This window comes from Isoptericola variabilis (assembly GCF_050311655.1).
GTDB classification, from domain to species: domain Bacteria; phylum Actinomycetota; class Actinomycetes; order Actinomycetales; family Cellulomonadaceae; genus Isoptericola; species Isoptericola variabilis.
On the sequence record NZ_JBNOZM010000010.1, the window covers coordinates 57,672 to 113,468 of the forward strand.

Here is a 55,797-nt window from a genome sequence, read left to right on the forward strand (position 1 = left end):
AGACGGTCGACTGCCCCCATACCCAGGTCAGATGCAGCTCAGGTCTCCGTCACGAACAGGGCTCCGCAGTGAACGAGAACTCAGGCAAGGTCGAACAGCGTGGCGCGAAGCGGCACGCGCACGACGCGGCGGACAGGGTCGGCCGCGCGCTCCGGTCGCCCACCGCGGAAGTGGTGCCGCACCCGGCCCTCGACTACCCGATCGGGGTCGACGAGCAGCGCCGCAGCCCGATGGACTGGGTCGTCTTCGGGGTCACCTCCGGCGTAGCGGTCGCGTTCCTCGTCTGGGGCTTCGTCGACACCGACAGCCTGGCGAGCGCCTCCAGCACCGCCCTCGGCTGGGTGACCACGAACATGGGCTGGCTCTTCGTGCTGACCGCCAGCCTGTTCGTCGTGTACAGCCTGTGGCTCGCGGTCAGCCGGTACGGCGCCATCCCGCTCGGCGCCGACGGCGAGGAGCCCGAGTTCCGCACGGTGTCCTGGGTGGCGATGATGTTCTCCGCCGGGATGGGCATCGGGCTGATCTTCTGGGGGGTCGCCGAGCCGCTCGCCCACTACGTGGACCCCCCGCCGGGCACCGTCGACGCCGGCGACCCCGAGGCCGTCCAGCACGCGATGTCCACCACGATGTTCCACTGGACGCTGCACCCCTGGGCGATCTACGCCGTGGTCGGCCTGGCGATCGCCTACAGCGCCTACCGCAAGGGCCGCAAGCAGCTGATCTCCTCCGTGTTCGAGCCGCTGCTGGGCCGGCGCGCGCACGGCCCGGCCGGGAAGGTCATCGACATGCTCGCGATCTTCGCGACGCTGTTCGGGTCGGCCGCCTCGCTCGGGCTGGGCGCGCTGCAGATCAAGAGCGGCCTGGAGGTCGTCGGCTGGGCCGGCGACGTCGGCAACGGCGTCCTGGTCGCGATCATCGCGGTGCTCACCGTCTGCTTCGTGCTCTCCGCGGTGTCGGGGGTCGCGCGCGGCATCCAGTGGCTCTCGAACATCAACATGGTGCTGGCGCTGGCGCTGGCGGTGTTCGTCTTCGTCGTCGGGCCGACGGTGTTCATCCTCAACCTCATCCCGAACTCGATCGGCACCTACTTCCAGGACCTGGCGATGATGGCCGCCCGGACCGGTGCCGACAGCGCCACCACCCCCGGCGGCGTCTCCACCAGCGACTGGCTGGCGCAGTGGACCGTCTTCTACTGGGCCTGGTGGATCTCCTGGACGCCGTTCGTCGGCATGTTCATCGCCCGGATCTCCCGCGGCCGGACGATCCGCCAGTTCGTCGGCGGCGTCCTCCTGGTGCCGAGCCTGGTCACCATCGTGTGGTTCTGCGTCTTCGGTGGCGCGAGCCTCTTCCTCCAGAAGGGCGGCACCGACATCGCCGGCGCCGGGGAGACGGAGGCGCAGCTGTTCGGGATGCTGGGCGAGTACCCGTGGGTGTCTCTCACCACCGTGGTCGTGATGATCCTCGTCGCGATCTTCTTCGTCTCCGGCGCGGACGCCGCCTCCATCGTCATGGGCACCCTGTCGCAGCGCGGCAGCGCCGAGCCGAGTCGCCCCAACGTCATCTTCTGGGGTGTCGCGACGGGTGCGGTCGCCGCGGTGATGCTGCTCGTGGGCGGGAACGACGCGCTCACCGGCCTCCAGAACCTCACCATCCTGGTCGCCCTGCCGTTCGTGGTCGTCATGGTGCTGCTGATGGTCTCGCTGACCAAAGACCTCAGCCAGGACCCGATGATCGTCCGGCAGAAGTACGCCCGGGAGGCCGTCAAGCAGGCGGTCATCGCCGGCGTCACCGAGCACGGGGACGAGTTCGCGCTCACGGTCGAACCCTCCGACCGGCCGATCACGCCCAGCGACGTCGAGGTGCCCGACGACGTCGACCTTCCGGCCGACGTGGTGGCCCGTGCGGAGGCTGCCGCCGAGGCCCGCCGCGACGCCGAGTAGCCGCACGGCTCTGCCGCGAGCAGCGTCCGGGCGCGGCTATTCGCGCGCCTCGGCACCTTCGGCGGCCGACCTCAGGATCTCGACGACCCGCACCACGGCCGGGCCCTGCACCCGCGCGGCGCCCACGACGACTCCCCACGCCCCGGGGCCGGCCGAGGCGTCGGACAAGAGCTCGGCGGGGACGCCCGCGTCGCGCAGGGCGGACACCGCCCGCGCCTCGGCGTCACCGTCGGGCAGCCGGACGACGAGGTGCAGGCCCGCGGCGACCCCCTCCACCGGGACGTGCGGCGCGTCGCGCGCGAGCGCGTCGAGCAGCACCCCGCGCCGTCGCCTGTACGTCAGCCGCGCCCGGCGCAGGTGCCGCGCATACGCCCCGTCGGCGATCAGCCGCGCGAACGCGGCCTGCTCCGGAACCGAGCAGCCGAGGTCGGCGCGGCGCTTGGCGTCGACGAGCGCCTCCCGCACCCCGGGAGGCGCGACCACCCAGCCGAGTCGGAGCGCCGGGGACAGCAGCTTGGACACCGAGCCGAGCAGAGCGACCCGCGCCGGGTCCAGACCGCGCAGGGCACCGACGGGCTGCCGGTCGTACCGGAGCTCGGCGTCGTAGTCGTCCTCCAGCAGCAGACGGTCGCCGTCCCGGGCCCAGGCGACCAGCTCGCGACGGCGGTCCGGGGCCAGGACGACGCCCAGCGGGAACTGGTGCGCGGGCGTCACGACGGCCGCCGCGGCGTCGGGCAGGGCGTCGGTGCGCAGGCCACGGTCGTCGACGGGCACCGGGACGACGTCCAGCCCGGCGCCCCGCAGCTGCGCCACGACCCCGGGCGACGCCGGGTCCTCGACCGCCACCCGCCGACCGCCGCGCCCGCCGGCGAGCACCTCGCCGAGCAGCGCCAGCCCCTGGGCCACGCCGCTCACGATCACGACGTCCTCGGCCTCGACCGGGGCCGCGCGCGCGGCCCGCAGGTGCGCGGCGAGCTCCCGGCGCAGCTCGAGCAGGCCCTGCGGGTCCGGGTAGCCCAGCTCCGCGTCGGGCAGCTCGCGCATCGCGTCGCGCACGGCGCGCGCCCAGGCCGCGCGGGGGAAGAGCGTCGGGTCCGGCGCCCCCACGCTGGCCGGGCGGGCCGGCGCGTCGGGCGCACCGCCCCGAGGCCGCGCACCGGCCGGGTGCCGGGCGAGGTCGGCCACCACGACGCTCGACCGCGGGCGGCTCTCGAGCACGCCCTCCCCGACGAGCTCGTCCACCGCCCCGGACAGCGTGCCCCGCGACACCCCCAGCCCGGCCGCCGCGGTGCGCGACGACGGCAGGGCGGCACCCGCCTCCAGCCGTCCCGACGCGACGGCCTCGCGCAGGCCGTCGCGCAGCCAGGCCCCGACGTCGGACGACGGGCGCGCACCCAGCACGAGGAGCAGGTCCTCCGGCTCCAGCCGCCTCATCGCGTCACGCTCCCCATCCTTCCGGCCCCTCGTCTGGCCCAGTGAACCAGCATCGAACTGGCCCTGCCCACCGGTCCAGGGCGCTCGTAGCGTCGTCGGCATGACCTCCTCCCCCCGCGCCGTCGTCGCCCGGCCCGCGACCGCCGCGCCGACGGCCCCTGCCGGCCTCGCGTCCGCGTACGTCCGCTGCGCCGCGGCGATGGCGCTCGTCGGCGCGTCGTTCACCGCCTCCGCCGCCCTCGCCGACTACCCCGTCTTCGGCGGGCAGGCCGTCCGCTACGCCGTCGCGGCCCTCTGCCTGCTCGCGGTGATGCGGTGGCGGCGGGTGGCGTTCGTGCCGCCGACGCCACGCCAGGCGGCCCGGCTCACGGCGCTCGCGGCCACCGGGCTCACCGGGTTCAGCGCGTTCGTCGTCCTCGCCACCCGGCACGCCGAGCCCTCGCTGGTGGGTGCGGTGGTGGGCGCCACGCCCGTCGTCCTCGCCGCGACGCAGGCCGTCCGCGAGCGCCGCCTCGCCTTCCGGACCCTCGCGGCGGCCGTCGTCGTGACGGCCGGGGTGGCGCTCGTCGAGGGCGTCGGGACCGCGGACCCGCTCGGGCTCGCGCTCGCCGTCGGGGCGCTCGCGTGCGAGGCCGCGTTCACGCTGCTCGCCGTCCCGCTGCTGCCGACGCTCGGGGCGCTGCGCGTCTCGGCCTACGCCTGCGTCGCGGCCGTGCCGCAGCTCCTGCTGCTCGGCCTGCTCGCGCCGGGTCCCCTGCTCGCCGTCCCCGACGGCGGCGAGCTCGCGGCGCTGGCCTACCTGTCCGTCGTCGTCACCGCGGTCGCGTTCCTGCTCTGGTACACCGGGGTCGCGCGGGTCGGCGCCGCCCGGGCCGGGCTCTTCGCCGGGCTGATGCCCGTCGCGGCCCTCGTGGCCTCCCTCGCGCTCGGCGTGGAGGTCCCGACGGCGCACGGCGTGGCGGGCGCGCTCGTCGTCGCGTCCGGCCTCGCCCTCGGGCTGTCGTCCCCGCGTCGCCCGGGAGCGACGACGAACTAGGGTGACCAGCGTGACCAGCGCACCGCTCCCCCGCACCGTCTCCCACACGTTCGACCCCGCGCGGTGGCGCGAGGTCTCCGGGTTCGAGGGGCTCACCGACCTCACCTACCACCGCGGCGTGGAGCGCGACGCCGACGGCGCCGTCGTGCGCGACCTGCCCGTGGTGCGCGTCGCGTTCGACCGCCCCGAGGTGCGCAACGCGTTCCGACCGCACACCGTGGACGAGCTGTACCGCGTGCTCGACCACGCCCGCATGACCTCCGACGTCGGCACCGTGCTGCTCACCGGCAACGGCCCGTCGCCCAAGGACGGCGGCTGGGCGTTCTGCTCCGGCGGCGACCAGCGCATCCGCGGCCGCTCCGGCTACCAGTACACGACGTCGGTCGAGGACCCGGCCGGCGGGGGCGAGATCCTGGGTGAGACCGCCGACGCCGTGGATCCCGCCCGCGCCGGGCGCCTGCACATCCTCGAGGTGCAGCGCCTCATCCGCACGATGCCGAAGGTCGTCATCGCCGTCGTGGACGGCTGGGCGGCCGGGGGCGGGCACTCGCTGCACGTCGTGGCGGACCTGTCGATCGCCTGCCGCCAGCACGGGCGGTTCAAGCAGACCGACGCCGACGTCGGCTCGTTCGACGGCGGGTACGGCTCCGCGTACCTCGCGCGGCAGGTGGGGCAGAAGCGCGCGCGGGAGATCTTCTTCCTCGCCCGCGAGTACTCCGCCGACGACGCCGAGCGCTGGGGCGGCGTCAACGAGGTGGCCGAGCACGACGACCTCGAGGGCCTCGCCATCGAGTACGCGCGCACCATCGCGGGCAAGTCCCCGCAGGCCGTCCGGATGCTGAAGTTCGCGTTCAACCTCGCCGACGACGGCCTCATGGGCCAGCAGGTCTTCGCCGGCGAGGCCACGCGTCTCGCCTACCTCACCGACGAGGCCGTCGAGGGCCGCGACGCCTTCCTCGAGAAGCGCGACCCCGACTGGTCCCGGTTCCCGTACGCCTTCTGACCCGGCGCGATCCCTCCCGCGCGCGGCCGGCCACGCCCTAGCATCGGCGCATGCCGCGCACCCGCACCGTCGTCGCCCTGACCTGCCTGGTGGCGGTGGCCGGCGCCGCGCTCACCGCCCCCGTGCTCTGGCTGGAGCTGGACGAGGCCGCCGTCCCTCCCGCCTCGGCGCTGCACGGCCTTCCCGACGACGCGACCGTGACCGGCGAGGACCAGGGCTGCGGCTCCGGGGGCTGTTGGCTCGAGCTGACCGTCGACGCGCCGGACGGCACCTCCGGGACGGAGCTCGCCGACGCGGTCGCCCCCGGCGCCGAGGTGTGCGGCGTCCGCAGCGTCGTCGATCTCCGCCGGGTCTGCACCTGGGTGCTGGACGCCGATGCCTCGACCACCACGTTCGGCGTCAGCTACCGCCGCTTCCTGGACTCCTGACCGGCGATCGCGACCGGCTGTCCCGCACGGCTATTCCCGACCCGCGATTTCTCACCCGGGCAGGTCGCCTGCGACGGCGTCGGGTGCGCCGCCGCGCGGGTAGCCTCCCGTCATGCGGGCGAGATTCCGTCGCGCCGAGCCGATGGCCTCCTTCGAGCTCGTGCCGGACGACGAGCGCGAAGGCGCCCCGGGAGGCGCGCCCGACGAGGCGCCCGAGGACCGCCCCGCCACCCTGCGCGAGCGCGCCCTCAGCCGCTGGCGCGCGCTGTCCCGCCGCGGGCGCGTGGTCGTGGCGGCCGGCACCGCCGTCGTCGTGCTCGCCGCCGCCACGGCCGCCGTCGCCCCGGGCCTGCTGGACGCCCGCGCCGAACGGCTCCGCGCCGAGGCGATCCGGGGCCTGCCCGGCGCCGTCGACGACCTGTCCGAGCCGCTGGCCGAGACCTGGGAGCTGACGGACGGCACCGGACTGGTGACGCTCGCGGGCGGCCTCGCCCTCACCACCGACGGCACCTCCGTGGCGGCGCTCGACGCCGGCAGCGGCGACGAGGTGTGGCGGCGCGAGGTCGGCACGTTCCCGACGTGCGGCCCGCGTGGCGGCTTCCCGGACGACCTGGCCAGGCCCTCCGACGTCGCGGTCTGCCTCACCGGAAACCCGGACGACCGCACTGTCACCGTGCTCGACGCCGGCGGTGGCGTCGTCGGGCAGAGGTCGATCGGCCCCGCACGGGTCGACGCGTACGACGACGGGGCTCCGGACGGCGCCCCCGTCGTGGTACCCGCCGCCGCCGGCGCGATCGCCGTCGTCGAGGGGATCACCGACGCCACGGCCCCGTGGCCGGCGGACGACCTGCCCGACGCGGGCACCCTGCGCGAGCTCCGCGCCGACGGCTGGGTGGACCCCACCGTGCGCGTCGAGGACGCGCTCACCGGCGAGGTCCGGGGCACGGCGACCCTGCACCTGCGGGCCGAGGACCTCGGGGCGTGCGGGATGATGCAGGACGACGGCGAGGCGCCCGAGCTGATGACCGACCCGTCGGTCGTCGCCTCGCCGACATCGGTCACGCTGTCGGTGTGCGGCGCCATCGCCCTCGTCACGCCCGGGGGCGCCGCGGTCGACGCCGACCCGGAGGGCGCCTGGGTACGACCGCTCGCGGACGGGCGGCTCGTCGTCGCGGGCGCGGACGGCAGCACGGTGCTCGACAACGACGGGTCGGTCGTCGCCACGGTCCCGGGACTGGTGATCCCGCCGCAGGTGGACGACGAGCCCGGCACGTCGTACCTCGCGATGGCCGGGGTGGGCGACGACGCGACGGGGCCGCTGCGGCTCACGTCGGTCGGTCCGGACGGCGGCGAGCGGTGGTGGAGCGTCGTGCCGGACGACCTCGGCGGGGTGCTCGCGCGGGTGGACGGCGTCGTCGTCGTGCAGGACGGGTCCGGGCTCGTCGGTCTCGACGCGGCGACCGGCGACGAGGTCTGGGACCGCGACGACCTGCTCCGGAGGTCCGACGACGGCTCGGGAGAGTGGGTCGCCGGGGCGGTCACCGACGGCACCCGCCTGCTCCTCGGGATCAGCGGGTACGGCGGCGGCGACCGGCACCGCCTGGTCACCGTCGACGTGCGCGACGGCACCACGCTGTGGGAGCTGAAGCAGGACGGCTACCTCGAGGGGCTCCTGGCGATCGGGGGCCACGTGGTGACGTTCGCCGGCGCCGTGCGCGGCCTGGGCTGACACCCGGGCACCCAGCCTCCCGGGATCTCGCTCGTCCGCCGCGGCGGACGAGCCGTCCGGGGCGTGCGGCGGGCCGGTAGCCTCCCGACATGCCGCCGAGGTTCCGTCGCCCCGAGCCGATGACCACCTTCGAGCTCGTGCCGGACGACGAACGCGAGGATGCGCCCGACGCCGCCCCGACCGGCCCTCCCGACGACCGCCGCGAGCGTGTCGCCGCCCTGCGCGACCGTGCCCTCGCCCGCTGGCGCGCGCTGTCCCGCCGGGGCCGCACCGCCGTCGCGGCCGGCACCGCCGTCGTCGTGCTCGCCGCCGCCACGGCCACCGTCGCCCCGGGCCTGCTGGACGCCCGCGCCCAGCGCCTGCGCGCCGACGCGATCCGCGGCCTGCCCGGGGTCGTCGACGACTTGTCCGAGCCTCTCGGCGTCGCCTGGTCCCTGGCCAGTGACGCGAATCTCGCCGCGGTGCTGCCGGGCGGGGCGCTCGCCGTCACCGACGCCCGCGGCGTCCGGGCCGTCGACGCGGCGACCGGCGACGCCGAGTGGGAGCACCCCTCTGGCGACGGCGCGATGTGCGGGCCCACCCCCTGGACCGCGGTCGACTGGAGCGCCCCGGTCGACACCGTGGTCTGCGTCGAGGACTCGTCCCGCGTCACGGTGCTCGACGCGGACGGCACGGTGGTGAGCGAACGAGAGCTCGATCTCCTGGAGCCGGTCGACGCGCCCGGCGACGACTATCCCAGCTCCTTCTCCTGGTCCCAGGTGCCTCCGACCGCCAGCGGGACGACCTGGTCCCAGGTGGTCCCGGCCGCCGACGGGACGGTCGCGGTGCTCGACGAGATCGCCTCGGTGACCGAGGTCCCGTGGCACGAGGACGAGGACGCCGCGAGCCTGCTGCGCACCCTGCGCGACGCGGGCTGGCACGACCCGACGCTGCACCTCGTCGACGCCGTGACCGGCGAGGAACGCGCCGAGGTGACGATCCCCCTCACCGCGGAGGCACTCGAGTCCTGCGGCGTCATGGAGGACGGCCAGGGCGGCCGGAGCGTCGCCCCGCAGCCCTGGATCGACGCCACGCCGTCGGCGACGACGCTCGGGCTGTGCAGCGCCACCCGGGCGGTCACGCCGACGGGCGAGGCGTTCGACGTGGGCGACGGCCGCGCCGCGGTGCCGCTGCCCGGCGGGGCGTTCCTGCTGCAGGGCGAGACCAGCGAGGTCCTCGACGCGCACGGCGGACGGCTCGAGACGATCGACGGCCTCGTGCTCGCCCCGCCCGTCGACACCGAGCCCGACGGCGCGCGGCTCGTCCTCCTCGGCTCCGACGGCAGCGCCCCGTCGCTCGCCGCCCTCGGCGAGGACGGGGAGCCCGCCTGGTCGGTGACCGTCGACCCCCTCACGACGCCGCTCGCCCGGGTCGGGGGCACCGTGGTGCTCGCGGACGACTCGTCGCTCACGGCGCTCGACGCCCGCACCGGCGAGCAGCGGTGGCGGGTGCCGGACCTGCTCGAGCACGACCTCGAGGGCGGCGAGGTGATCGCGGGCGCCGTGACGGACGGCACGCGGCTGCTGCTCGTGGTCTCGCCGGCGTCGTGGGGCGACGGCGAGGACTCCCCGCACCGCCTCGTCGCGCTCGACCTGCGGGACGGCAGCACGGTGTGGGAGCGCAGCGGCACCGGGGTGATCTGGGGGCTGTTCTCGGCCGGCGGCAACCCCGTGGCGGTCGGGGAGTCCGTCACCGGGCTCGGCGGGGCCTGAGCGCGGCGCCGCCTGCCGGGGGCCGGGGCGTCAGGAGGTCTTCCAGCTCCCGCCGTCCTGCGGGACGAGCTCGATCCAGGTGCTGCCGGGGTCGAGCTCGACCGGCTCGCCGTCCCGGGTCAGCTCGATCGGGGACGCCTGGTCCTTCTTCGACCACTGCACCGACACGGTCTTCCCCGCGGACGCGAGCACCCCCTTGCCCTTGCCGACCAGCTCGGCCTTGGGCACCGGTGCCCCGGCCGGGTCCTTGTACTTCGTGTCCACCACGTCGACGGACAGCGCGAGCACGTTCGTGGCGGCGTGCCGCTCCCCCGACGACGAGACCGACTCGCGGGACCCCTCGCTCCGCAGCCACTGCTCCCGCTTGCCGGACCAGTCCCACACGCTGCGCTGCGCCGGGCTGAGGGTGACGTCGAGCGTGCCCGCCTTCTTCCCGTCCGCTCCCGCCGTGCCCTCGCCCGCCCCACCCGAGTAGCGGAACTGCGCGGGCGGCGGCACCGCGCGGTCGTCGTCGGCCTGGTCGAGGAACGCCTTCGGGTCGCCGACGACGTTGTGCGGCGCGGCGCGCTGCGGGTCGCGGCTGAAGCCCGCGTCGCCGCGGTCCATGATCACCGACTGGGTGCCGGACTTCTCCACGGCGTCGATGAACGGCTTCTGCCCGCCCGAGTACGCGAGGATGCCGCCGAGCGGGGCGACGACGTCCGGGTCCATGGGCCGCACCGACCGCACGGGTTCCACGGTCTTCGGGACCCGCGAGTGGTAGACCGCCACGAACCGCGTGATGCCGCCCTCGACGACCTCCTCCCACACCTGGTCGGCGTCCTCGAGGCCGGTCTGGGGCCGCGCCTCGGGCGCGTTCTCGATCTTCACCGCGAGCGCCGGCCGGGCGGCCACGTCGTCGGACCGGACGCCGGTGAGCGGCCAGGCGGACGGCATGGTGGGCGACGGGGGCGCGCCCTTCTCGGCGGCCGTGTCGGGCGAGGCCGTCGGCGCGGGCGAGCCGCCGGACGAGCACGCCCCGAGCGCGAGGAGGGCGGCCGTCGCGAGGACGGTGACGGCGCGGGCGCGGGACGGGCGGGACGTGGCGGTCATGCGGTGGCCTCCGGGGGCGGGTGTGCGCGCGATCACAGCTCACCGTAGGCCGCGAGAGCCCCGAACCGGGGTCGACTCACGGTCAGCTCACCTTCCACGACCCGCTGCCGCGCGGCACGAGCTCGATCCACAGGTTCCCCGGGTCGAGCAGCGCCGGCTTGCCGCCCGGCGTCGTGAGGACGAGCCGCGAGCGCGTGCCCTTCTTCTTCCAGGTCACGTTGAGCGCCTTGCCACGGGTGAGGAGCACGCCCTTGCCGCTGCCCACCATCTGCGTCTCGGGCACGGGGGCGCCGCTCGGGTCGCGGTACTTCGTGTTCTTCAGCTTCACGGACAGGACCAGCACGTTCCGGGCCTCGAGCTGCTTCCCCGACGACATCGACGGCGTCGACCCGTCGTAGCGCGCGTACCGCTTCGTGTCGCCCTTCCACCGCCACACGGTGCGCTGCGCCGGCGAGAGGCGGACGTCGGCGACACGCCCCTTGCGGTCGTTCTTCGCGGCTGACCCCTGCCCTCGCTTCGCGGCGTACGAGAACTGCGCGGCCGGGGGCTCGGCGCGGCTCCCGTTCGCCTGCTTGGCGAACTTCTTGACCGAGCCGTACACGTTGTGCGGCGCGAGCCGGTTGCCGCTGCGCCAGAAGCCGGGGTCGCCGCTGTCCATGGTCACGGACTGCACCCCCGCCTTCCCGACGGCCCTGATGAAGGGCGGCTGCCCGCCGGAGTACGCGAGGATGCCGTGCATCGGGGCGACGATGGCGGGGTCCATGGGGCGCACGGACCGCACGGGCCCGACGGTGCTGGGCAGCGCCGAGTGGTAGACGGCGACGTAGCGGCTGATCCCGCCCTCCACCACCTGCTCCCAGACGATGTCGGCGGACTGCAGCCCCCGCTGCGGCCGGGCGGCGACGGAGTTCTCGACCTTGACGGCGACGGCGGCACGCGCCGGCACCTTCGTCGTCCCGGTGCGCTGCCCGGTGAGCGGCCAGACGGCGGGCTTCGGCTCGGGTTTCGGCTTCACGGGCTCGGGGGGTGCCGCCTTCGGCACGGCGACGTCCGGGGCGGCCGTCACGGTGGGCGGCGCCGTGGGCTCGCCGACGCCGCAGGCCGCCGTGGTCAGCAGGGCGAGCGCGACGAGCGCGCCGACGGCTCCGCTCCGGGCGCCGCGGGGCGCGCGTCCGTGCTTCGTGGGCATCCTCGGCGTCCTCCTCGACGTACGTGCGGCCCGCACCCGGGCCGGGACCGTGCCACCCTACGGCAGGCCCGCGTCGGCCCGGGCGGGGGCCCGCACCGACCGGGACCTACGCTGGTGCGGTGCCCCGTCCCTCGCTCCCCCCGTCCGTCGGCGTGCTCCGCGACGCCGTGCGCGCCGCGCTCGACGGCGGTCCCGCCGTCGTCCCGCTGGCCCGCACGACGGAGTCCCCCGTGCCGCCGGGCACGGCGCTGGTGGTACGCACGTCCGGCTCGACGGGGACGCCGCGCGAGGTCGCGCTGACTGCCGCCGCCCTGGGCGCGTCGGCGTCGGCCACGCACGAGCGCCTGGGCGGGCCCGGCCGGTGGGTGCTGACGCTGCCGCCCACGCATGTCGCGGGCCTGCAGGTGGTGGTGCGCTCGGTGCTGGCCGGGACGCCGCTCACCGCCGCCGCCCCGGACGCGCGGTTCACGCCCGACGGCCTGGCCGACCTGCTCGAGCCGACCCTCGACGCCGCCGGCGACGACCCGGTGTACGTGTCGCTGGTGCCCACCCAGGTGCACCGGCTGCTCGCCGCCGCCCAGGACGGCGCCCCCCGCGGGCTGACGGCGCTGGCCCGCTCCGCGGCGGTGCTGCTGGGCGGGGCGGCCTCCCCGCCCGCGCTGCTCGCCCGCGCCCGGGAGGCCGGGGTGCGCGTGGTGACCACCTACGGCATGTCCGAGACCGCCGGCGGCTGCGTGTACGACGGCGCGCCCCTGCGCGACGTCCGGGTCCGCCTCGTCCCCCCCGAGTTGTCAGGGCCTCCGCAGGGCATACCGGACGCTGGTCCCGACAGGTCCGGGGAGGTGGGGGTCGTCGAGCTGGGCGGACCCACGCTCGCGGCGGGATACCTGGGCGACGACGACGCCACGGCCGCGGCGTTCCGCACCGGCGCCGACGGGTCGCGCTGGTTCCGCACGTCCGACCTCGGCCGGCTCGCCCCTGACGGCACGCTCCAGGTGCTGGGCCGGGCGGACGACGTTGTCGTCACGGGCGGGGTGAACGTCGCCCCCGCCCCCGTCGAGGCGCTGGTCGGCGAGCTGCTCGGCGGCGAGGCGTGCGTCGTCGGTGTGCCCGACGCCGAGTGGGGGCAGGCGCTCGTCGCCGTCGTCGCGCTCCCGGCCGCCTCGAGCGGGGGGCCGTCGCTCGCGCCCGTCGACGACGCCGCGCTGGCGGCGGTCCGGTCCGCGGCGGCGACTAGGCTGGGTGCGCCGTCCGCGCCCCGCCGCGTGTACGCCGCGGCCGCGCTCCCGCTGCGCGGCCCCGGCAAGGTGGACCGCAGCGGCGTCGTCGCCCTCGTCCGCGAGCACGAGGCGCACGCCTGACCTGCTCGCGCACGCGACGCCCCGGCGCCGCACGACGGACGGAGAACCATGGCCACGACGAGCGAGTGGATCGCCGGAGCACGCCCCCGCACCCTGCCGGCGGCGGCCGCCCCGGTGCTGATCGGGTCGGGCGCCGCGGCGGACGTCGGCGCGTTCGCGTGGCTGCCCGCGGTCCTCGCGCTCGGCGTCGCGCTCGCCCTGCAGGTGGGCGTCAACTACGCCAACGACTACTCCGACGGCGTCCGCGGCACCGACGTGGACCGCGTCGGCCCGCTGCGGCTCACCGCGTCCGGCATCGTGCCGCCCCGCCACGTCAAGGGGGCCGCGTTCGCGTCGTTCGGCGTCGCCGGGGTGCTCGGCCTCGCGCTGTGCGCCGTCAGCGGGCACTGGTGGCTGCTCGCGGTGGGCGTGCTGTGCGTGCTGGCCGCCTGGTACTACACCGGCGGCAAGCACCCGTACGGCTACGCGGGGCTCGGCGAGGTCGGCGTCTTCGTGTTCTTCGGCCTGGTCGCGACGCTCGGCACCACCTACACCCAGGCGGACACCCTCACGTGGCCGTCCGTGCTCGGCGCGGTCGGCGTCGGCCTGATCGCGTGCGGGCTGCTCATGGTGAACAACGTGCGCGACATCCCGACCGACGTCGTCGCCGGCAAGCGGACCCTCGCCGTCCGCCTCGGCGACCACCGCGCCCGGCGCTGGTACGCCGCCTGCATCCTGCTGCCCGTGGTGCTGGGCATGGTGTGCGCGGCCTGGTCGCCGTGGGCGCTGCTCGTCACGGTGCTGCTGCTGCCCGCCGCGCTGCTCGTCGCCCCGGTGATCGCCGGCGCGCGCGGGCCGCTGCTGGTGAAGGTGCTCGCCGGCACCGGGATGTTCGAGCTCGCCTACGGCGTGCTGCTGGCCCTGGGCCTCGCGCTCTGACGCTCGCCCCCCGCCGGCTCAGCCCGCGGCGGGATTCTCCCGGTCCACGACGGAGTCCTCGTAGTCGGTGTCGACGTCGTGCTTGTCGGCGCCGTCCTTGCGCCGCTGCTCCTTCTGGGCGAGCCAGCGCGCCGCGGCGTCGCGCGGCTTGCTCAGCGCGAGGTACGAGACGGCGAACGCCACGACCGCGGCGACCAGGACGAGGAGCCAGCTGCGCAGGCCGAGCAGGTAGCCGGCGCCGAGGGCGGCGACGAACAGCAGGATCCGCCAGACGGTGTACATGACGAGGGGCACGGAACCAGGGTAGGCGCGATTCCTGAGCACTCGGCCGCCGAACTAGGCTGGAGGCATGTTCGCGCGTGTGATCCTGCCCCTTCTCGTGGTGGGGCTCGCCCTCTACGCCCTGCTCGACCTGTTCGGCTCCGAGGAGGACGAGCGCGGCGGACTGCCCCGCTGGTTGTGGGCGGTGATCATCGTGCTGCTGCCGATCTTCGGCGCCGTCGCGTGGATCGTCGTCAAGCAGTCCGCGCGCCGGGCCTCCGGAGGCCGGGGCTCGTCGTCCCGCCCCCGCCGCCCCGGCCCGTCCGGGCCGCGCCGCCCGTCCGGCCCCGTGGCGCCCGACGACGACCCGGAGTTCCTGTGGCGCCTCGAGCAGGAGAAGCGCCGTCGCGAGCGCGAGGGCGGGGGCAACGGCGACACCCCCTGACCACCCGGGGCGTTGTGGGTACGAAAGAGGGGACTATCCGGTCGCGGATAGTCCCCTCTTTCGTACCCACAACGCCCCGGTGCCGTCAGGCGCCGCCGGTGGTGTCGGTGTTGAGCCCCGAGTACGAGTGCTTGCCGTTGAAGATCAGGTTCACGCCGGTGAAGTTGAACAGCACGCACAGGTAGCCGACGATCACGAACCAGGCGGCACGGCGGTCGTCCCAGCCGCGGGTGGTGCGGGCGTGCAGGTACGCCGCGTACACGACCCAGATGACGAAGCTCCAGACCTCCTTGGGGTCCCAGCCCCAGTAGCGGCCCCAGGCGTGCTCGGCCCAGATCGCGCCGCCGATGATGGTGAAGGTCCACAGCACGAAGCCGACGGCGTTGAGGCGGAAGGACAGGGCCTCGAGGGACGTCGGGGTGGGAAGGCGGTCGAGCCAGCGGAAGCCGGGGCGCAGCAGGTACGGCGAGCCGGAGTCGCGGCTGTCGCGCACGAGCTGCAGCACCGAGGCCACGAACGCGACCGTGAAGATGCCGGTGGCGCTGATCGCGACGCCCACGTGGATGACCAGCCAGTAGTTCTGCAGCGCCGGCTGCACGCCGGTGGCGGCCACGTAGAAGACGTTCAGACCGAGCACGAGGAACAGCACGGCCAGGCCGGTGACGAAGGCGCCGAGGAACTTGAAGTCCTTGCGCACGTTCATGCCGAGGAAGACGGCGAGGGCCATGAACGACCCCACCAGCGTGAACTCGTACATGTTGGCCCAGGGCGTGCGGCCCGCGGCGAGCCCGCGCAGCACGATCGCCACGAGGAGCATCGCGGTGCCCAGCCAGGTGGTGGACATCGCGATGCCGGCGGCACGACGGCGCACGGGCGTGACGGCGCCCCCGCCCGACAGCGGCGCGTCCGCGGTCGACGGGCTCGCGGACGCGGCCCCCACCGCGACGGGCGTGCGTGCCTCCGCGTGCGCGTCGGCCCGTGCCTCCGTGCGGCGGCCCAGGTCGATCGCGAACGCGACGAGCGCGATCGTGAGCGCCGTGGCGGCGCCCCACACGAGCAGCACGCTCAGCTCGGCGATCTGCATGGTCAGTCCTCCGTGGCGGTTCGCTGGTGGTCGGCGGCGACCGTGTCGTCGTCGGTCTTGTCGTCAGTCTCGTCGGCAGCCCCCGGCACCGCTGCCAGTGCCTTGTCGACCTCGCGCTGCAGGCCGGCGTCGTCCCCGCGGGCGAGACCGGCGAGCTCGACGTGCGTGAACGACCGGCCGTCGTCGTCCGTGGCCTCCCATGATCGCACCCACACGCGGCGGCGCGGCGTGAACAGCGAGACCGCGAGGCCGGCGAGGGCCAGCAGGGAGAACGTCAGCACCCAGCCGAGCGACGGGTCGTAGCGCAGGTCGAGGGCCACGTAGCGGGGCACCTCCTCGCCCAGGGTGACGGTGCCGAGGCCGTCGGGCAGCTCGACCGTCTCCCCCGGCTTCACGAGCAGCTTGATCGTCTCGCCGTCCTCGTCCACCGACGGCGTGAGGGACGCGGTGTCGAGGCGGTACACGTTCTGCGGCACGCCGTCGTCCAGGCCCAGGTCGCCGCGGTACACCTCGAGCACCATGAGCGGGTTCTGCGGCTGCGGGAAGACGGAGCGCGCCGACCCGTCCTCCTCGACGACCGCCGTCGGCAGGAAGTAGCCGACCAGGCCGATCTGCTCCTGACCGTCGGAGACGTCGGGCACCTTCACGACGCCGCGGGACGTGTACATGGTGTCCTCGGGCAGGAACGGGACGCGGCCGGAGAACGCCATCTCGCCGGCGCCGTCCTTGACGGTGATCTCCGGGGCGAAGCCGTTGCCCTGCAGGTAGATCTTGGCGCCGTCGACCGTCAGCGGGGAGTTGACCTTGATCTGGTCGGAGTGCTGCCCGCCGTCCGGCTCCGTGACCGTCACGTGGGCGGTGAAGTCGCGCGCCTGCGCGAACGCCACGGTGTCGGAGGCGAACTCGGAGTCGAACGAGTCGAGCGTCATCGAGAACGGCGACAGCGACGCCGGCCGGAACCAGGCGCCCTTGTCGAAGGTGTCGTAGTCCACGACGGCGTTCGCGAAGCCGCGGCCCTCCGTGACGATCGCCTGGCCGCGGTAGTGCAGCAGCTGGCCGAGGGCGACGGAGACGAGCAGGCCGAGCAGGGCGAGGTGGAACACGAGGTTGCCGGTCTCGCGCAGGTAGCCGCGCTCCGCGGCCACGGTGCGGGTGGCGGGCCGGCCGAGGCGCGGCTCCTCCGACCCGACGTCGACGCGGAAGGTGGGCAGTCGGCGCACGGGGCCGCGCAGGTGGTCGGCCACGGCCTCGACGACCTCGTCGGGCGACGCCGTCGTGCGGGCCCGGGCCGTGGCGGGGAAGCGGCCGAACCGCACCGGCGTCCTGGGCGGCCGGTTCCGCAGCGCGCGGGCGTGCGCGATCGTGCGCGGCACGATGCAGCCCACGAGGGACACGAACAGCAGGATGTAGATGGCCGAGAACCAGACCGAGCTGTAGACCTCGAAGAACCCGAACCGGTCGAGCCACTCCCCCAGCGTGGGGTGGTCGCCGAGGTACTCGAGCACCGCGGCGGCGTCCTGCCCGCGCTGCGGCAGCACCGAGCCGGGCACGGCCGCGACGGCGAGCAGCATGAGCAGCATGAGCGCCACGCGCATGCTCGTGAGCTGGCGCCACGTCCAGCGCAGCATGCCGCGCCAGCCCAGCGTCGGGAGGTTCGGGCCGGCGGGCTTGCCCGACCCGCCCTGCGGGGCTGCGGGGGCGTCACCGGCGCGGCCCTCGACGAAGGCGTCGTTGATGCCCTCGGGGCGGTAGGTCGCCTTCTCGCTCATCACACCACCGTCACGAATCCGCTGATCCAGCCCTGGAGCTGGCTGGTCCACGAGGTCCAGAGGCCGGTGACCAGCGCCAGGCCGATCAGCACCAGCAGGGCGCCGCCGGCGCGCTGGATGGCCAGGCGGTGGCGGCGCAGGAAGCCGAGCATGCGCTGCGACGACTGCAGCCCCAGCGCGACCAGGAGGAACGGCACGCCGAGCCCGACGCAGTACGCGATCCCCAGCACGATGCCGCGCGCCGCCGACGCCTGGTCGAGGGACAGCGCCTGCACGGCGGTGAGGGTCGGGCCGATGCACGGCGTCCAGCCGAGGCCGAAGACCACGCCCAGGAGGGGCGCACCCCACAGGCCCGCGCGCGGGCTCAGGTGCATGCGCCGCTCGCGCTGCAGGAACGGGACGGCGCCCAGGAACGCGAGCCCCATGAGGATCACGACGACCCCGAGCACCCGCATGATCGTGGCCTCCCACTGCACCAGGTAGGCGCCGAGCGCGCCGGCCGCGGCCATGAAGGCCACGAACACCGCGGTGAAGCCGAGCACGAACAGCGCGACGCCCGCGACGACGCGTCGACGGCCCGGGTCCTGGGGGATCCCGGGCCGGCCCTTCGCCCCCGTCCCCGCCGACGCCGCGGCCATGCCGCTCACGTACCCGACGTAGCCGGGCACCAGCGGCAGCACGCACGGCGACGCGAAGGACACCAGGCCGGCGATCAGCGCCACGGGCAGCGCCAGGAGCATCGACCCGCTCCACACCGTGGTGGCGAAGGCGTCGCCCATCACGCGTCCTTCGCGGCGTCGTCGCCCGACCCGGTAGCGGACTCCGCGAGCACCTCGTCGACGATCGCGTCGAGCGTGGACGCCTCCGCCTGCCCGATGACGCGCGCCGCGACGCGGCCCTCGGCGTCGAGCACGACGGTGGACGGCACGGCCTGGAGCGGCACGACGCCGGACAACTTCGCCACGACCTGGCCGCTGCGGTCCTCGATCGACGGGTAGGGCACGTCGAAGGTGCGCTGGAACGACGTGGCGGCGCCGGCCTCGTCCTCCGTGTTGATGCCGAGCACCCGCACGCCGTCGGCCTCGCGGTCGTTGGCGAGGGCCACGAGGTCGGGCGCCTCGGCGCGGCACGGGGCGCACCCGGCGTACCAGGTGTTGACGACGACGACGTCGCCCAGCCAGTCGGCCGTGCTGACCTCGTCGCCCTCGAACGACGTGCCCTCGACGGTCACCGGGTCCTCGCGGTCGCCGGCGTCCCACTGCTTCACGGAGCCGTCGCCGGAGACGAAGCCCTGCCCGACGACGTCGCCGGCGCCCGAGTCCTGGGCGCCGCACGCGGCGAGCAGGACCAGCGAGACGGCTGCGCCGACGGCCGCGGAGGCGCGGCGGAGCGCGCGCGGACGAGCGGCGCGCATCATGCCCCCGGCACGGGGTCGGCGCCGGCGAGCAGGTCGGCGGCGGGCTCGGTGTAGTGCAGGCCGACGAACGTCTCGCCGTCGAACCGCAGCGAGGTCATCGACGCCAGCGCGCACTGCCGGCGGCGCGGGTCGTGCGCCAGGGGGCCGCCCTCGTACGACCGGCGGGTGACCCAGACGGGGAGCTGGTGGCTGACCAGCACGACCTCGTGGCCCTCGTAGGCGCGGCGCGCGTCGTCGACGGCGGCCCGCATCCGGGTCACCTGGTCCGCGTACGGCTCGCCCCACGACGGGCGGAGCGGGTTCCACAGGTAGCGCCAGTACTTCGGGTGGGCGAGCTGCCCCGGGTTCTTCCCGATCGTCGTGCCCTCGAAGTGGTTCCCCGCCTCGATCAGCCGGTGGTCGGTGGCGAGCTCGAGCCCGAAGGCCTCGGCCGTCGGCGTCGCGGTCTCCTGCGCGCGCTGCAGCGGGGAGGCGACGACGGCGACGACGTCGCGGCCCGCTCCGGACAGGTGCTGCGCCACGCGGCGCGCCATCGCCTGGCCGCGGTCGGACAGGCGGTAGCCGGGGATGCGCCCGTAGAGGACGCCGTCCGGGTTGTGGACCTCGCCGTGCCGTACGAGATGGACGGTGGTGGTGGCCATGGGTCCCAGTGTCCCAGAACTCCGGGGTACCCAGGTCCCGTCCAGCATGGGGTGACGGCCCTCACTCCGCGTCGCGGGGACGCCCCTTCGTCGCGTCGGCCACCTTGGCCATCGCCCGGCCCAGGACCATGAACTCCTCGTCGGTGAGCGCGTCGACCAGGAGGCGGCGGACGGCGGTGACGTGGCCGGGGGCCGCGTCGACGAGCGCCGCGTACCCGGCGTCGGTCATGACGCAGTTCACCCCGCGCCGGTCGCCTGGCACGGGCGTGCGGACCACCAGCCCGCGCTTCTCCATGCGGTCGACGGTGTGCGTGAGGCGGCTGCGCGACAGGGCGAGGAACTCGGCGAGCGCGGACATCCGCAGCGTCCGGCCCGGGGCCTCGGAGAGCTGCACCAGCAGGTGGTACTCGCCGAGCGTGACGGGCAGCCCCTCGTCGTGGGCGTCCCCGAGCGCCTCGAAGAAGCGGGACGTCCCCTCGAGGAACCGCCGCCACGCCCACTGCTGCTCGTCGTCGAGCCAGCGCACGTCCGCCCGGCTCTCGTCGTCGCGCTCCCGCGCCTTCGTCGCACCCACGGGAATAGGTTACGAGAGCGCTGTGTTCCACCCCCCGTGACGATAGTTGATTCATCAACTATCTTGGTGAACGTCAGCACGACCCAACCCGAGGGAGACACCATGACCGCGCTGCCCGCAGGCCTGACCGCCGGTACCTACGCCATCGACACCGCCCACTCGACCGCCTCGTTCTCCGTGCGCCACGCCGGGATCGCCAAGGTGCGCGGCACGATCGCGATCTCGTCCGGCGAGATCACCGTGGGCGACGACCTCGAGTCGTCCTCCGTCACCGCCGAGCTCGACGCCGCGTCGGTCAACACCGGCGACGAGAACCGCGACGGCCACCTGAAGAGCGCCGACTTCTGGCACGCCGAGGAGAAGCCGGTCTGGACCTTCGCCTCCAAGAGCATCTCCACCGACGGCGACGACTACGTCATCCACGGCGCCCTGACGATCAACGGCGTCACCAACGACGTCGCGCTGCCGACCGAGTTCACCGGCACCGCCACCGACCCGTTCGGCAACCCGCGCGCCGGCTTCGAGTCCGAGATCGAGATCTCGCGCAAGGACTACGGCCTGACCTGGAACGCCGCGCTCGAGACCGGCGGCGTCCTCGTGGGCGACAAGGTCAAGATCGCCCTCGACGTCTCGGCGATCAAGCAGAACTGACCCTCGGCGAGGGTGAAGACTGCCGAGGTAGCTCGAAGGGGCGGTCCGCAGCTGTGCGGGCCGCCCCTTCGAGCTACCTCGACGATTCCGGGACTACCTACCTCGCGGGGGTGCCGTTCGTCGCGGCGCGGGCCGCGGCGTGGAACGCCAGGATCTGCAGCTCGCCGGCCACGTCCACGGAGCGCACGACGACGTCGTCGGGCAGCTGCAGCGCCACGGGCGCGAAGGACAGGATCTCCCGCACGCCGCAGGCCACGATCCGCTCCGCGATGGCCTGCGCCACCGGCCCCGGCGTCGCCAGCACCACCATCGACACGCCGGTGCGCGCGAGCACGTCCTCCAGCGCGTCGACGTGCTCGATCGTCAGCCCGGCCGCGGAGTTGCCGACCACCTGGGGGTCGGCGTCGAGCAGGGCCACGACCTGGAACCCGCGGGCGGCGTACCCCGAGTAGTTCGCCAGGGCGTGCCCCAGGTTGCCGATGCCGACGATCGCCAGCCGGTGCTCGGACTCCAGGCCCAGCGCCGTCGCGATGTACTGCGCCAGCGACTGCACGTCGTAGCCCACGCCGCGCGTGCCGAACGACCCGAGGTAGGACAGGTCCTTGCGCAGCTGCGCCGACCCGACCCCGGACCGCTCCGCCAGCTCCGACGACGACGTCGTCGTGACGCCGTCCTCCGCCAGGTCGCGCAGCGCGCGCAGGTAGTAGGGCAGCCTCGCCACCGTCGCGGCCGGCACCGTCGCCTCACCGAGCTCGATCACTGCTGCATCACCCTGTCGTCCTCTCCCGGGCTCAGCGGGCCAGCCGCCGCGCCAGCCGCGCGCCGTCCACCCGCCAGAAGCCCTGCTGCACGCCGTCCACCTCGACGACGGGCACGTAGTCCCCGTACTTGCCCACCAGGTCACCGCCGGGGCCGTCGACCTCGATGTCGACCTCCCGCCACGGTTCCCCCGCCGCGCCGCACACGTCCGCGACCACCGCCCGAGCCTCCTCGCACAGGTGGCAGCCGGCACGCGTGTACAGCAGCACCCGGGGCTCACCTTCGGATCCCTGCGGCATGCTCACCTGCCAAGACTAGCGGCGCCGATACAGTGGACCGCATGCCGTCGCCCGCCGAGTCGTCCCCGCCGGCGCGCGCCGCAGCCTTCTTCGACGTCGACAACACGATCATCCGCGGCGCCAGCGCCTTCCACCTCGCGCGCGCCCTGTACCAGCGCCGGTTCTTCGGCACCCGCGACCTGTTGCGGTTCGCCCTGATCCAGGCGAAGTACCTCGTGTTCGGGGAGTCCCGCACCCAGATCGAGACCGTGCGCAGCCGCGCCCTGTCGCTCATCGCCGGCCGCTCCGTGGCGGAGATCACCGCCGTCGGCGAGGACGTCTACGACACGGTGCTCGAGCTGCGCATCTTCCCCGGCACCAAACGGCTGCTCGACGAGCACCTCGCCGCGGGCGACGAAGTGTGGCTGGTCACGGCGACGCCGGTGGAGATCGGCGGGCTCATCGCACGCCGCCTCGGCGCCACCGGCTGCCTCGGCACCATCGCCGAGCACTCCGGGGGCTTCTACACCGGCCGCCTCGTGGGCGACCTCATGCACGGCGAGGCGAAGGGCGCGGCCGTGCGCGAGCTCGCCGAGCGCGAGGGGATCGACCTGTCCGCCTCCTACGCGTACGGCGACTCGCTCAACGACCTGCCGATGATGCGCACCGTCGGGCACCCGTGCCCGATCAACCCCGACGCGCGGCTGCGCCGGCACGCCAAGGAGGTCGGCTGGCCCATCCGCGAGTTCCGCGGCCGCGGACGGCGCGTGGCCGGGCGCGGGATGAAGACGGCGTCGTGGGCCGGCGCCGCATGGGTGGCGGGGCTCGTGCTGCGCAGCATCCGGCGGCGGCTCCAGGGCCGCTGACGGCGTCGGCCGGACACAGCGAACGGGCCCGGTACCTCCGTGGAGGTGCCGGGCCCGTTCGCGCACGCTGTCCGCCGTCAGGCGGACGACGTCACTTCTTGTTGCGACGCTGGTGACGCGTCTTCCGCAGCAGCTTGCGGTGCTTCTTCTTCGCCATGCGCTTGCGGCGCTTCTTGATGACGGAGCCCATGAGGTCCTCACAATGCTTGTCGGTCGGTGGAACACGGTTGGTCCCAGGAGCCCTGTCTCCAGGCGCAGCCGACCAACGCGGAAAAGTCCGTCCCCCAGGGTACCCGATGCCCGGCGCCCTCCCGACCGGCGCCCGTCCGGCCGCCGCCGTGACGTCAGTCGCGGTAGGGGTCCAGGCCCCAGGTGGGGAACACGTGCCGGCGGGTGGCGAGGACGGCGCGGTCGACGTCGTCGGCCGGGTCGTAGCCGGCCGACCAGGGGCGCCACTCGACGTCGCCGCTGCCGAGCCGCTCGGCCGGGTCCAGCCCGGACAGCTCCTCGACCTCCCGCCGCCAGGACTCGGGCAGCTCGATGCCGATCGCCAGCGGCGCGTGGGCCGCCTCCGCCACCAGGCTCGCCCACACCAGCGGCACGACGTCGACCACCGCGTACCCGCCGCCGCCGAGGGCGACCCAGCGGCCGTCGGCGAGCTCGTGCGCGAGGTCGTGCACCCACCGGGCCGCGGTCCGCTGGGCGCCCACCCCCACGTTCAGGTCGGTGAGCGGGTCGTTGCCGTGCGCGTCGCAGCCGTGCTGCGACACGATCACCTCCGGGCGGAACTCGCGCACCACCGCGGGCACGACGGCGTCCACGGCGCGGAGCCAGTGCGCCCCGTCGGTGCGCGGCGGCAGCGCCACGTTCACCGCGGTGCCCTGGGCCGCCGTCCCGCCCGTGTCGCCGGCGTTGCCGCTGCCCGGGAAGAGGGTGTGCCCGTCCTGGTGCACGGACACGGTGAGGACGCGCGGGTCGTCCCAGAAGATCGCCTCGACGCCGTCGCCGTGGTGGGCGTCCAGGTCGACGTAGGCGACCCGCTCCGCGCCGAGGTCGAGCAGCCGCTGCACCGCCGCCGCGGCGTCGTTGTAGATGCAGAAGCCCGACGCCGCGCCCCGCTGGGCGTGGTGCATGCCGCCCGCGATGTTCACGCCGTGCGCCACCCGCCCCGACCAGACCGACTCCGCCGCGTCCACCGACGCCGCGACCAGGCGGGCCCCGGCCTCGTGCATCGCCGGGAACACGGGGTCGTCCTCGGTGCCGAGACCGCGCGTCGGGTCCGGGGTGCCGTCCGCGGCCGCACGACGCACCGCCGCGACGTACGCGGCGTCGTGCACCGTCTCGATGAGCGCGTCGGGCGCGGGCTCGACGTCGGCCACCTCCAGGGTGGGCTCGTCGAGCAGCCCGAGCTCCGCCACGAGCCGCATCGTCAGATCGAGGCGGGCGGGCGCCATGGGGTGCCCGGGGCCGAAGTCGTAACGCAGGAGCTCGGGGCTCCACAGCAGCCGGGCGACGCGCATCCCGTCACGGTAGCCGACGGCGTGGCAGGCTGTGCCCAGCGACTGAGGGGCGAGAGGGGGCACGGTGCCGGGGACGTGGGGCGGCCGCGCCATCGCCGTGCGCGGGTGGGTCGACCAGGTCGCCCGCGAGTACCCGGCCCGCCTGGCGATGACGGTGTTCGCGGCCGTCATCACGCTCTTCACGCTGCTGCTCCTGCCGCCGTGGGCGACGTCGTCCGGCCGCGGCGCCTCGATCGTCGACGCGTTGTTCACCGCGACGTCCGCGGTCTGCGTCACGGGGCTCGTCGTGCAGGACACCGCCCTCTACTGGTCCGAGTACGGCCGGGTCGTCATCCTGCTCGGCATCAAGATCGGCGGCCTCGGTGTCATGACGCTGGCGTCGCTGGTGGGCCTCGCGGTCTCGCGGCGGCTCGGGCTGACGCAGAAGCTGCTCACGGCGTCGGAGACCAAGACCGAACGCCTGGGCGAGGTGGGCGCGCTGCTGCGCACCATCATCATCACGGCCACCTCGATCGAGCTGGCCATCGCGGTCCTGCTCTTCCCACGCTTCCTCGCCTTGGGCGACTCCGTCGGCCTCGCCGCCTGGCACGCGGTGTTCTACGGGGTGTCCTCGTTCAACAACGCCGGGTTCGTGCCGACCGAGCACGGCCTCCTGCCGTTCGCCTCCGACTGGTTCGTGCTGATCCCGATCGCGCTCGGCGTGTTCATCGGGTCGCTCGGTTTCCCCGTGATCCTCAACATCATGACGCACCGGCGCCGCCGCCATCACTGGATCCGGTCGCTGTCCCTGCACACCAAGCTCACGGTGACCACCAGCCTCGCCCTGTTCGCCGGCGGTGCCGTCCTCATCGGTGCCCTGGAGTGGTCGAACCCCGCGACGTTCGGTGCGCAGGACGGCGCGACCCGCGTGCTCTCGTCGATCTTCGCCGCCGTCATGCCCCGCTCCGGCGGCTTCAGCAGCGTGCACGTCCACGACATGCACCAGGAGACCTGGCTGGTCACCGACGCCCTGATGTTCGTCGGCGGCGGCTCGGCGTCGACCGCCGGCGGCATCAAGGTCACGACCCTCGCCGTCATGCTCCTGGCGATCCTCGCCGAGGCGCGCGGCGACAAGGACACCGACGCCTTCGGGCGACGGATCCCGCGCGACACGATCCGCCTCGCGATCGCCGTGATGTTCATGGGCGCGACGGCGGTGCTGGTCTCGTGCCTGGCGCTCCTGCGCATGACCCCGTTCAGCCTGTCGGAGATCCTCTACGAGGTGATCTCGGCCTTCGCGACGGTCGGGCTGTCCACCGGCATCACCGCCGATCTCCCCGACCCGGCGAAGTACTGGCTCAGCGGACTCATGTTCGTCGGGCGTGTCGGAGTCGTCTCGCTGATGGGCGCCCTCGCCCTGCGCGACCGGCGGCGCATCGTACGCTTCCCCGAGGAACGTCCGATCATCGGGTGACCTCGGGTCGGCGTGCCCGACCGATCTGCCTGACCGACCCCGACCTGTCTGAAGAGGAGAACCGTGGCGGACAAGAAGGCTCCCGCGCGCGACGCGGGCGTGCTCGTGATCGGCCTCGGCCGCTTCGGCTCCTCGCTCGCGACGACGCTGGACCGGCTGGGCCAGGACGTGCTCGCCGTCGAGCGCGACGAGAAGCTCGTGGCGCAGTGGTCCGGCCGGCTGCCGCTGGTCGAGGCGGACGCGTCCGAGGCGGAGGCGCTGATCCAGCTCGGTGCCAAGGACTTCGGCGTCGCCGTGGTGGGCGTCGGCACCGAGCTCGAGGCGTCGGTGCTCATCACCGCCAACCTCGTGGACCTCGGCACCCCGCAGATCTGGTCCAAGGCGATCTCCGCCGAGCACGGCCGCATCCTCACCCGCATCGGCGCGCACCACGTCGTGTACCCCGAGGCCGACGCCGGCTCGCGCGTGGCGCACCTCGTGAGCGGCAAGATGCTCGACTACATCGAGGTGGAGGACGGCTTCACCATCGTGAAGATGCGGCCGCCGAAGGAGATGCAGGGCTTCACGCTCGCGCAGTCGGACATCCGCAAGCGCTACGGCGTCACCGTCATCGGCGTGAAGTCCCCCGGCGTGGAGTTCCAGTACGCGACCCCCGAGACGCGCGTGAGCGCCAACGACCTGCTCGTCTGCTCCGGCCACGCCGACCTGCTGGAGCGGTTCTCGGCCCGGCCGTAGGACGCCTCACGGCCCCAGCAAGGCCAGCGGCACGACGGCGATGCCGTCCGGCCGTCGGTACGCCGTCCGTCCCGTGGTGACCACGACCGAGTCGACGACACCTGCCCCTGCCCGCTCGGCGAGCCAGCGCAGATGCCGCACGTCGCGGTCACTCGGCGCCGTGCCGAGCTTGACCTCGATGGCCAGGATGCGACCGTCGTCCCGCTCGACGACGAGGTCGACCTCATGCTCGCCACGATGCGTTCGAAGATGGCTGACCGTGGCGCCGGCCGCCTCCGCGTAGACGCGGACACACAACGTCACCAGGCTCTCGAACAGGGCGCCGAACAGGCTCCCCCGACGGGCGACCGGGACACCCGCCGGATCTGGGCGGTCCAGCAAGCTCGCGGCGTTCACGCCGAGCAGCCGAGCCGCGAGCGCCGGATCAGCCAGGTGGTGCTTCGGCGAGCGCCCCAGCGCCGTCAGGACGCTACCCGCTCCGACCCAGGCCGGAACCTCTTCCAGCAGCCAGATGCGTTCGAGCGTCTCCCGGTAGGCCGCCGTCGTCGTCCTGGCGGGCTTGTCCGGCTCGCCTGCCGTCGCCGCGTCGAGGATCTCGGTGTACGACGCCGTGGTCGAGGTGGCGGCAGCGTAGGCGCGCATCCACGCTCGGAGTGTTCCCGGCCTGCGGACCTCTCGCCCGGCGTCCGGGAAGTCGCGCTCGACGACGAGTCGCAGATAGGTGTCCAGCGAGTCGCGATTTCCGCGTGCGGAGAGATGGCGGAACCCGGGAAAGCCTGACGCGACGATCTCGTCCGCGTAGTCTTCGAGAGCGACGGCAGATTCTCCGTCCACCGCCCCGCCTCCAGCGAGGAGCCCGGCGAGCGACACCGTCGGTTCCGCCACGCCACGCTCAGCGAGGGTCATCGGACGCATTCGTAGCTGCACGATCCGCCCCGCGCCCGAGTGCATCGGCTGTTCGGCGGGAGTCGCCGACCCGGTCAGGAGGAACGACCCCGGTTCGGCACCGTCGTCCACTCCGCGACGAACGACGTCCCACACCCTGGGGAGCACCTGCCACTCATCGATCAGGACAGGCCGTGGCAGGCGCGTCACGCGGCGCAGATCCGCCCCGACGAGATCGGTCTCGTCAGGGTCGGACAGGTTGACGACGGACGTCGCTCGACGCTGCGCCGTGGCGGTCTTTCCCACTGCCTTGGGGCCGACGATCGCCACCGCCGGCAGCTCGGCAAGCATTCGGTCGAGTTCGCCGTCGACCACCCTCGTCGCGTACTCCATCAGGCAACACTACAAACTCGAGGCGTTCTACGCTACAAATTCGCGCAGCACTACGCTGCAAACACGCGCCCGCCTGCGCTTCACATTCGCGCAGGGGGCGGATGGCGCACCGGGTCCCCCCGTCGGCGCGACGGACGAGAGTTCGTCTCCGGTTCACGGGCCGGCCACGGACACGTCGTCCGCACGAGCGAGAGTTCCCGTCCATGCGATCAACCCGACGCGCCGCCCTGCCGGCGCTCCTGCTGCCCGCCATCGCCCTCGTCCCCGCTTCGTCGGCGTGGGGCCACACCAGCCCGTCCGGTCAGCAGGGCCACGCCTTCGGCCACCAGGGCCGCGACGTCTCCGACCTCGCCACCGTGACCACCGACGTCGAGACCCCTGTCCTCTACGACGACGAGGCGGGCGGCGACGCCTCCGGCGACGACCCGGCGATCTGGGTGCACCCGGGCGACTCGCGCGACTCGCTGGTCCTCGCGACCGCCAAGGAGGGCGGCCTGCGGGTGTACGACACGGCCGGCCGCGAGCTCCAGTCGCTCGCCGCGGACCCGGCGCCGCGGGCGGACGGCGTCGCCGGCCGGTACAACAACGTGGACCTCGCCTACGGCCTGCGCGTGGGCGGCGAAACCGTGGACGTGGCCGTCGTCTCGGACCGGTACAACGACCAGCTCCGGTTCTTCGCGGTCGACCCGGACGGCGCCGACGCCGACGCGCCGCTGACCGAGATCACCGCGGCCGAGCAGGAGTTCCTGTTCCAGCCCGACCGGGCGGGTGTCGACAGCGACCAGACCGCGTACGGCCTGGCCGTGTGGCAGGACGGCGACGACGCGTACGCCGTCGTGACGCAGGAGGGCACCACGCGCATCGCCACCGCCCGCCTCGTGCCGGGCGCCGACGGCACCGTCGGGTACGCGGACGTCGACCACCTCAACCTGCCGGCGTCGTTCGAGCTGCCCGACGGCAGCACGTGGACGCCGTGCGAGGAGCCGGGCGTGGGCCCGCAGCTCGAGGGGCTGTCGGTCGACCAGCGCACGGGCACGCTGTACGCCGCGCAGGAGGACGTGGGCCTGTGGCGCCTGTCGCTGCCGCTGGGGTCGGGAGAACCGCGCCTCGTCGACACGGTCACCGACTTCGGCGTCGAGGACGCCTACGACCCGGGGACCGAGGAGTGCTCCCCCGCCGACGGCTCGACCGAGGAGGAGGCCGCCGCCGCGAACCCGTTCGGGGGCGACCTGCTCACCGCCGACGCCGAGGGCGTCGACGTCTACCACGGTCCCGGCCGCACGGGGTACGTCATCGTGTCCAGCCAGGGCGACGACACCTACGCCGTCTACTCCACGACCGGCCGCAACAAGGCCGTGGGCTCCTTCCGGGTCGCGGGGACGGACGGCGTGGACGACGTCGACGGCTCCGACGGGCTCGCCGTGACGAACCGCCCCGTCGGCCCGTACCGGCAGGGCCTGCTCGTCACCCACGACGAGCCGGAGACCGGCGCCGACGTCGAGCCCGGCCGCGGCGACGCCACCGGGTTCTCGTACGTCGCCTGGGACGACGTCGCCGACGAGCTCGGCCTCGTCGTCAGCACCCGCGCCGGGAACGACCCGCGCTTCCGCTGACCGCCCCTTCGCCAACGAGCGTGGCGGGTCAGGCGGTGCGCCGGCGCAGGGTGGCGACGCCGAGCACGACGGCGCCGACGATGAACAGCGCGATGGCGCCGACCGCGCCCTGCACGTCCGCCCACTCGCCGCCGGCGGCGAGGGTCTGCATCGCCTCGACGGCGTAGGTGAGCGGGAAGACGCGCGAGAGCCACTCGAGGACCTCGGGCATCTGGTCGCGCGGCATGAGCAGCCCGCAGGTGATCAGCTGCGGGAAGATCACCGCGGGCATCATCTGCACGGCCTGGAACTCGGTGCGCGCGAGGGCGGAGGCGGCGAGGCCGAGGCAGCAGCCGAGGACGGCGTCGAGCATCCCCACCACGAGCACCAGCCACAGCGGCCCGAGCACGTCCATCCCGACGGCGAGGGCGAAGCCCACGACCACCAGCGACTGCAGCAGCGCGAGGGCGGCGAACGCGAGCGCGTAGCCCGCCACGAAGTCGCCCTTGCGCAGCGGCGTCGTCATGAGCCGCTCGAGCGTGCCCGACTGCCGCTCGCGCAGCGTCGCGACGCTCGTCACCAGGAACATCACGATGAGCGGGAACAGCCCCACGAGCATCGGCCCGAACTGGTCGAGCACCGGGGTGCCGTCGAACATCCACGCGATGAGGCCGAGCAGCAGGCACGGCAGCAGGAGGATGAGCGCGACGGTGCGGTGGTCGAACCGGAGCTGGGCCAGCACGCGGCCGGTCGTGGTGAGCGCGAGCGTCATCGGGAGCCCTCCCCCGTGGTCGTGGGCGAGGCCTGCTGGTCGATGAGCGCGAGGAACGCCCGCTCGGCGTCGGGCGCGCCGGTCGTGGCGAGCAGCTCGGCCGGGGTGGTGTCGGCGACGAGGGCGCCGTCGCGCAGCAGCAGCAGGCGGTCGCACTGGGTGGCCTCGTCCATGACGTGGCTGGAGACCAGCAGCGTGCGACCCTCGCGGGCCAGCCGGCGGAACATCGCCCACAGGTCGCGGCGCAGCACGGGGTCGAGGCCGACGGTGGGCTCGTCGAGCACCAGGAGCTCCGGGTCGCCGACCAGCGCCGCGGCGAGCGAGACGCGCGACCTCTCGCCCCCGGACAGCGTCCCGACGCGCTGCTTCTCGTGCCCGCCCAGGTCGACGGCGGCGACGGCGCGCCGCACGGCGGCCTCCGCCCCGGCGCGTGGGAGGCCGGCCAGACGGGCGAAGTAGCGCAGGTTCTGCACCACGGTGAGGTCCGTGTACACCGACGCCGCCTGGGTCACGTAGCCCACCCGGCGCCGCAGGCCGGGCGAGCCGGCAGCCTCGCCGAGCACGGTCACCTCGCCCGTCACGCGGGCCTGGACGCCGACGACGGCGCGCAGCAGCGTCGTCTTGCCCGACCCGGACGGGCCGAGCAGGCCCACCACCTGCCCGTCGGGCACCGCCACGTCCAGGCCGTCGATGATCGGCCGGCCGCCGCGCTCCACGCGCAGCCCCCGGACCCGCACCGCGGCGCCATTATTCCCCATGTGAGGAATTGTGCTCCTCGCCGCCCCGTCGCGCAATGCCCCACCCGTGGTGAGCGTCAGCCGGACTCGAGGTCTCCCGTGAGGTAGCGCTGCACGGTCGGGCCGACGAGCGCCGCGACCCGCTCCGGCGGGAGGGACGCCAGCGGAGCGAGGGGGACGAGGTAGCGCGTCATGAGCACGCCCGCCATCTGCGACGCGACGAGCGCGCTCCGCAGGAGCGCGTCGTCCACGTCCAGCCGACGCACGATCGGCCCCAGGAGCTCGGCACCCAGGAACTGCGGCAGGAGCCCGCGCAGCCCGGGGTCGGCCATCACGGCGGGGACGACCAGCCGCACCGTCTCGCCGTAGTCCGTGTCCCAGACCTCGACGACGGATCGCACCAGCCGTTCCCCCAGGCTCTCGACGGGCCCTTCGGCCGCGGCGCGCACGATCGCTGCGGGGTCGATGTCCACCAGGCCGAGGGAGGCGGTGAACAGCTGCGTCTTGTCGCCGAACCAGTGCCGCACCGTGCCCGGGTCCACGCCGGCGCGGCGCGCGACCGAGCGGACCGACGCCGCCTCGTAGCCGCGCTCGAGGAACTCCTCCCGCGCGCCGGCCAGCACCACGTCGCGGGTGTCCTGCCCCGCGGGCCGCCGCCCGCGACGCCCCGCACCCGCCTCGTCGTCCGCGCGACCGGTCACCGCGTCACCGCCGTCCGGCTCAGGCGTGCTCGGCCGCGAGCTCGCGGGACCGGTCGCGCGCCGCCTCGAGCGCGTCGAGGAACGCGGCGCGCACGCCGCCGTCGTCGAGCTTGCGCAGCGCCGCGACGGTGGTGCCGCCGGGCGAGGAGACCTTCTCGCGCAGCAGCACGGGGTGCTCGCCCGTCTCGTCGAGCAGCTTGGCCGAGCCGAGCACGGTCTCGACGGCGAGGCGCCGCGCGACGTCGCGCGTGAGGCCGAGCAGCACGCCCGCCTCCGCCATCGCGTCGACCACGTAGAACACGTACGCCGGGCCGGAGCCGGCCAGCGCGCCGAACGCGTCGATGTCCTTCTCCGCCACGCGGAAGACGTGGCCCGAGCCGGCGAGCACCTGCTCGACGAGCGCGACGTCGTCCTCGCCGGCCGCGCTGCCGCCGACGACGGCGGTGACGCCCGCGCCCACCAGCGCGGGGGTGTTGGGCATGGCGCGCACGACGGGCGTGCCGGCCGGCAGCCGCTGCTCGAAGAAGGAGAGCGGGAGGCCGGCGGCCACGCTCACGACGACGGCGCCCGGCTCGAGCGCGTCGGCCACGCGGTCGAGCATCGCGCCCACGTCCTTCGGCTTCACGCCGATGACGACGACGTGCGCACCCTCGACCGCCGCGACGTTGTCCGTCGTCGCACGGACGCCGAACCGCTCCGTGAGGTGCGCGCCGCGCTCGGGCCGGCGGGACGTGGCCACCACGTCCTGCGGCGCGACCCCGGCGGACAGCGCGCCCGCCAGCACCGCCTCGCCCATGTTCCCCGTCCCGAGGAACGCCATCTTCACGCCGCCCACCTGGGTGTTCTCGGGGGTGCCGGCCTGCTCGTCAGTCTGCTCGCTCACGGGCACCACGTTACGTCGCCGCGGACGCTCCCGACCGCCGCCGTGGACTACAGCGGATAGGCGGAGTAGAAGTCCTCGACCAGGTCCGCCGGACCCGTGGCCTGCAGCACCGCGGTGCCGTTGCGCCAGGTCACCACGGCGGTGCCCTCGGTCGAGCCGGGCGTCACCACGTAGGCGCCGGTCGCCTGGCCGTCGACGGCGACCTCGCCCTCGCCGGTCGGCTCGCCGGCCGCCTTGACCAGCGCGTCGTACGCGCCGGTCGCGGCGGCGTCGTCCTCCCACTGCCCGGCGTGGACCTGGACCGTCGTCGCGCCCTCGCCGTCGGCGTCCGCGTAGACGAGCTGCCAGGACTCCACCGCGTCGGCGTCGTCCTCCCAGGACGTGTCCTCGGTGACCGAGCGCAGCGCGAGCGCCAGCACGGAGTCCGGCTGGGCCTTGACGAAGGCCGTCTGGTCCTCCGGCCGCCCGCTGGGCGAGATCGTCGGCGTCGGCACCGGCGCGGTCACCGTCGCCTGCGGCTCCGGCTCGTCGCGCGCGAAGCCCGGCCACACGAACGCCGTCAGCAGCACGATCACCAGCACCAGCGCTCCCGCGGCCGAAGCCACCACGATGCGCCGACGGCGGAACACCTCCGGCGACGGGCGGCCCGTCCCGCCCGTGCGTGCCTGGCTCACGATGTCCTCCTGCGGGGGTCGGCGGCGGTGCACCCGGCAGCCTAGGGCGTGTTGGTCGGTACGGGCGGGACCTCGGCTCCGCAGGTCTCCAGGGCCGTCGATCACCGATGAGCCCGCCCCCGCTCGGGTGGCACGGCACGCCTCACACGTCCAAGCAGCGCTGGTCAGTGTCTGAGCACCACGAGCGGATCGAGTCCGAGCTCCGCGAGGTCTGCCTCGACCCTCGCGACGAAGCGCCGACAACCTGCCTCGAGGTCGACCCGGTCGGCGGGCGCCGTCATGACCCCCGCCTCCAGCACCCAGCCGAGCACCCATCCCTCGGGCACCTTCCAGATCGCGATCGCGCCTCGCTGTTCGAAGGACATGGAATCGAGTTCGAAAGCACCCTGGCCAGGGCTCTCGAGCCAGATCTTCAGCCCTCGGGCGAGTTCGACCACGGGAAAGAATGGCTCGTCGAAGATCGTCACGCCGCCGTCCACCACGTGCAGGTGTGCGTCAAGGGCGATCAGGTAGTCAGCCTGTGTCGTCCCGCGCAGTTCCTCCGTGCTCAGGCGGTCATAGATCAGTTCCACTTCAGCCACCTCACCTGGGGGAAGACCGCACTGGCACAGCGACGTGCCGGAGTTCGTGGCGCCACCGAGTGTCGAAACCTCGGGCCCACCGTTGCCGCCCGGTCCGGCGTCTCCGCGGCTGGAGACGATCACGTCTGCGGAAACCCGTCCCAGGGCTCGCCGAAGCCGAGCCGGTCGGGGTACAGCTCCGCCCAGTCGGGCGGGCCGTCAGGGTTGTTCTCGTCGTGCGTCTCGAGCACCAGGCCGAACCGCACACCATCGACGAACACCTCGAAGGGACGGATGGCGATGTCGCCGAACCGCCGGCCGGGCAGCGCGTCCAGCAGCTCGTCCAGGCGAGCCTCGCTCCGCGCCAGCGGCGAGTCCGGCGTGCCGCGCAGGCGCTCCTCGTCCCGCGCAGTCCCGGCACCCCAGACGTCCGATCCCGTGTGGTGCCCGTCGTCGTCGAACCGGTGCAGTACCACGAACATCCGCTGGCGGTCCTGCCGGTCGTCCCCAGCGCGGAAGACGCCGGGGTAGGCGTAGGTGATGGACGCGAAGAACTGACCGCCGTCGTACCGCCCGATCGTCTCGGTCAGATAGTCGGGCTCATGGGCGATCGGGATCACGTCCGGTACGCGCATGGCGCACACCGTAGGCCCTCCCAGGACATCAGCGCAGCAGCAGCTCGACGTCGGGATGGTCGGCGAAGACCTCCAGCACCAGCTCGGCGTAGGTCTTGCCGCGCCCCGCCTCGAGGTCGTCCAGCCGCCCCTGGAACAGCGCGGTGTCGAAGCGCGGGTCCGCGACCTTCGCCCGGTAGTACTCGCGCGTCGCGGCGAAGCCCAGCGCGTCGCGGGAGCGGGCGTGGTCGTGCCAGACGACGGTGAGCCGGCCCGCGCCGTGCGCGGCGCCGAAGCCGCCGTGCAGCAGGTCGTCCAGGGCGTCGAGGCTCGGGCCGAGCCGCCAGTCCTCCCCCGCCATGAACACGCGGTTCAGCTCGTCGTAGAACGTGGCGATCGAGTCGACCCGGCCGCCGTCGAGGTGCAGCGTCACGTGCCCGGCGTCGTCAGTCGACCCGACGTCGTCGAACTCGGTGACCTCGGTGCGCCAGTACTCGGCGCCGTCGCGGGTACGGTGCACGACGCCCAGGTCCACGAGGGCCCGGCGCACGCCGACCGGGTCGTCGGCCAGCCGCGCCAGCCGGTCGGTGAGCTCCCGCTCGCCGACCGTGTCGAGCAGCGCGGGCAGCGCGGCATGCGCGAGCCAGCGCGCCACCGCGCGGCGGTGCTCCCGGCGCCGGGGCATCGTCTCCAGGCGGCCGTCGCGCAGGAACCGGCTCACCTCCGGGGGTGCGGTGACCATGCGGCCATCATCGCGCGGCACGCGCGAGGACCGCCGAGGGCCGGGCTGTCGGTGCCGCCCCCTAGCGTCTGTCGACGTGAGCACCACGACGTCGTCCCGCACCCGCGCCAAGCAGTCGCGCCCCGGCTACCGCTGCACCGAGTGCGGATGGACCACCCCCAAGTGGGTGGGCCGCTGCGGCGAGTGCCAGGAGTGGGGCACGGTCACGGACGAGGGGCCGGCGTCGGCCGGCCCGCGCACGGTCGCGACGAGCCCCGGGCGCGCGCCGGCGCGACCGATCGCGGAGATCGACGTCGCGGCGGCCCAGGCGGCACCCACGCAGGTGCCGGAGCTGGACCGCGTGCTCGGCGGCGGCCTCGTGCCCGGCGCCGTCGTGCTGCTGGCCGGCGAGCCCGGCGTCGGCAAGTCGACCCTGCTGCTCGATGTCGCGGCCACGTACGCGCGCGGCGCCGACGGGCGCGACGCGCGCACCGTGCTCTACGTGACGGGCGAGGAGTCCGCGGGGCAGGTGCGGCTGCGCGCCGAGCGCGTCGGCGCGCTCGCGCCCACCCTGCTGCTCGCCGCCGAGACCGACCTCGGCACCGTGCTCGGCCACATCGAGGCGAACGAGCCCGACCTGCTGGTCGTCGACTCCGTGCAGACCATCGCGTCGGCCGAGGTGGACGGCGCCCCCGGCGGCGTGAGCCAGGTGCGCGAGGTCGCGGCGTCGCTCATCGCCGTCGCCAAGTCGCGGCAGGTGCCGGTGCTGCTGGTCGGGCACGTCACCAAGGACGGCACGGTCGCCGGCCCCCGCACGCTGGAGCACCTGGTCGACGTCGTGTGCCAGTTCGAGGGCGACCGGCACTCGCGGCTGCGCATGGTACGGGCCGTGAAGAACCGGTACGGCCCCACCGACGAGGTGGGCTGCTTCGAGCTGTCCGAGCGCGGCATCATCGGGCTCAGCGACCCCAGCGGCCTGTTCCTCTCCCACCTCGGCGCGGGCGTGCCGGGCACGTGCGTCACCGTGACGCTGGAGGGCCGCCGCCCGCTCGCCCTGGAGCTGCAGTCGCTCGTCGCGCCGTCACCGCTCGCCAACCCGCGGCGCACCACGAGCGGCGTCGAGTCGTCACGCCTCGCGATGATCCTCGCCGTCCTGCACCGGCACGCGGGCCTGCGCCTCGCCGACCAGGACGTCTACGTCTCCACCATCGGCGGCGCCCGCGTCACCGAGCCGGCCGCCGACCTCGCGACCGCCCTCGCCATCGTCTCCGCCCGCACCGGCGAGCCGCTGCCCACCGGCACCGTCGCGGTCGGCGAGGTGGGGCTCGCCGGCGACATCCGGCCCGTCACCGGCCTGGACCGTCGCGTCGGCGAGGCCGCCCGCCTGGGTTTCGTGCGCGCCGTCGTCCCCGCCGGGACGTCGGTCAAGGCACCCGCCGGGATGCAGCTCCTCGAGGCCCGGCACCTCGCCGAGGCGGTCGAGCTCGCGGGGGTCGGCGTCCGATCGGCGGATCGCCGGGGCGAGTGACCCCTGACGTCGTAGGATTCCCCCGTGGCTCCCTCCTCCGTGCACTCCGATGCCCTGCTCCGGGAGACGCTCGCGGCGGTCGCCCCCGGCACCGAGCTGCGCGACGGCCTGGAGCGCATCCTGCGCGGCCGCACGGGCGCGCTCATCGTCCTCGGCCTCGACAAGACGGTGGAGCAGATGTGCTCCGGTGGCTTCGAGCTGGACGTCCAGTTCTCCGCCACGCGCCTGCGTGAGCTGTCGAAGATGGACGGCGCGTGCGTGCTCGACCACGACGCCACCCGCATCCGTCGCGCGGCCGTGCAGCTGCTGCCCGACCCGTCGATCGAGACCAGCGAGTCCGGCACCCGCCACCGCACCGCGGAGCGCGTGGCCAAGCAGTCCGGCCTGCCCGTGATCTCGGTCAGCCAGTCGATGCGGATCATCGCGATCTACGTCGGGTCCCACCGGCACGTGCTCGAGGACCCGGACACCATCCTCGGCCGCGCCAACCAAGCCCTCGCCACGCTGGAGCGGTACCGCTCCCGCCTCGACGAGGTGTCCGGCACCCTGTCCGCGCTGGAGATCGAGGACCTCGTCACCGTGCGCGACGTGTGCTCCGTCGTCCAGCGCCTCGAGATGGTGCGCCGCATCTCCGAGGAGATCGACGGCTACGTCGTCGAGCTCGGCGCCGACGGCCGCCTCCTCGCCCTGCAGCTCGACGAGCTCATCGGCGGCATCGGCGCCGACCGCGACTTCGTCGTGCGGGACTACGTGGAGCTCGAGCGCAGCGGCCGCTCCCTCGCCGCCGTGCAGGCCGACCTCGCCGCGCTCGACTCCGCCCAGCTGCTCGACCTCGGGCACATCGGACGCGTCCTGGAGCTGCCCGGCGGCGGAGTGGCCCTCGACGCCGCCGTCGCGCCGCACGGCTACCGGCTCCTGTCCAAGGTGCCGCGCCTGCCCGCCGCCATCATCGAGCGCCTGGTCGGGCACTTCGGCGGCCTGCAGAAGCTGCTCGCCGCGAGCGTCGACGACCTCATGGCGGTCGACGGCGTGGGCGAGCAGCGCGCCCGCGCCGTGCGCGAGGGCCTGTCGCGTCTCGCCGAGTCCAGCATCCTCGAGCGCTACGTCTGACGGGTCCGCCTGGCCGGCCCGGGGCAGTCTCGGAGGTCAGTCGGTCGTGGCTCTCTCGTCCGCGGTGGCCTTGCGGTCGGCGGCACGGTCCGCGGCATCGCGCTTCGCGTCGTCGCCCTGCTCGTCGCGGTCGTCGACGCTCTTGCTGTCGCTCGTGTCGTCGCCCTTGCCGTCCTCGTCGCCACCGGACGAGCCGCCGTCCTTCGCGGCCTCGCCCTGAGCCGCGTCGTCGGTCGAGGTGCCGGACGCGTCCTTCGCCTCGTCGGACGTCGTGGCGTCGTCGCCGGCGCCCGGCTCAGGGGTGGTCCTCGGCTTCGCCTTCGCCGCGACCGTGAAGGTCACCGGCTCGCTGGTGGCGCCCGGGACGTCCCCCAGCGACGCGGTGGCCTGGTACGTCCCCGCACCCACGGCCGGCGCCTTCTTCGCGCAGCCCTGGACCGACGTCCAGTGCACCTCGCCGGCGTCGACGCCCTCGGGCCCGAGCAGCAACGGTCGTGACCCGTCGGTGCAGTCCGCGGAGGACCAGATCTTCTCCTTGCCGGTGTCGTCGGTGATCGTCACCGCGCGGTTGGCCGCGGCGCCGTCGAAGAGGCACGGCACGCGGCCCACGTTGGTGACGCGCACCATGAACGACATCGGGGAGCCCTCGGTCACGGTCGTCGCGCTCGACGACAGCCGCAGCTCGACGGCGTCGGCCTTGCACGTGGTGGCGGGCCCGCCGACGTCGAGCGGCTCGGGGGCCGCGACCTTGTCGGCGGGCAGGCTCTCCGGTCCGGCGAGCAGGCTCCGCGCACCGTCGACGACCTGCCCCAGGCCGTAGCCGCCGGCCACACCCACCGCGCACAGCAGCACCACGACCAGCATCGAGACGGTCAGCGAACGACGGCCGCGGCGCGGCGCCGGCTTCCGCGGCCGGGAACCCGACGTCCGGCGCGCCGACGCCGAGCGCGAGCCGGCGCGCGACCCACCCGGGGCGACCAGCTGCGACGTGCTGACGACCCGGCGGTCGCGGCGAGCGCCCTGCGTGCGCGTCGACGTCGCGCGCGATCCCGACTGCCGCGCCGACGTCGCGCGCGAGCCCGAGGACCGCGGCGTCGAGGACCGGGCGCTCGTCGACCGGGTGCTCGTGGACCGCGAGGTCGACGCGCGGGTGCCGGACGACCTGGCGCCCGAGCTGCTCGCGGAGGAACGGCCGGACGCTGTCGCGCCACCCCGTGCGGGACCGCCGGTCGCCGCACCCTTCGCAGCGGCACGACCGGTGCCCTTCGGGGTGCCCTTCGCGGCGCTCTTCGGGGCGCCCTTCGACGTGCTCTTCGGCGTCCCCCGCGAGGCGCCCTGGGCGCTCCCCGAGGTCGTCCTGCGCGTCCCGCCGCCAGACCGCCCCGCACCGGAGCGCGCGCCGGAGCCGCGCGAGGTGCCAGCACCTCGACGCCCGTCGTCCGCACGTGCCACGGGCCATCCCTCCGTCTCGATCCGTGCCGCGGCGCCACCGTACGACGCGCTCCCCCACCTGCACCGGAGCCGCGCCGCCGTCGCCCCCACCCGACGAGTTGTCAGAGCCACGGCGCGGTATGCACCGCCCTGGTTCTGACAACTCGGCGAGCGCGCGGCCTGTCAGACCCACAGCGGGGTATACCCCGCCCTGGGCCTGACAACTCGTGGGCGAGAATGGCGCCGTGCCCGTCGTCCCCGCCCCGCTCCGCTCGACGTCCTCCGCCGCGCCCGTCAGCGCGGACGCGCTCGTCGCGCGCACGGTCGCGTGGTTCGACGACGCCGCGCGGGACCTGCCGTGGCGGCGTCCGGACCGCACGGCGTGGGGTGTGCTCGTCAGCGAGGTGATGCTGCAGCAGACGCCGGTGGTCCGGGTCGAGCCGGTGTGGCGCGCCTGGCTGGAACGATGGCCGACGCCCGCCGACCTCGCCGCCGCGCCCACGGCCGACGTGCTGCGCGCCTGGGACCGGCTCGGCTACCCACGGCGCGCGCTGCGCCTGCAGCAGTGCGCGGCGGCGATCGTCGAGCGGCACGACGGCGAGGTCCCCGGCGACGAGGACGCGCTGCGGGCTCTGCCCGGCATCGGCGAGTACACGGCGGCCGCGGTGCGCGCGTTCGCGTTCGGGCGGCGCTCCGTCGTCGTCGACACCAACGTGCGCCGCGTCCTGGCCCGCACCGTGGGTGGCACCGCGCTCGGCGCGCCGTCCCCCACGGCCGCGGAGCGCGACCTCGCGGCCGCCGTCGTGCCCGACGACGACGCGCCCGCCGCCCGCTGGGCCGCCGCGTCGATGGAGCTCGGCGCCGTCGTGTGCACCGCCCGGGCGCCGCGGTGCGGCGCCTGCCCAGTCGCGGACCTGTGCGCCTGGCGCGCGGCCGGCCACCCGCCGGACGCCCACGCGCACCGGCGTCGCACCCAGGCCTGGCACGGCACCGACCGCCAGGTGCGCGGCCGGGTCATGGCCGCGCTGCGCGCCGCCGTCGAGCCCGTACCGCGCGCCCTGCTGGCCGACTCCGGCCCCGACCAGGCCCAGGTCGACCGCTGCCTCGGCGGCCTCGTCGAGGACGGCCTCGTCGAGCAGGACGACGCCGGGCGCTACCACCTGCCCGCCTGACGCCCGCCCACGCCACAACGGTGATCAGAGCTCGAGCAGCATCCGGGTGTTGCCGAGCGTGTTGGGCTTCACCCGCGCCAGGTCCAGGAACTCGGCGACGCCGTCGTCGTGCGAGCGCAGCAGCTCGGCGTACACCTCGGCGTCGACGGGCGTGCCGTCGATCTCGCGGAACCCGTGGGTGCGGAAGAAGCCGACCTCGAACGTCAGGCAGAACACCCGCCGCAGCCCCAGACGTCGGGCCCGCTCGACGAGGCCCTCGACGATGGCGTGCCCGACGCCGCGGCCGCGCCACGCCGGGTCGGCGGCGAGGGTGCGCACCTCCGCGAGGTCGTCCCACATGACGTGCAGCGCCCCGCACCCCACGACGCCCCCGTCGACGTCGGCGGCGACGAGGAACTCCTGCACGGCCTCGTAGTAGCCGACCATCTCCTTGGCCAGCAGGATCCGCCGCTCGGCGTACGGCTCCACGAGGCGGCGCACCGCCCGCATGTCCGCCGGCAGCGCGGAACGGACGGCGAACGACGCGCCGTGGTCCTGGGGCCGACGGTCCCCGGGCGGTTCCGGTAGCACGCCGTCACTCTACGAGCGCGTCCCCCTCCCGGCGCGGGCGTCCCGGTGCACGGACGTTCACGGTTCCTCCACGAGCGCGGCGGCCGTGACCTCGTCGATCACCAGGTCGGTCACGACGCCGGCCGCGAGCGCCGCCCGCAGGGGTGCCACCTTGTTGCCGCCCGCGACGGCGCACAGCCGTCGCGGGATGCGACGGAGCTCGGCCGGGGCCGGGCCGGTGGCACGGGAGTTGAGGGGGATGTCGCGATAGGTGCCGTCGGCGCGGACGAAGACGGTGCAGACGTCGCCCACGACGCCCTCGTCGTCCAGCACGGCCACGTCGTCGGGGTCGAGGTAGCCGGCGGAGTACACGTGCGAGGGCACACCCCCGGTGAGGGCGCCCACGGAGAACAGCGCGATGTCGGCGCGGGCCTGGACGTCGAGCACGCGCCGCACCGAGCGCTCGCGCCACATCGCGGCCTTGGTCTCGGCGAAGTCGAAGAACGCGGGCACGGGGAAGTAGTGGACGGACGCGTCGAAGGCCGTGCCGAACCCGGAGATGAGGTCCCCCGCGTAGCTCATGCCCGAGGTCCGCGTGTTGGCCGCGCCGTTGAGCTGCACGACGGCGGACCCGCGGGTGGGCTTGTGGGGCAGGTGCTCGGTGATCGCGGCGAGGGTGGTGCCCCAGGCCACGCCGAGCACCATGTCCGAGTCGAACCACCGTGCCAGGAGCCGCGCGGTCGTGATGGACACCTGCTGCAGGCGGTCGTCGTCGGTGGCGGAGTCCGACACCGGCACCACGTAGGCGTCGATGCCGTGCCGTTCGGCGATCTCCTGGCCGAGGCCGGGTGCCCGCGACGGGCCGGGACGCAGCGTGATCTCGACGACACCGGTCTCCCGCGCGCGCTTGATCAGCCTGGAGACGGTGGAGCGGGACGTGCGCAGGTGCCGCGCGATCGTCTCCATCTTCATGTCCTGGAGGTAGTACATCGTCGCGGCCATCACCACGTCGCGTTCCCGGTAGCTCGCCATGCCTCCAGGATGCACCTTGTGCACGTTCGTGCACCCAGGTTGCGCGGACGTGCTGGCGGTGCTGCCCTGGGAGCGTCGTCCCGATCGGAAGGAACCACGATGGCCTCCACCCGGCTCACCGCCGAGTCACGCACCCAGGCCCTCGCCGCGCTCAAGGGCTCACAGACCCCCAGCGGCGAGCTCGACGTGCTCGTCGTCGGCGGCGGGGTCACCGGCGCCGGCATCGCGCTCGACGCCGCCACCCGCGGCCTGTCGACCGCGATCGTCGAGGCGCAGGACTGGGCGTCGGGCACGTCCAGCCGCAGCAGCAAGCTGGTGCACGGCGGGCTGCGCTACCTGCAGATGCTCGACTTCCACCTCGTGAAGGAGGCGCTCACCGAGCGCGACCTCCTGCTCAAGGACATCGCCCCGCACCTCGTCAAGCCCGTGCCGTTCCTGTACCCGCTGGAGCACCGGCTGTGGGAGCGCGCGTACGTCGGCGCCGGCATCGCGCTCTACGACACCCTCGCGTCCCTCGCCCCCGGGCGCCGCGCCATGCCGCTGCACCGGCACCTGTCGCGCCGCCGCATGGAGTCCAAGTTCCCCGACCTCGCGCACGACGCCGCCATCGGCGCCGTGCAGTACTGGGACGCCTCCGTCGACGACGCGCGGCTGGTGTCCACGCTCGTGCGCACCGCCGTCAGCTACGGCGCGCACGCGGCGTCCCGCACCCAGGTCGTGGCGCTCACCAAGGGCGCCACCGGCGCAGTCAACGGCGCCGTGCTCACCGACCTCGAGAGCGGCGAGGAGATCACCGTCCGCGCCCGGCACGTCATCAACGCCACCGGTGTGTGGACGGAGGACACGGAGGCGCTGGCCGGCGACTCCGGCGGCCTGCGCGTGCTGGCCTCCAAGGGCGTGCACATCGTGGTCCCGCGCGAGCGCATCAAGGGCACCGTCGGCCTGATCCTGCAGACCGAGAAGTCGGTGCTGTTCGTCATCCCGTGGTCCCGCTACTGGGTGGTCGGCACGACCGACACCCCCTGGAACCAGGACCCCACCCACCCGGTCGCCACCGCGCAGGACATCGACTACATCCTCGACCACGCGAACGCCGTGCTGGCCCACCCGCTGTCCCGCGACGACATCATCGGCACGTACGCCGGCCTGCGCCCGCTGCTGCAACCCGGCACCAAGGAGGGCACCAGCTCGGCCAAGGTGTCGCGCGAGCACACCGTCGCCAGCCCGGTGCCCGGCCTCACCGTCATCGCGGGCGGCAAGCTCACGACCTACCGCGTGATGGCGAAGGACGCCGTGGACTTCGCCATCGGCCAGCGCGCCGCCGCGCTGCCGTCGATCACCCACCAGATCCCGCTGCTCGGCGCCGTCGGCCTGCAGGCCACGCGTCGCCTCGCCCGCACCTGGGCGGCGAAGTACGGGTGGAAGCCGCCGATGGTGGACCACCTGCTGCACCGCTACGGCTCGTCGCTGCGCGAGCTCGTCGAGCTGTGCGAGCAGGACCCGTCGCTCGCCCGCCCGCTCGAGCACGCCCCCGCGTACCTGCGCGCCGAGATCCACTTCGGCGTCAGCCACGAGGGCGCGCTGCATCTCGAGGACCTGCTGCTGCACCGCACCCGCCTCGTGTACGAGGTCGCGGACCGTGGCCTGGCGGCGCTGCCCGAGATCGCCGACATCGCGGCACCGCTGCTCGGCTGGGACGACGCGACCAAGCAGGCCGAGATCGACGCCTACACCGCCCGCGCCCAGGCCGAGGACGCCGCGGAGAACGAGCCCGACGACGCCAGCGCGGAGGCCGTCCGCCTCCGCGCCACCGACGTCGCCGCCATGCAGCCCCTGCGGGGCTGACCCGACCCCGGCCGGAGATACCGGCCGACTCCCGCAGGGCTCCGCCCGTCGCGGGCTCTCTCCGACCCCGGAGAGGACAACGTGGTCCCTCAAGAGAAAGAGATCCGACGATGGACTCATTGATCATGCAGGCGTTCTGGTCCGAGATCCTCGGGACCGCGACGCTGATCCTGCTGGGCGCCGGCGTCGTCGCCAACGTGGTGCTCCCGAGAACCAAGGGCTTCGACGGCGGTTGGCTGTTGATCAACTTCGGGTGGGGCCTCGCGGTCTTCGCGGGTGTGTTCACCGCCTACAAGTCCGGCGCGCACCTCAACCCGGCCGTGACGATCGGGCTCTACTCCGCGCAGCAGCCGTTCGCGACGCTGACCGGGCCGGAGGGGCGGGTCACCGCCACGATCGAACCCACCGTGAGCAACATGTTCATCTACTTCGCGGCGGAGATGATCGGCGCCATCATCGGCGCGGTGCTCGCCTTCATCGTGTACAAGAAGCACTTCGACCAGGAGGCCCCCGGCGCCACCAAGCTCGCGGTGTTCTCGACCGGTCCGGAGCTGCGCTCCTACGGCTGGAACTTCGTCACCGAGGTCATCGCGACCTTCGTGCTCGTGTTCTTCGTCGTCGTCTCGGGCAAGACGCCGTCCGGGCTCGGGCCGCTCGCCGTCGCGCTCATCGTGGTCGCGATCGGTGCCAGCCTCGGTGGCCCGACCGGGTACGCCATCAACCCGGCGCGTGACCTCGGGCCGCGCATCGCGCACGCCTTCCTGCCCATCAAGGGCAAGGGGTCCAGCGACTGGGCGTACTCCTGGGTGCCCGTCGCCGGCCCGCTCGTGGGCGGCGTGCTCGCCGGCCTCCTCGGTTCCGTCTACTCCTGATCCACCCCGCCGGCCGGGCCGCGCGGCCCGGCCGGCACCCCGCACCACCCACACCGACGTGAAGGGCAACCCCCATGGCTGACTACGTCCTCGCCATCGACCAGGGCACGACGAGCTCGCGTGCCATCGTCTTCGACCACTCCGGCCGGATCGTCTCCACCGGCCAGCTCGAGCACGACCAGATCTTCCCCAAGGCGGGCTGGGTCGAGCACAACGCCGAGCAGATCTGGAACAACGTGCGCGAGGTCGTCGGGCTGGCGCTCACGCGCGCCAACCTGGCGCACACCGACCTCGCCGCCATCGGCATCACCAACCAGCGCGAGACCGCCGTCGTGTGGGACAAGAACACCGGCAAGCCGGTGTACAACGCGATCGTGTGGCAGGACACCCGCACGCAGGCGATCGTCGACGAGCTCGGCGGCTCCGAGGGCGCCGACAAGTACAAGTCGATCGTCGGCCTGCCGCTGGCGACCTACTTCTCCGGCCCCAAGGTGAAGTGGATCCTCGACAACGTCGAGGGCGCGCGCGAGGCCGCCGAGAAGGGCGACCTCCTGTTCGGCAACACCGACACCTGGGTGCTGTGGAACATGACCGGCGGGCCCGACGGCGGCGTCCACGTCACCGACGTCACCAACGCGTCGCGCACCATGCTCATGGACCTCGACACCCTGAGCTGGCGCGAGGACATCGCCGCCGACATGGGCATCCCGCTGTCCATGCTGCCCGAGATCCGCTCCTCCTCCGAGGTGTACGGGCAGGGCCGCCCCCGCGGCCTCGTGCCCGGCGTGCCGATCGCCGGCATCCTCGGCGACCAGCAGGCCGCCACCTTCGGCCAGGCGTGCTTCGAGGTCGGCACCGCGAAGAACACCTATGGCACCGGCAACTTCATGCTCCTCAACACGGGCACGGAGAAGGTCCCCAGCAAGAACGGCCTGCTCACCACCGTCTGCTACAAGATCGGCGACGCCCCCCAGGTGTACGCCCTCGAGGGCTCCATCGCCGTCACCGGCTCCCTCATCCAGTGGCTGCGGGACAACCTCGGCATGTTCGAGGACGCCCCCGACGTCGAGTGGCTGGCCCGCAAGGTGGAGGACAACGGCGGCGCCTACTTCGTGCCCGCGTTCTCCGGCCTGTTCGCCCCGTACTGGCGCCCCGACGCCCGCGGCGCGCTCGTCGGCCTCACCCGGTACGTCAACCGCAACCACATCGCCCGTGCGGCGCTCGAGGCCGTGGCGTTCCAGACCCGCGAGGTCGTCGACGCCATGAAGAAGGACTCCGGCGTCGACCTCACCGAGCTCAAGGTCGACGGCGGCATGGTGGCCAACGAGCTGCTCATGCAGTTCCAGGCCGACCAGCTCGGCGTCGACGTCGTCCGCCCCAAGGTCGCCGAGACCACGGCGCTCGGCGCCGCCTACGCCGCCGGCATCGCCGTCGGGTTCTGGAAGGGCGAGGAGGACGTCACCGCCAACTGGGCCGAGGACAAGCGCTGGTCGCCCGCCATGGCCGAGGACGAGCGCGAGCGGCTGTACCGGTCCTGGAAGAAGGCGGTCACGAAGACGTTCGACTGGGTGGATGCTGACGTGCAGTAGTCGCTCTTGAGCCCGCGGCGGGGAGGAACGTCGTGCGGGCGGTCGCGTTCACGGGCGCCAGGGCGCCCTCCACTTCGGGACTTCTACGACCGCCCGCACGACGTTCCTCCCCGCCGCTCTGCGTTCGTCCTCTGCACGATATGGGTGCTGGTGGCTGGTGCTGTGCTCCGTCCGCGCCAGGCCGTGCCAGGGGCGGCCGTGTCAGGGGACGACGACGAGGACCGAGGCCGCGAGGGTCAGGGCGAGGCCGAGGGCCTGGCGGCGCGCGAGCCGTTCGTGCAGGAGGGTGAGGCCCACCAGGACCGGGACCACCGGGTAGAGCGCCGACAGGGTGACGGCCACCGCGACGAGCTCGGTGCGGGTGGCGAGCAGGTAGCTGACCAGAGCCGCGGCGGCCAGGACGCCGCTCGATGCCGCGGCGAGGCGCTGCGCGGGAGTGGGCGCGGGGCGCGGTTCGGCAGGCAGGCGTCGGGACGCCACGAGCGCGAGCGCTGCGACGCACGCCACCGCCGTCACCCGTCCCGCGGTCACGGGCCAGACGCCCGAACCTCCTCCGGCCTGGGCGAGCGCGAGGTACTGCACGCCGATGCCGACGCTCGCGGTGAGGCCGTCGCGCACCGCGCGGGCGTCCCCCGCCGGAGCCCCCGGCCCGCCCCGCGCGACCAGCCAGAGCGCGGGCAGCGCCAGCAGCACCCCGGCCCACGTCCACACCGCGGGCCGCTCCCCGACGACCAGCGCCGCCACGACGACCGGCAGGGCGAGGCCGCCCACCGCGCTCACGGGCACCACCAGCGACATGGCGCCCCGGCTCATCCCCCGGAACAGCGCGACCATCGCGACCCCGGTGCCGACCCCGGAGAGGCCGCCCCAGAGCAGGTCGGCCGACGTCGGCCCGGCCCCGCCCCCGAGGGGCGCCGCGAGGACCGTGGCGACGAGGCCGCCGACCTGGCCCCAGAGCGCGACCCGGACGAACGACATCCGCCGCGACACGACGCCGCCCACGACGTCCGACACCCCGTACAGGAGCGCCGACGCGAGCGCGAGCAGGGCGCCCACGGTCAGCGGACCGGACGGAGGGCGGGACGACGACGGGGGGCGGGCACTCCTCCTGCCTAGCGGCGACCCCCGGTGGTCGCACCCGCGGCGGGTGCGCCGGCCCTCAGGAACGTACGGGCCGTGTCGAGGAGCAGGCTCCGCTCGGCGTCGACGGTGAAGTCGGGGTCGGTGGCGACGCGCTCGAGGAAGCCGCCCGAGAGGAGGGCGAGCCAGGAGGCGATGCGGGCGGGCGGGAGGTCGGTGCGGACCTCGCCCGCGGCCTGGCCGCGCTCGACCCACGGCAGGAGCAGGTCGCGCTGGGCGCGGTCGTCCGCGGCCAGCGCGTCGGCGACGGCGGGCAGGTGCATGACGCCGGCGACGGCGCGCACGAACCCGGGGATGCGCGGGTCGGCGGCGTCGTCGGCCCAGGAACCCAGGAGCTCGAGCAGGACGGCGAGCGGGTCGGTGCGGCCCTCGAGGGCCGCCGCCTTCTCGACCGTCTCGGCGGTGCCGAGCTCGAGGATCGCCAGCACCAGCTCCGTCTTGGTCGCGAAGTAGTGGAAGAACGTGCCCGAACCGATCCCCGCCTCGCGGCAGATCGCCGCCGTCGTCGCGCCCTCGTAGCCGCGCTCGGCCAGCACGGTGAGGCCGGCCATGATGATCTGCAGGCGGCGCGCCTCGTGACGCTCCGGGTCAACCTTGCGCGCCACGAACGTCCTCCGCGGGCACGACGCCCAGCCGCCGCACCTGCAACCGGTCCTCGCGGACGCGCACGACCAGGCCGTGGCCGGCGAGCGCCTCGTCGACCTCCGCGACCACCGCGGGGTCCTTGCGCTCGGCGAGCCGACGGCGCAGGAGGGCCTGCTCGGCGGCCGTGAACCCGGGCCTGCCGTCCAGCCACCGCTCGTAGGCGCGCTCGTACGGGTCGCCGTCGCGCCACGGCCACCCGTGCGCCTCGAAGGCGGCCCGGAGCTCGTCGCGGCGCAGCGTGTCCGCGTCGAGGCGTTCCCGCGGGGCGCCGGCCGGGCCGAGGAGGACGACGTACCGCCCGTCGCGGAAGACGTCGGCCACGTCGGCCCGCTCCACCCAGCCCTCGCGGGCGTCGGTGCGGTGCTCCAGGTGGTCGTCGGTGACGGTCAGCCGCAGCGACTCCCCGATCGTGCTGAGCGCCAGGAGGACGCCGCCCACGACGCCCAGCCCGCCGACGATCGGCACCGACCACGCGAGCGGCAGGCCCGCGAGGAGCTCGACGGGGCCGAGGCTCGGCAGCGGGCTGCGCTCCAGGACCCCCTGCAGCCAGCGGGCGAGCGGCGGGAGCGCGAAGCCCAGCCCGACGCCGAGGGCGGCGGTCGCGAGCAGCACGAGCAGCGGCACCCCGCGGGGCTGGCGCACCTCGGTCGGGGTCGGGGTCGCGGTCGGCACGAGAACAATTGTTGGAGCACGTACTCCATTAATGCAACCCGGCCTACGCTGGGCCGGTGAGCAACGGCACCGTCACCTCGACGCGCGAGTACACGATCCCCGGCGTCCACGTCACCGACCGCACCCTCACGGTGCCGCTGGACTGGGCGCACCCCGACGACGGGCGCACGATCTCCCTCTTCGTCCGCGAGGTCGTGGACCCCACGAGGCGCACCGACGACCTGCCGCTGCTCGTCTTCCTCCAGGGCGGGCCGGGCGGCAAGGGGCCGCGCCCCACCGGTCCGGACGGCTGGGTGGGCGAGGCGCTCAAGCGGTTCCGCGTGGTGCTGCTCGACCAGCGCGGCACCGGGCGCTCGACGCCGGTCCGGGCGGGCGCGCTCACCGCGCTGGGCTCCGCCGACGCCCAGGCCGAGCACCTGACGCACTTCCGTGCCGACTCGATCGTCGCGGACGCGGAGCACGTGCGGACGACGGTCTACGGCGGGCGCCGCTGGTCCACGCTCGGCCAGTCGTACGGCGGGTTCCTCACCCTCACGTACCTGTCGCGGGCCCCCGAGGGCGTGGCGGCGTCGTACGTCACCGGCGGCCTGGCCGGGCTGACCGCGAGCGCCGAGGACGTCTACCGGCGCACCCAGCCTCGGGTGGCCGCCAAGAACGCGCTCTACCGGGAGCGGTACCCCGACGACGTCGAGCGCGTGGCGCGGGTCGCCGACCGGATCGCCGCCGGCGACGTGCGCCTGCCCGGCGGCGACCTGCTCACCGTCGAGCGGTTCCAGACGCTCGGCATGGCGTTCGGCATGGGCCCCGGCTTCGAGCGCGTGCACTGGATCGTGGACGAGGCGTTCGACCCGGGGTCCGACGAGCTGTCCGACACGTTCCTCGCCGAGGTGGAGGCCGCCACGGGCTTCGCCACCAACCCGATGTACGCCGTCCTGCACGAGTCGATCTACGGGCAGGCCGGCACGGGCGCCACGGCGTGGGCCGCGCAGCGCGTGCGCGACGACGACCCGTCGTTCGGCGTCGGCGCCCGCCCCCTGCTGTTCACCGGCGAGATGATCTACCCCTGGATGTTCGAGCAGCTCGCCGAGCTGCGCCCGTTCCGAACGGCCGCCGAGGCGCTGGCCGCCCGGACCGGCTGGGACGACCTGTACGACCTCGACGTCCTCGCCCGCAACGGAGTGCCGCTCGAGGCCGCCGTCTACCACGACGACATGTTCGTGGACGCCGGGCTCTCCCTGGAGACCGCGGCCCACGTCGGCAACGCGCGCGCCTGGGTGACCAACGAGTTCGAGCACGACGGCCTGCGCATGGGCGACGTCTTCGCCACGCTTCTCGCCCGCCTGGACGCCCGCGGCGGCGCGCGGCGGTAGCCCCGCGGCCGGGCGGCGTCGCGGTGCTCAGGGCGACGCCGTCCAGGCCTTACCGGGCCAGTACGCCCACTCCTCGAAGTCGGCGACGCGGCCGTCGTCGGCGAAGCGCAGCACCCACAGGTCGCGGTACTCCTGCTCCCGTGGCGCGGTGTAGCGCACCTCGAGCCGGACGACGGCGACGTCGCCCTCGACGGCGAGCGGCTCGGCCGTCATCGTGAACGCGGCGTCCTCGTCCACGGTCCAGAACCCGCGGATCGCGTCGTGCCCCACGAGCTCCTCGGGATCGTAGGGCGAGCGCGCGTACCGCGCGTCCAGCGTGAAGAGGCGCGCGACGGCGTCGGCGTCGCTCGCCCGCCACGCGGCTTCGTACGCGGCGACCCAGCTCCGCACCGACTCCCGGTCCACCATCCGTGCAGTATCGCCGTCCTCGTCCGCCCTCGCCCCGCCAGGACGTCGCTGCAGGTGGGGGAACGTTTTCGCTACCGTGCGGTGCGTCGACCCGACCCTCAGGAGCTGATCGCCGATGACCCACGACTCCCCCGCACCCGACTCCCCCGTGCTCGAGACCGACGTCCTCGTCGTCGGGACCGGCCCGGCGGGCGCCTCGGCCGCCCTCTTCCTCGCGACGTACGGCACGCGCGTCATGGTGGTGACCAAGTACGGCCGCCTCGCCGACAGCCCCCGCGCGCACATCACCAACCAGCGCACGATGGAGGCGCTGCGCGACATGGGCCTCGAGGACGCGCTGCTGCGCGAGGCGACGCCCTGGGACTCGATGGGCAACACGACGTTCTGCACGAGCCTGGCGGGCGAAGAGCTCGGGCGCATCCCGTCGTGGGGCACCGACACCGCGCGCCGCGCCCGGTACGAGCTGCAGAGCCCGTGCCCGATGGTCGACGCCCCGCAGACGATCACCGAGCCGATCCTCGTGCAGGCGGCGCAGGAGCGCGGCGCGACCGTGCGCTTCGACACCGAGTACCTCGGCCACGTGCAGGACGCCGACGGCGTCACCACCACCGTCCGCGACCGGCTCACCGGGACGACGTACCGGGTGCGCTCGCGCTACCTCGTCGGCGCCGACGGCGCGCGGAGCACCGTGGCGGAGCACCTGGACCTGCCGTACGAGGGCCCCGGCGCCGTGGGCGGCTCCCTGAGCATCGTGTTCGAGGCGGACCTCTCCCGCTTCGTGGCCCACCGGCCCGCCGTCCTCTACTGGATGCTGCAGCCGGGTGCGGAGCGCGAGGGCGTGGGCCTGGGCGTGCTGCGCATGATCAAGCCCTGGACCGAGTGGATGGTCATGTGGGGCTACGAGGTCGCCGCCGGGCCGCCCGAGCTCACCGACGAGTTCGTGCGCGAGCTCGCCGTGAACCTCGTGGGCACGGACGACTTCGAGATGCGCGTGAAGTCGGCGTCCCCGTGGACCGTGAACCACCACTACGCCACGACGCTGGCGAAGGGGCGCGTCTTCTGCGTGGGCGACGCCGTCCACCGGCACCCTCCGACGAACGGGCTGGGGTCGAACACGTCGATCCAGGACTCCTACAACCTCGCCTGGAAGCTCGCCCACGTCGTCGCCGGCACGGCGGACCCGGCACTGCTCGACTCCTACGACGCCGAGCGGGCCCCGGTCGCGCGGCAGATCGTGGAGCGCGCGAACCAGAGCATCGCCGACACGGGCCGCATCCTGGCCGCGCTGGAGCTCGAGGACACCAGCGACCCCGCACGGCTCGAGGCCCAGCTGGAGCTCCGCAAGGCACCCGGCCCGGACGGCGAGCGGGTGCGCACCGCCCTGCGCGAGGCGATCGCGGCCAAGCAGTACGAGTTCGACGCGCACGGCGTGGAGCACAACCACCGGTACGCCTCGGGCGCGGTCCTTCCGGACGGCACGCCGGAGCCGGAGTACGCGCTCGACCCCGAGCTGTACGCCCAGCCCACCACGTGGCCCGGGGCGCGGATCCCGCACACCTGGGTGACCGTCGACGGCGCCAGGACGTCGACCCTCGACCTCGTCGGGCGGGGGCGGTTCGCCGTCGTCACCGGGATCGGCGGCGAGGCGTGGGTCGACGCGGCGCGGGAGCTCGGCGCGGAGCTCGGTCTCGACCTCACGACCGTCGCGATCGGACCCGGCCGTGCCGTCGAGGACCCCTACGGGACGTGGGCGGACCTGCGGGAGATCGAGGACTCCGGGGTGCTCCTGGTCCGCCCGGACCTGCACGTCGCCGCCCGCCGGGCGAGCGTGCCGGAGACTGCCGCCGAGGCGCGGGAGTGGCTCGCGACCGCCCTGTGCGCCGTCCTCGGCCGGGACCCGGCCGTGCCGTCCGACGGGCCCGAGGAGCCCGTCGAGGCGGCGCTCGCCACCGTGTGACGACGCCGTCGCGACCACGCCGTCACCGCTCGTGAGCGCTCCCGCCGCCCTGGGTCGCCGAGGGCGGCGGGAACCGCGGGGTACCGTCGTTCGTCCGACTAGCGGGCCGGCCCCGTCGTCCGGCGCACGCACACACGAAGGTGACACCAGCATGAGCTCGACCTCCCCCGCCCCGATCCTGCGCGCGTCCGGCCTCGTGGTCGGGTACGGCGGCCCCGCGATCCTGGAGGGGATCGACCTGGAGCTGCTGCCCGGCGCTGAACCGGTGGGCGTGGTCGGCGAGTCCGGCGCCGGCAAGTCGACGCTGGTGCAGGCCTTGCTGGGACAGCTGCGCATCCGCGAGGGGCACGTGACGTTCGAGGGGCGCACGGTCGCCAAGCTCGGCCGGCGGGACAAGAAGAAGTTCCGCGCGGCGGTGCGCACGGTCGCGCAGAACGGGCTCGACGTCGACCCGCGCTGGACCGTGGAGCGCGCCGTCTCCGGCGCCCTGACCGACGCCCGCAAGGCCGGCCGGGCGAGCGGCCGCACCGTGACCGACCTGCTGGACGACGTCGCCCTCGAGCCGCACTTCACGAAGCGCGCGATCTACTCCCTCTCGGGCGGGGAGAAGCAGCGCCTGGCGCTCGCGCTCGCCCTGGCCACCCGCCCGCAGGCGCTGCTGCTCGACGAGCCGCTCACCGCCGTCGACCCGGCGATGCGCGGCGAGATCGTGCGTCGCCTCACCGACGCCACCCGCGCCGAGGGCACCGCCGTGCTGCTGGTCTCGCACGACGTCGAGCTGGTCGGCCGCCTGTGCCCGACCGTGCACGTGCTGGCGGACGGCACGTTCGTCGCCTCCGGACCGCTGACCGACGTCCTGGCCACCGGCTCCGACGACGACGCACACCCCGCCGTCCGTGGCCTCGCCGAGGCGGCTCCCCTGGCGGCGCAGCGCTTCCGCTGACCCGGTCCCTCGCGGCGCCTCCCGGTGACGGGACGGTCCGGGACGGAACCGGGCCGCGACGCGACGCGTTCACCGGGTGACGACACCGGGGCGACCGTCGGCGCCTCGGCCGGCGACCGACCGAGAGGACCCCGGTGGACGCGGACACCTGGTGGAACATCGCGCTCGTCCTGCTCTTCGTGCTCCTGGGCGGCGTGTTCGCCGGGACGGAGTTCGCCCTGGTCTCGCTGCGGGCCACGCAGATCGACCAGCTCGAGCGCAGCGGCCCGCGGGGCCGCCGGGTGGCCGGGATCGCTCGGGACCCGAACCGCTTCCTGGCCGCCGTGCAGATCGGCGTCACGGTGGCGGGCTTCTTCTCCGCCGCGTACGGCGCGTCCACCCTGGCGCCCGATGTCGCCCCCGCGCTCGAGTCCCTCGGCCTGCCGGAGGGCGTCGCCGCGACGGTCGCGCTCGTCGGCCTCACCCTCGTCATCGCCTACCTGTCGCTCGTGCTCGGCGAGCTCGTGCCCAAGCGGATCGCGCTGCAGCGCACCGCGCAGGTCGCGCTCGTCGTCGGCCCGCCGCTGGACCGCTTCGCCGCGGCGATGCGGCCCGTCATCTGGCTCCTGTCCCGTTCGACGGACGCCGTCGTGCGCCTGCTCGGCGGCGACCCGAACCTGCGGTCGGAGGAGATCAGCGAGCAGGAGCTGCGCGACCTCGTCGCCGCCCACCCCGGCCTGCACGAGGACGAGCGGCGCATCCTCTCGGACGTGTTCGCGGCCTCCGAGCGCAGCCTCGGCGAGGTGATGCGGCCACGCGGCGACGTCGTCTTCCTCCGGGCGGACCTGTCGCTCGCCGAGGCCGAGCACCGCACGCGCGACCTGCCCTACTCGCGGTACCCCGTCACCGGCGAGGACGTCGACGACGTGCTCGGGTTCGTGCACGTGCGCGACCTCGCCCGCGGCGCAGGGGCGCCGTCGGGCCGCGGGCGCACGGTGCGCGACGTCGCGCGGCCCGTGCTCGACCTGCCCGCGACCGGTCGGCTCCTGCCGACCCTCGCCGAGATGCAGCGCACCCGCACGCACCTCGCGCTCGTCGTCGACGAGTACGGCGGCACGGACGGCATCGTCACGATGGAGGATCTCGTCGAGGAGCTCGTCGGCGACATCCGCGACGAGCACGACCCGCTCGCCGCAGTGCACGTGGCGGGCACGTACGACGCCGGCCTCACCATCGAGGACTTCGCCCGGCTCACCGGCGTCGAGCTGCCCGACGGCCCCTACGAGACCGTCGCCGGCTACGTCCTCGCCCGCCTCGGGCGCCTCGCCGACGAGGGCGACAGCGTCGTCGTCGACGACCATCACGACGGCCATCACGACGGCAGGGACGACCGGCACGTCCTGCGCGTCACGGCCGTCGAGGACCGCCGCATCCGCGAGGTCCGGCTGGACTGAGCGCTACGCGTCGTCGGCCGGGGCGTGTCGCTGGAGGAAGGCGAAGACGTCGGTGTCGTCGACGCCGGGGAACGCGCCGCGCGGCAGCGCCGCGAGCACCTGCTGGTGCATGCGGGCGCTCGGCCAGGCGACGCCGTCCCACCGTTCGGCGAGCTCGGCGGGCGGACGCTGGCAGCACGCGGGGTCGGGACAGGTCGAGGCGTGCCGCACCTGGGTGTCGCGGCCGCGGAACCACTTGGCGTGCGCGTACGGCACGCCCACCGTGATGGAGAACTGCCGCCCGTCCGCGCCGGTGCCGGTCTGCACCGAGTCCCAGAACGTGCCCGCCGGGGTGTCGGTGTACTGGTACGACTCGGTGGCGCGGTCGCGGCGCGTGAACGCCTCGCGGCCCGCCCACCACCGGCACACGAGCTGCCCTTCGATGGCGCCGGTCACGTCCTGCGGCAGGGGCAGGCCGTCGTTGGCGTAGCCGCGGAACAGGGCGCCGTCGTCGCCCACGCGCAGGAAGTGCAGCGGGATGCCGAGGTGCACGGTGGCGAGGTTGGTCAGGCGCATGGCGGCGGCCTCGTGCGTGACGCCGAACGCGTCGCGGAAGTCCTCGACCGCCAGGTCCTTCTCGCGCTTGCGCCGCTGCAGGAACTCCACCGCCACCGACTGCGGGATGAGGCAGCTCGCCGCGAAGTACGTGATCTCGACGCGCTGGCGCAGGAACTCCGCGTAGCTGCGGGGCCGCTCGTGCCCCAGCACCCGGTGCGCGATGGCCTGCAGCGCGAGCGAGCGCAGCCCGTGCCCGCCGGGGATGGACGCCGGCGGCAGGTAGATCCGGCCGTTCTTGAGGTCCGTGACCGACCGCGCCGACCGTGGCAGGTCGTCCACGTGCAGGATGGTCAGCCCCAGCTGCTCGGCCATGCGCGCCACCGTGCGGTGCGTGAGGGCGCCGGCCCCCGCGTACCCGGCGCGGTGGGTCAGCTCCTCGCCGAGCGCCTCGATCTGCGGCAGGTAGTTGTCCCGCTCCTGGCGCTCGTGGCGCAGCTCCGTGTTCGCACGACGCGCCTCCTCCGGCGTGGCGATGGCCTCCTCCTCGCGCCGCGACAGCTCGGTGTGCAGGCCGACGAGCTGCTCCAGCACGGGCATCGGGAGCTTCTGGCTGGGCTTGACCGACGGCAGCCCGAGGGCCCCGAAGAGCGGCCCGCGCTGCGCCCGCTCGAGGGCGATCTCCAGCTCCGCCCGGCGCG

Annotated in this window: 56 protein-coding genes (1 of these 56 cut by a window edge); 25 read left to right on the plus strand and 31 right to left on the minus strand. The window is 74.3% G+C overall.

Annotated features, from left to right (window positions below):
• The first annotated feature begins 230 nt into the window (after positions 1-230).
• Positions 231-1,940 (plus strand): BCCT family transporter, encoded by a 1,710-nt coding sequence (locus ACQP60_RS19275; RefSeq protein WP_429736189.1) that lies wholly within the window; start codon positions 231-233, stop codon positions 1,938-1,940.
• Positions 1,941-1,976: 36 nt separating this feature from the next.
• On the opposite strand, the gene pdxR is transcribed toward ACQP60_RS19275, so the two are convergent.
• Complete coding sequence (gene pdxR, locus ACQP60_RS19280; RefSeq protein WP_429735935.1) at positions 1,977-3,374, minus strand: MocR-like pyridoxine biosynthesis transcription factor PdxR; 1,398 nt, start codon at positions 3,372-3,374, stop codon at positions 1,977-1,979.
• A 100-nt stretch (positions 3,375-3,474) separates the two neighbouring features.
• Here pdxR and ACQP60_RS19285 point away from each other — a divergent pair, with 100 nt between their 5' ends.
• The 5 genes from ACQP60_RS19285 to ACQP60_RS19305 all read left to right on the plus strand — a co-directional run bounded on the left by ACQP60_RS19285 (position 3,475) and on the right by ACQP60_RS19305 (position 9,321).
• On the plus strand, positions 3,475-4,410 hold the full coding sequence (locus ACQP60_RS19285) for a DMT family transporter (protein WP_429735937.1): 936 nt from the start codon (positions 3,475-3,477) through the stop codon (positions 4,408-4,410).
• 10 nt (positions 4,411-4,420) lie between these two features.
• Positions 4,421-5,413 carry a 1,4-dihydroxy-2-naphthoyl-CoA synthase gene (locus tag ACQP60_RS19290; protein WP_429735940.1) on the plus strand — a complete coding sequence of 331 codons (993 nt, stop codon included), beginning with the start codon at positions 4,421-4,423 and terminating at the stop codon, positions 5,411-5,413.
• 50 nt (positions 5,414-5,463) lie between these two features.
• A complete protein-coding gene (locus ACQP60_RS19295; protein ID WP_429735942.1) occupies positions 5,464-5,841 on the plus strand; it encodes a hypothetical protein in 378 nt (125 codons plus the stop codon).
• A gap of 112 nt (positions 5,842-5,953) precedes the next feature.
• Positions 5,954-7,570, plus strand: a complete 1,617-nt coding sequence (locus ACQP60_RS19300; RefSeq protein ID WP_429735944.1) for an outer membrane protein assembly factor BamB family protein — start codon at positions 5,954-5,956, stop codon at positions 7,568-7,570.
• Positions 7,571-7,659: 89 nt separating this feature from the next.
• Entirely contained in the window at positions 7,660-9,321 is a 1,662-nt protein-coding gene (locus tag ACQP60_RS19305) for an outer membrane protein assembly factor BamB family protein (RefSeq protein WP_429735946.1), read from the plus strand.
• A 30-nt stretch (positions 9,322-9,351) separates the two neighbouring features.
• Here the strand turns inward: ACQP60_RS19305 and ACQP60_RS19310 are convergent, their stop codons facing one another.
• Complete coding sequence (locus ACQP60_RS19310; protein WP_429735948.1) at positions 9,352-10,413, minus strand: DUF3048 domain-containing protein; 1,062 nt, start codon at positions 10,411-10,413, stop codon at positions 9,352-9,354.
• An 82-nt stretch (positions 10,414-10,495) separates the two neighbouring features.
• A complete protein-coding gene (locus tag ACQP60_RS19315) occupies positions 10,496-11,602 on the minus strand; it encodes a DUF3048 domain-containing protein (RefSeq protein ID WP_429735950.1) in 1,107 nt (368 codons plus the stop codon).
• Between the two features lie 119 nt (positions 11,603-11,721).
• On the opposite strand from ACQP60_RS19315, the gene ACQP60_RS19320 reads away from it, so the two are divergent.
• Together ACQP60_RS19320 and ACQP60_RS19325 are read left to right on the plus strand one after the other, a co-directional pair.
• Positions 11,722-12,963: an AMP-binding protein gene (locus ACQP60_RS19320; RefSeq protein ID WP_429735952.1), complete on the plus strand. Its 1,242-nt coding sequence runs from the start codon at positions 11,722-11,724 to the stop codon at positions 12,961-12,963.
• Between the two features lie 48 nt (positions 12,964-13,011).
• Entirely contained in the window at positions 13,012-13,881 is an 870-nt protein-coding gene (locus ACQP60_RS19325; RefSeq protein ID WP_429735954.1) for a 1,4-dihydroxy-2-naphthoate polyprenyltransferase, read from the plus strand.
• Positions 13,882-13,899: 18 nt separating this feature from the next.
• On the opposite strand, the gene ACQP60_RS19330 is transcribed toward ACQP60_RS19325, so the two are convergent.
• Entirely contained in the window at positions 13,900-14,175 is a 276-nt protein-coding gene (locus ACQP60_RS19330; RefSeq protein ID WP_429735956.1) for a DUF4229 domain-containing protein, read from the minus strand.
• Between the two features lie 55 nt (positions 14,176-14,230).
• Here ACQP60_RS19330 and ACQP60_RS19335 point away from each other — a divergent pair, with 55 nt between their 5' ends.
• Positions 14,231-14,587, plus strand: coding sequence for a PLD nuclease N-terminal domain-containing protein (locus ACQP60_RS19335; RefSeq protein WP_429735958.1), 357 nt, complete (start codon positions 14,231-14,233; stop codon positions 14,585-14,587).
• Positions 14,588-14,672: 85 nt separating this feature from the next.
• Here ACQP60_RS19335 and ccsB read toward each other — a convergent pair whose 3' ends face one another.
• The 6 genes from ccsB to ACQP60_RS19365 all read right to left on the minus strand — a co-directional run bounded on the left by ccsB (position 14,673) and on the right by ACQP60_RS19365 (position 20,072).
• Positions 14,673-15,671 carry a c-type cytochrome biogenesis protein CcsB gene (gene ccsB / locus ACQP60_RS19340; protein WP_429735960.1) on the minus strand — a complete coding sequence of 333 codons (999 nt, stop codon included), beginning with the start codon at positions 15,669-15,671 and terminating at the stop codon, positions 14,673-14,675.
• A gap of 2 nt (positions 15,672-15,673) precedes the next feature.
• Positions 15,674-17,440: a cytochrome c biogenesis protein ResB gene (gene resB / locus ACQP60_RS19345; protein ID WP_429735962.1), complete on the minus strand. Its 1,767-nt coding sequence runs from the start codon at positions 17,438-17,440 to the stop codon at positions 15,674-15,676.
• Positions 17,440-18,219, minus strand: a complete 780-nt coding sequence (locus ACQP60_RS19350) for a cytochrome c biogenesis CcdA family protein (protein ID WP_429735964.1) — start codon at positions 18,217-18,219, stop codon at positions 17,440-17,442. Before ACQP60_RS19350 ends, resB begins: the two co-directional genes overlap by 1 nt.
• A complete protein-coding gene (locus ACQP60_RS19355; RefSeq protein ID WP_429735966.1) occupies positions 18,219-18,854 on the minus strand; it encodes a TlpA family protein disulfide reductase in 636 nt (211 codons plus the stop codon). The genes ACQP60_RS19350 and ACQP60_RS19355 overlap by 1 nt, the downstream gene beginning before the upstream one ends.
• A complete protein-coding gene (locus tag ACQP60_RS19360; protein ID WP_429735968.1) occupies positions 18,854-19,498 on the minus strand; it encodes a histidine phosphatase family protein in 645 nt (214 codons plus the stop codon). Before ACQP60_RS19360 ends, ACQP60_RS19355 begins: the two co-directional genes overlap by 1 nt.
• 61 nt (positions 19,499-19,559) lie before the next feature.
• Positions 19,560-20,072 carry a MarR family winged helix-turn-helix transcriptional regulator gene (locus ACQP60_RS19365; RefSeq protein WP_429735970.1) on the minus strand — a complete coding sequence of 171 codons (513 nt, stop codon included), beginning with the start codon at positions 20,070-20,072 and terminating at the stop codon, positions 19,560-19,562.
• Positions 20,073-20,174: 102 nt separating this feature from the next.
• Between ACQP60_RS19365 and ACQP60_RS19370 the strand changes: the two genes are divergently transcribed.
• A complete protein-coding gene (locus ACQP60_RS19370) occupies positions 20,175-20,723 on the plus strand; it encodes a YceI family protein (protein WP_429735972.1) in 549 nt (182 codons plus the stop codon).
• Positions 20,724-20,820: 97 nt separating this feature from the next.
• Here ACQP60_RS19370 and ACQP60_RS19375 read toward each other — a convergent pair whose 3' ends face one another.
• The gene (locus ACQP60_RS19375) at positions 20,821-21,483 is read right to left on the minus strand and encodes a redox-sensing transcriptional repressor Rex (protein ID WP_429735974.1); all 663 of its coding nucleotides are present in this window, start codon (positions 21,481-21,483) and stop codon (positions 20,821-20,823) included.
• Positions 21,484-21,514: 31 nt separating this feature from the next.
• The gene (locus ACQP60_RS19380) at positions 21,515-21,748 is read right to left on the minus strand and encodes a glutaredoxin family protein (protein ID WP_429736191.1); all 234 of its coding nucleotides are present in this window, start codon (positions 21,746-21,748) and stop codon (positions 21,515-21,517) included.
• A 74-nt stretch (positions 21,749-21,822) separates the two neighbouring features.
• Here ACQP60_RS19380 and ACQP60_RS19385 point away from each other — a divergent pair, with 74 nt between their 5' ends.
• Entirely contained in the window at positions 21,823-22,626 is an 804-nt protein-coding gene (locus ACQP60_RS19385; RefSeq protein WP_429735976.1) for an HAD family hydrolase, read from the plus strand.
• Between the two features lie 91 nt (positions 22,627-22,717).
• Here the strand turns inward: ACQP60_RS19385 and ACQP60_RS19390 are convergent, their stop codons facing one another.
• Together ACQP60_RS19390 and ACQP60_RS19395 are read right to left on the minus strand one after the other, a co-directional pair.
• Positions 22,718-22,816 carry a 30S ribosomal protein bS22 gene (locus ACQP60_RS19390; RefSeq protein WP_003792170.1) on the minus strand — a complete coding sequence of 33 codons (99 nt, stop codon included), beginning with the start codon at positions 22,814-22,816 and terminating at the stop codon, positions 22,718-22,720.
• A 154-nt stretch (positions 22,817-22,970) separates the two neighbouring features.
• Complete coding sequence (locus ACQP60_RS19395) at positions 22,971-24,146, minus strand: acetoin utilization protein AcuC (protein ID WP_429735979.1); 1,176 nt, start codon at positions 24,144-24,146, stop codon at positions 22,971-22,973.
• A gap of 64 nt (positions 24,147-24,210) precedes the next feature.
• Between ACQP60_RS19395 and ACQP60_RS19400 the strand changes: the two genes are divergently transcribed.
• Together ACQP60_RS19400 and ACQP60_RS19405 are read left to right on the plus strand one after the other, a co-directional pair.
• The gene (locus tag ACQP60_RS19400) at positions 24,211-25,599 is read left to right on the plus strand and encodes a TrkH family potassium uptake protein (RefSeq protein ID WP_429735981.1); all 1,389 of its coding nucleotides are present in this window, start codon (positions 24,211-24,213) and stop codon (positions 25,597-25,599) included.
• 63 nt (positions 25,600-25,662) lie between these two features.
• Positions 25,663-26,334, plus strand: coding sequence for a potassium channel family protein (locus ACQP60_RS19405; protein WP_429735983.1), 672 nt, complete (start codon positions 25,663-25,665; stop codon positions 26,332-26,334).
• Between the two features lie 6 nt (positions 26,335-26,340).
• Here the strand turns inward: ACQP60_RS19405 and ACQP60_RS19410 are convergent, their stop codons facing one another.
• Positions 26,341-27,612 carry an ATP-binding protein gene (locus ACQP60_RS19410; RefSeq protein ID WP_429735985.1) on the minus strand — a complete coding sequence of 424 codons (1,272 nt, stop codon included), beginning with the start codon at positions 27,610-27,612 and terminating at the stop codon, positions 26,341-26,343.
• Between the two features lie 203 nt (positions 27,613-27,815).
• Between ACQP60_RS19410 and ACQP60_RS19415 the strand changes: the two genes are divergently transcribed.
• Positions 27,816-29,225 (plus strand): phytase, encoded by a 1,410-nt coding sequence (locus ACQP60_RS19415; protein WP_429735987.1) that lies wholly within the window; start codon positions 27,816-27,818, stop codon positions 29,223-29,225.
• Positions 29,226-29,253: 28 nt separating this feature from the next.
• Here ACQP60_RS19415 and ACQP60_RS19420 read toward each other — a convergent pair whose 3' ends face one another.
• The 8 genes from ACQP60_RS19420 to ACQP60_RS19455 form a co-directional block, all read right to left on the minus strand.
• Entirely contained in the window at positions 29,254-29,976 is a 723-nt protein-coding gene (locus ACQP60_RS19420) for an ABC transporter permease (protein WP_429735989.1), read from the minus strand.
• Entirely contained in the window at positions 29,973-30,734 is a 762-nt protein-coding gene (locus tag ACQP60_RS19425; protein WP_429735991.1) for an ABC transporter ATP-binding protein, read from the minus strand. The genes ACQP60_RS19420 and ACQP60_RS19425 overlap by 4 nt, the downstream gene beginning before the upstream one ends.
• 56 nt (positions 30,735-30,790) lie before the next feature.
• The gene (locus ACQP60_RS19430) at positions 30,791-31,414 is read right to left on the minus strand and encodes a TetR/AcrR family transcriptional regulator (RefSeq protein ID WP_429735993.1); all 624 of its coding nucleotides are present in this window, start codon (positions 31,412-31,414) and stop codon (positions 30,791-30,793) included.
• A gap of 19 nt (positions 31,415-31,433) precedes the next feature.
• Positions 31,434-32,234, minus strand: coding sequence for a pyrroline-5-carboxylate reductase (gene proC / locus ACQP60_RS19435; protein WP_429736193.1), 801 nt, complete (start codon positions 32,232-32,234; stop codon positions 31,434-31,436).
• Between the two features lie 110 nt (positions 32,235-32,344).
• Complete coding sequence (locus tag ACQP60_RS19440) at positions 32,345-32,971, minus strand: hypothetical protein (protein ID WP_429735995.1); 627 nt, start codon at positions 32,969-32,971, stop codon at positions 32,345-32,347.
• 164 nt (positions 32,972-33,135) lie between these two features.
• Positions 33,136-33,543: a DUF7878 domain-containing protein gene (locus ACQP60_RS19445; RefSeq protein WP_429735997.1), complete on the minus strand. Its 408-nt coding sequence runs from the start codon at positions 33,541-33,543 to the stop codon at positions 33,136-33,138.
• Between the two features lie 128 nt (positions 33,544-33,671).
• Complete coding sequence (locus tag ACQP60_RS19450; RefSeq protein ID WP_429735999.1) at positions 33,672-34,166, minus strand: hypothetical protein; 495 nt, start codon at positions 34,164-34,166, stop codon at positions 33,672-33,674.
• A 28-nt stretch (positions 34,167-34,194) separates the two neighbouring features.
• Positions 34,195-34,887, minus strand: a complete 693-nt coding sequence (locus ACQP60_RS19455; RefSeq protein ID WP_429736001.1) for a DUF2087 domain-containing protein — start codon at positions 34,885-34,887, stop codon at positions 34,195-34,197.
• A gap of 76 nt (positions 34,888-34,963) precedes the next feature.
• On the opposite strand from ACQP60_RS19455, the gene radA reads away from it, so the two are divergent.
• Positions 34,964-36,394, plus strand: coding sequence for a DNA repair protein RadA (gene radA, locus ACQP60_RS19460; protein WP_429736003.1), 1,431 nt, complete (start codon positions 34,964-34,966; stop codon positions 36,392-36,394).
• Positions 36,395-36,418: 24 nt separating this feature from the next.
• Positions 36,419-37,504, plus strand: a complete 1,086-nt coding sequence (gene disA / locus ACQP60_RS19465) for a DNA integrity scanning diadenylate cyclase DisA (RefSeq protein WP_429736005.1) — start codon at positions 36,419-36,421, stop codon at positions 37,502-37,504.
• A 36-nt stretch (positions 37,505-37,540) separates the two neighbouring features.
• Here disA and ACQP60_RS19470 read toward each other — a convergent pair whose 3' ends face one another.
• On the minus strand, positions 37,541-38,368 hold the full coding sequence (locus ACQP60_RS19470) for a hypothetical protein (protein WP_429736007.1): 828 nt from the start codon (positions 38,366-38,368) through the stop codon (positions 37,541-37,543).
• A 160-nt stretch (positions 38,369-38,528) separates the two neighbouring features.
• Between ACQP60_RS19470 and ACQP60_RS19475 the strand changes: the two genes are divergently transcribed.
• A complete protein-coding gene (locus ACQP60_RS19475) occupies positions 38,529-39,095 on the plus strand; it encodes a hypothetical protein (protein ID WP_429736009.1) in 567 nt (188 codons plus the stop codon).
• A gap of 85 nt (positions 39,096-39,180) precedes the next feature.
• A complete protein-coding gene (locus ACQP60_RS19480; RefSeq protein ID WP_429736011.1) occupies positions 39,181-40,107 on the plus strand; it encodes an HhH-GPD family protein in 927 nt (308 codons plus the stop codon).
• A gap of 24 nt (positions 40,108-40,131) precedes the next feature.
• Here the strand turns inward: ACQP60_RS19480 and ACQP60_RS19485 are convergent, their stop codons facing one another.
• Together ACQP60_RS19485 and ACQP60_RS19490 are read right to left on the minus strand one after the other, a co-directional pair.
• Positions 40,132-40,677 (minus strand): amino-acid N-acetyltransferase, encoded by a 546-nt coding sequence (locus tag ACQP60_RS19485; protein ID WP_429736013.1) that lies wholly within the window; start codon positions 40,675-40,677, stop codon positions 40,132-40,134.
• A gap of 57 nt (positions 40,678-40,734) precedes the next feature.
• Positions 40,735-41,688, minus strand: a complete 954-nt coding sequence (locus tag ACQP60_RS19490; protein WP_429736015.1) for a sugar-binding transcriptional regulator — start codon at positions 41,686-41,688, stop codon at positions 40,735-40,737.
• 99 nt (positions 41,689-41,787) lie between these two features.
• Here ACQP60_RS19490 and ACQP60_RS19495 point away from each other — a divergent pair, with 99 nt between their 5' ends.
• The 3 genes from ACQP60_RS19495 to glpK all read left to right on the plus strand — a co-directional run bounded on the left by ACQP60_RS19495 (position 41,788) and on the right by glpK (position 45,994).
• Positions 41,788-43,533, plus strand: coding sequence for a glycerol-3-phosphate dehydrogenase/oxidase (locus ACQP60_RS19495; RefSeq protein WP_429736017.1), 1,746 nt, complete (start codon positions 41,788-41,790; stop codon positions 43,531-43,533).
• 110 nt (positions 43,534-43,643) lie between these two features.
• Complete coding sequence (locus ACQP60_RS19500) at positions 43,644-44,405, plus strand: MIP/aquaporin family protein (RefSeq protein WP_429736019.1); 762 nt, start codon at positions 43,644-43,646, stop codon at positions 44,403-44,405.
• Between the two features lie 74 nt (positions 44,406-44,479).
• Positions 44,480-45,994: a glycerol kinase GlpK gene (gene glpK / locus ACQP60_RS19505; protein WP_429736021.1), complete on the plus strand. Its 1,515-nt coding sequence runs from the start codon at positions 44,480-44,482 to the stop codon at positions 45,992-45,994.
• A 201-nt stretch (positions 45,995-46,195) separates the two neighbouring features.
• Here glpK and ACQP60_RS19510 read toward each other — a convergent pair whose 3' ends face one another.
• From ACQP60_RS19510 to ACQP60_RS19520, 3 genes are read right to left on the minus strand one after another with little or no spacing between them, the layout of a single operon-like run.
• The gene (locus ACQP60_RS19510) at positions 46,196-47,050 is read right to left on the minus strand and encodes an EamA family transporter (RefSeq protein ID WP_429736023.1); all 855 of its coding nucleotides are present in this window, start codon (positions 47,048-47,050) and stop codon (positions 46,196-46,198) included.
• Between the two features lie 56 nt (positions 47,051-47,106).
• Complete coding sequence (locus ACQP60_RS19515) at positions 47,107-47,739, minus strand: TetR/AcrR family transcriptional regulator (RefSeq protein WP_429736025.1); 633 nt, start codon at positions 47,737-47,739, stop codon at positions 47,107-47,109.
• Positions 47,723-48,451: a YqeB family protein gene (locus ACQP60_RS19520; RefSeq protein WP_429736027.1), complete on the minus strand. Its 729-nt coding sequence runs from the start codon at positions 48,449-48,451 to the stop codon at positions 47,723-47,725. Before ACQP60_RS19520 ends, ACQP60_RS19515 begins: the two co-directional genes overlap by 17 nt.
• 56 nt (positions 48,452-48,507) lie before the next feature.
• Here ACQP60_RS19520 and ACQP60_RS19525 point away from each other — a divergent pair, with 56 nt between their 5' ends.
• A complete protein-coding gene (locus ACQP60_RS19525; RefSeq protein WP_429736029.1) occupies positions 48,508-49,821 on the plus strand; it encodes an alpha/beta fold hydrolase in 1,314 nt (437 codons plus the stop codon).
• A 27-nt stretch (positions 49,822-49,848) separates the two neighbouring features.
• Here ACQP60_RS19525 and ACQP60_RS19530 read toward each other — a convergent pair whose 3' ends face one another.
• Positions 49,849-50,229, minus strand: a complete 381-nt coding sequence (locus tag ACQP60_RS19530) for a YybH family protein (protein ID WP_429736031.1) — start codon at positions 50,227-50,229, stop codon at positions 49,849-49,851.
• 115 nt (positions 50,230-50,344) lie between these two features.
• Here ACQP60_RS19530 and ACQP60_RS19535 point away from each other — a divergent pair, with 115 nt between their 5' ends.
• The 3 genes from ACQP60_RS19535 to ACQP60_RS19545 all read left to right on the plus strand — a co-directional run bounded on the left by ACQP60_RS19535 (position 50,345) and on the right by ACQP60_RS19545 (position 54,562).
• Positions 50,345-52,186, plus strand: a complete 1,842-nt coding sequence (locus ACQP60_RS19535) for an FAD-dependent oxidoreductase (protein ID WP_429736033.1) — start codon at positions 50,345-50,347, stop codon at positions 52,184-52,186.
• Between the two features lie 151 nt (positions 52,187-52,337).
• Positions 52,338-53,129 carry an ABC transporter ATP-binding protein gene (locus ACQP60_RS19540; protein WP_429736035.1) on the plus strand — a complete coding sequence of 264 codons (792 nt, stop codon included), beginning with the start codon at positions 52,338-52,340 and terminating at the stop codon, positions 53,127-53,129.
• Positions 53,130-53,263: 134 nt separating this feature from the next.
• Positions 53,264-54,562, plus strand: coding sequence for a hemolysin family protein (locus ACQP60_RS19545; RefSeq protein ID WP_429736037.1), 1,299 nt, complete (start codon positions 53,264-53,266; stop codon positions 54,560-54,562).
• Positions 54,563-54,565: 3 nt separating this feature from the next.
• On the opposite strand, the gene ACQP60_RS19550 is transcribed toward ACQP60_RS19545, so the two are convergent.
• A protein-coding gene (locus ACQP60_RS19550) for a helix-turn-helix domain-containing protein (protein ID WP_429736039.1) crosses the window boundary here: on the minus strand, positions 54,566-55,797 show its 3' portion. 244 nt of this gene lie beyond the right edge of the window; only the last 1,232 of its 1,476 coding nucleotides appear in the window; its start codon lies off the right edge, out of view; the stop codon is at positions 54,566-54,568.

Coding starts and splice junctions, on each gene's coding strand:
- ACQP60_RS19300 (WP_429735944.1), top strand. CDS start 5,954: ATGCGGGCGAGATTCCGTCGCGCCGAGCCGATGGCCTCCTTCGAGCTC.
- ACQP60_RS19415 (WP_429735987.1), top strand. CDS start 27,816: ATGCGATCAACCCGACGCGCCGCCCTGCCGGCGCTCCTGCTGCCCGCC.
- ccsB (WP_429735960.1), bottom strand. CDS start 15,671: ATGCAGATCGCCGAGCTGAGCGTGCTGCTCGTGTGGGGCGCCGCCACG.
- ACQP60_RS19325 (WP_429735954.1), top strand. CDS start 13,012: ATGGCCACGACGAGCGAGTGGATCGCCGGAGCACGCCCCCGCACCCTG.
- ACQP60_RS19490 (WP_429736015.1), bottom strand. CDS start 41,688: ATGGCGAGCTACCGGGAACGCGACGTGGTGATGGCCGCGACGATGTAC.
- ACQP60_RS19535 (WP_429736033.1), top strand. CDS start 50,345: ATGACCCACGACTCCCCCGCACCCGACTCCCCCGTGCTCGAGACCGAC.
- ACQP60_RS19305 (WP_429735946.1), top strand. CDS start 7,660: ATGCCGCCGAGGTTCCGTCGCCCCGAGCCGATGACCACCTTCGAGCTC.
- resB (WP_429735962.1), bottom strand. CDS start 17,440: ATGAGCGAGAAGGCGACCTACCGCCCCGAGGGCATCAACGACGCCTTC.
- ACQP60_RS19540 (WP_429736035.1), top strand. CDS start 52,338: ATGAGCTCGACCTCCCCCGCCCCGATCCTGCGCGCGTCCGGCCTCGTG.
- proC (WP_429736193.1), bottom strand. CDS start 32,234: ATGGCGTTCCTCGGGACGGGGAACATGGGCGAGGCGGTGCTGGCGGGC.
- ACQP60_RS19530 (WP_429736031.1), bottom strand. CDS start 50,229: ATGGTGGACCGGGAGTCGGTGCGGAGCTGGGTCGCCGCGTACGAAGCC.
- ACQP60_RS19360 (WP_429735968.1), bottom strand. CDS start 19,498: ATGGCCACCACCACCGTCCATCTCGTACGGCACGGCGAGGTCCACAAC.
- ACQP60_RS19385 (WP_429735976.1), top strand. CDS start 21,823: ATGCCGTCGCCCGCCGAGTCGTCCCCGCCGGCGCGCGCCGCAGCCTTC.
- ACQP60_RS19390 (WP_003792170.1), bottom strand. CDS start 22,816: ATGGGCTCCGTCATCAAGAAGCGCCGCAAGCGCATGGCGAAGAAGAAG.
- ACQP60_RS19450 (WP_429735999.1), bottom strand. CDS start 34,166: ATGCGCGTACCGGACGTGATCCCGATCGCCCATGAGCCCGACTATCTG.
- ACQP60_RS19285 (WP_429735937.1), top strand. CDS start 3,475: ATGACCTCCTCCCCCCGCGCCGTCGTCGCCCGGCCCGCGACCGCCGCG.
- ACQP60_RS19295 (WP_429735942.1), top strand. CDS start 5,464: ATGCCGCGCACCCGCACCGTCGTCGCCCTGACCTGCCTGGTGGCGGTG.
- ACQP60_RS19370 (WP_429735972.1), top strand. CDS start 20,175: ATGACCGCGCTGCCCGCAGGCCTGACCGCCGGTACCTACGCCATCGAC.
- ACQP60_RS19410 (WP_429735985.1), bottom strand. CDS start 27,612: ATGGAGTACGCGACGAGGGTGGTCGACGGCGAACTCGACCGAATGCTT.
- ACQP60_RS19495 (WP_429736017.1), top strand. CDS start 41,788: ATGGCCTCCACCCGGCTCACCGCCGAGTCACGCACCCAGGCCCTCGCC.
- ACQP60_RS19425 (WP_429735991.1), bottom strand. CDS start 30,734: ATGGGGAATAATGGCGCCGCGGTGCGGGTCCGGGGGCTGCGCGTGGAG.
- ACQP60_RS19420 (WP_429735989.1), bottom strand. CDS start 29,976: ATGACGCTCGCGCTCACCACGACCGGCCGCGTGCTGGCCCAGCTCCGG.
- pdxR (WP_429735935.1), bottom strand. CDS start 3,374: ATGAGGCGGCTGGAGCCGGAGGACCTGCTCCTCGTGCTGGGTGCGCGC.
- ACQP60_RS19470 (WP_429736007.1), bottom strand. CDS start 38,368: ATGCTGGTCGTGGTGCTGCTGTGCGCGGTGGGTGTGGCCGGCGGCTAC.
- ACQP60_RS19455 (WP_429736001.1), bottom strand. CDS start 34,887: ATGGTCACCGCACCCCCGGAGGTGAGCCGGTTCCTGCGCGACGGCCGC.
- ACQP60_RS19275 (WP_429736189.1), top strand. CDS start 231: ATGGACTGGGTCGTCTTCGGGGTCACCTCCGGCGTAGCGGTCGCGTTC.
- ACQP60_RS19355 (WP_429735966.1), bottom strand. CDS start 18,854: ATGCGCGCCGCTCGTCCGCGCGCGCTCCGCCGCGCCTCCGCGGCCGTC.
- ACQP60_RS19315 (WP_429735950.1), bottom strand. CDS start 11,602: ATGCCCACGAAGCACGGACGCGCGCCCCGCGGCGCCCGGAGCGGAGCC.
- ACQP60_RS19335 (WP_429735958.1), top strand. CDS start 14,231: ATGTTCGCGCGTGTGATCCTGCCCCTTCTCGTGGTGGGGCTCGCCCTC.
- ACQP60_RS19500 (WP_429736019.1), top strand. CDS start 43,644: ATGGACTCATTGATCATGCAGGCGTTCTGGTCCGAGATCCTCGGGACC.
- glpK (WP_429736021.1), top strand. CDS start 44,480: ATGGCTGACTACGTCCTCGCCATCGACCAGGGCACGACGAGCTCGCGT.
- ACQP60_RS19350 (WP_429735964.1), bottom strand. CDS start 18,219: ATGGGCGACGCCTTCGCCACCACGGTGTGGAGCGGGTCGATGCTCCTG.
- ACQP60_RS19395 (WP_429735979.1), bottom strand. CDS start 24,146: ATGCGCGTCGCCCGGCTGCTGTGGAGCCCCGAGCTCCTGCGTTACGAC.
- ACQP60_RS19310 (WP_429735948.1), bottom strand. CDS start 10,413: ATGACCGCCACGTCCCGCCCGTCCCGCGCCCGCGCCGTCACCGTCCTC.